Below are 55,583 nucleotides of genomic sequence, written 5' to 3' on the forward strand. Positions count from 1 at the left end.
AACTGTCCTTGGTAAACGTCCCGATCAGCCGCTCTCCCAGCATCATTCCAACTTCAAACAGAGTCATCATCTTCCCCGAACCCGTCGGGCACTCTATCTTGAAGTTGTCCCCGTAGTACGCCCCAAGCCGCAACAGCGACGTATACAGCAGGAAGTTCACCGGCATCCACACCGGCCCTCGCCAGTTCGAGTTCCCTCCAAACATCCCGCTATCCGAGTCCCCCGGCACATACCCAACCCGCGACTCCTGCCCATTCAAACTGAACACAAACGGATGATCCACGTGGTAACGTGACAGCGCACGAATCCCATGCGGTCCCAAAAACTCATTCTCATCCAGCATCTTCGTCAGAATGCGCCTTAGCTTGTCCTCGTTCACCGTCGCCAACATCCGCCTTCCCGCCAGCCCCGGCTCCGATGGCATGTGCAGATTTGCCGCCAGCTCAGGATGCCGCATCAAAAACTCCTTCGCCTGCGCTCGAAAATTCGGCAGCTTCTCCAGCACATCCCCTTCAAAGATCGCCACCGCAGTCAGCGGCAACAAACCCACCATCGATCGCACCTTCATGCGAAACGCCTGCCCATCCGGCAATCGCAGCACATCGTAGAAGAACCCATCCTCGTCGTCCCACATCGTATCGCCGTGTTTGCCCATCCGATCCATCGCCCCGGCAATCCACATCGTATGCTCGAAGAACTTGCCCACAAACTCCTCGAACGTCGGAAAGTGCAGCGCCAACTCCGTCGCAATCCGCAGCATCTGCTGGCTGTAAAACACCATCCACGCCGTCCCGTCGGCCTGCTCCATATACCCGCCACCCGGCAGCGGCGCACTCCGGTCGAACACTCCGATGTTGTCCAGCCCCAGAAACCCTCCCTCAAACAGATTGTTCCCCGCACGATCCTTCCGATTCAGCCACCACGTAAAGTTCACCAGCAGCTTCGAGAACGCATACGTCAAAAACTCCAGGTCACCTTTGCCGCCATTCCGCTCCTTATCGCTCAAATAAATCTGGATCGTCGCATACGCATGCACCGGCGGATTCGTGTCGCTGAAGTTCCACTCATACGCCGGTATCTGCCCATTCGGATGAAGATAATCATTCCGCAATATCATCTGCAGCTGATCCTTCGCGAAGTCCGGATCGACCGTCTGAAACGCCAGCATATGAAACGCCAGGTCCCACGCCGCGTACCACGGATACTCCCACTTATCCGGCATCGAGATGATGTCGTTGTTGTACATATGAAACCACTCGCCGTTCCTAACCCTCAGACGAGTCGCCGGGTCGCTCCACGGCCCCACCTTGTGCTCCCTCAGCCACACATTCAAGTCGTAATAAAAATATTGCTTACTCCACAACATCCCCGCCATCGCCTGCCGCATCACCAGCGCGCGATCCGGATCCGCCTTCACCTTTGCCGGCGCAATCCAGTCATAGAACTCATCCGCCTCCTTCAGCCGCATCGCAAACAACTCATCGAACTTCGCAAACGGCTTTGTCTCCTTCTCTCCAACCGACCGCGCCAGGCGCAGACGCACCGCCTTCGTCTCCCCCGGCGCAACCGTCAGCACATAATGCGGAGCCGCCTTCGTCCCCGTCAGCGCCGGATTCACCGCCTCCTTCTGCCCATGAATCACGTAGTTGTGGAACGCGTCCTTCACATACGGCGAACCATTCTTCGTCCCAAACAGCCTCTCGTTATTACTCTCATTCTCGGTAAACAGCAGCGGAGCATCACCCTCACAAAACAATCTGTAATCAGCCAGCGACTCATTAAATATCGGGTCCGTGTGGTGCGCCGAGACTACGCTGAAATCCTTGCCCTGCTTCCCCTTCAACTCCGGCTTGCTGCCAGCATCCGACCACATCCACGTGTTGCGAAACCACACCGTCGGCAACAAATGCAGCGTCGCCGCCTCCGGCCCACGATTCGCCACGCTGATCTTGATCCCCAGATCCTCAGCACTCGCCTTCGCGTACTCCACAAACACATCGAAGTACTTGTCTTCGTTGAAAATACCCGTGTCCAGCAGCTCATACTCCGCGCCGCCGCGACCCCGCTCACGATTCGTCTTCACCAGATCGTCATACGGATAAGCGCCCTGCGGATACTTGTACAGATACTTCATGTACGAGTGCGTCGGCGTGCTGTCCAAATAGAAGTAGTACTCCTTCACATCCTCGCCGTGATTCCCCTCGCTGTTCGTCAGCCCGAACAGCCGCTCCTTCAAAATCGGATCCTTCCCATTCCACAGCGTCATCGCGAAACACAGCACCTGATGGTCGTCGCTCACTCCCGCAAGCCCATCCTCGCCCCACCGATACGCACGCGATCTCGACTGGTCATGCGTAAAGTAGTCCCACGCATTGCCATCCTCGCTGTAGTCCTCACGCACCGTTCCCCACTGCCGTTCGCTCAGGTAAGGTCCCCACTTCTTCCATGGAACGGACTTGTCGCGTTCCGCATCGAGTCTCTTCTGCTCCTCAGTCATCATCCCCTCCACCGACATCTGTCTAGCGAACGAACATGGCCCGGACACGCGAGTCTCTCAGCGTGTCAAAACATCCTAACCCCGAACACACTACAAAAGAAGCAACGCGCATTCACCGCCATCCTTTGGCCGAGTCGCGGTTAGCCCACGCTTTTCCACTCAAAAATCCTGTCAAGCCCCTTAACGCATAAAACCCGCGCCAATCAAGGAGAATCGCGTGGCGTATCAGTTAGGTCCAATTCGTTACACTAGATGTAGAGATCAAAAGAACCCCCGCACAGGCCGGGGTTTCTGTTTAACCCAGCAAATGGAGGCTAGAGCAACGCCGCAGTTGATATTGATGTAAGTCGCAGCCGCATCGCTTTTTGTTGTCACTCCCGAAGGGAATCTGCGTTTGCGTCTCGCATCATCAGCAAAAATCGCCATAAGCCCTTTGCTGGCACGAATTTAGCTATAACCCCAATGGTTGCACGAATTTAGCGAAATCGATTTCGCTAAGTCGTTGCAACCATTGCACTTTTAATGGATAACCGGGGGGGCACCCCCAGGGAGACGACCATGCAATACCCGCTCTGCCGTCACATCAAGACCAACGGCCTTCAATGTCATGCGCCAGCCCTCACAGGACAGCAGTGGTGCTACTTCCACTCCCGTCTCCACCAAAGCCACGAGAAGTTTCGCTATACCGGCGCCGCGCGTGGCTACCTCATGCCAGGCCAGCACGTCGAGCTATCTACACTCGAAGACCGCGAGTCCGTTCAGGTCGCACTCTCGACTGTCATCAACGCTCTGGCCACCGGCAATCTAGATATCCGTCGCGCCACCGCTTTGCTCTACGGCCTCCAGCTGGCCTCTCAAAACGCCACCAGCCTCAACACCAAACCCTACGCGCCCAGAGTTGTTCGTGATGTTGAATCCAGCCCGGAGGGCCTTGACCTCGCGCAATCGGGAGCCACCATGGAGATCCACGATCAATACGATGAAATAGCCGCCTTCGATGAAGAAGAAGAAGACGAAGAATAGAAAAGGAGGCAGCCCTGCGCGGGCAGCGGTCACTTCGTGACGCGTATACCCCTTCGGTTGGCCCTCCCGATGGTCGGGAACGAGATCAGTTGCGACCATCGGGAGCAGCAGGGCGAAGCCGGTACACAAGTCACGAAGTGACCGCCCCACGCGAAGTGGGCCCGTCCGGCAGGACCGAGCAGTTAACCCCGCGTAACAGTCTTCAAATGCAGCTCACGCATCTGCTGATCGCTCACCGGTGTAGGCGCATCGACCATCAGGTCGATCGCCTTCGCCGTCTTCGGAAACGCAATCACCTCACGGAGGCTCGTCGCACCCGCAAGAATCATCACAATCCGATCAAGCCCAAGCGCAATGCCGCCATGCGGAGGCGTGCCGTACTCAAGAGCATCCAGGAAGAAGCCAAACCGCTCCTTAGCCTCAGCGTCCGACATGCCCAGCGAGCGGAAGATCTCCGCCTGCACATCCTGCCGATGAATACGAATCGAGCCCGAACCAAGCTCCGTTCCATTCAGCACGATGTCATAAGCAAGCGCCCGCACCGCGCCCTTATCGCTGGTCAACTTGCCCGACTTGATGTCCTCTTCATGCGGCGAAGTGAACGGATGATGCGCGGCATTCCAAACCTTGGTCTCCTCATCCCACTCATACATCGGGAAGTCGGTGACCCAAAGAAACTTGAAGTCGGCCTCAGTACCAGTCTTCGCAAACCGGCCATGCTTGTCGGCAAACTTCGCGGCAAGCTGCAACCGCAACGCACCAACCCGCTTATAAATCCACTGCGGATCGAAGTTCCACTTAGCCGGAGTACCAATCTTAGGAGTAACCACAATGACCAGATCGTCAGCGAGGCCAGCGCTAGCAGCGGCAGAAGTATTGGGTGCCCCATCCTTCGCAGTCTCACCGCGAAGGGTGGGATCCACAGATTTCAACTTGCTTTCAATCGCCGAAGCCAACGGAGCAAACGCTTCATTCGTCTTCAACCGGGCCACATCCAGAAAGTCGAGACCACAATCACCAAACGTAGCCCGAATTTCCTCCACCAGCCCACGCTTCTGCGTCCCACTCAACCCACCAGCCTTAGGAATCACAAACCCAAGCACCGGCAGCTCCTTCTCGATCTTCAACGTCTCACGCAACTCAGCAGTCAACTCATCGGTCAACGAAACCATAGGCGGCAGCCGCATATCCGGCTTGTCGATCCCGTAGTTTTTGATCGCATCGTCATAAGTCATCTGCACAAAAGGAGTAGTCAACGAGATCGAAGCCGTCTTGAACGCAGCCGTCAGAAACCCCTCGACCACGCGAAACACCTTCTCCTGCTGGGGAAAGCTCATCTCAAGATCGATCTGCGTAAACTCCGGCTGCCGGTCGGCACGAAGATCTTCATCACGGAAGCAACGAGCAATCTGGAAGTACTTATCGAACCCCGAGATCATCAAGATCTGCTTGAAGATCTGCGGGGATTGCGGCAGCGCATAGAAGCTACCAGCATGAACCCGGCTCGGAACAAGATAATCACGCGCTCCCTCAGGCGTAGAACGAGTCATGAAAGGCGTTTCAATCTCAAGAAAGCCCTGCTCGACAAGGTAGTTGCGAATCGCCATCGCAACCCTGCTGCGCAGCGCGAAGTTATGCTGCATCTCCGTCCGCCGCAGGTCGAGATAGCGATACTTCAACCGAACCTCTTCGTTCGCAATCGCATCATCAGCCGGAGAAAAAGGAGGAGTCTTCGCCTCATTCAGCAGCAACAATTCGCTGGCAACAACCTCGATCGCGCCAGTAGGCATATTAGGGTTCTCAAGGCCAGCACCACGCCGCCGAACCTTGCCCTTCACGGCAACAACGTACTCCGACCGCGCAGCCTCAGCCTTAGCATGCGCCTCACCGGACACCTCTTTGTCGAGCACGACCTGAGTAAGCCCACTCCGGTCCCGCACATCGAGAAAGATGAGATTGCCGTGATCCCGCCGGCGGTTGACCCAACCCATCAGGACGATCTCCTGACCGTCCTGTTCGATACGAAGTTCGCCGCACATATGAGTGCGCTGCAGAGTGCCTAAAAAGTCGAGTGTCACGATGTTCCTATTGTACGAATTTGATGGCTTAGTTTACGAATCGAGACGAAAGGATGACCAGATATACATAATCACCAGCGCTGCCACTAGGACAACGATAGGTCGCTACACCGTTCAGCACGTGACTTGCAATGGCTGCACACTCCCATCCCAGATATTCATCATTTTCCAGAAAGAGAGTTGCTAAGTTATGCCATTGCTTTTCTGCTCCGAACGTTTTTACCTCTTGCATTGCCCGACGACAGATGTCTGGGAAGTTAGCGTTTCCCCAAGACCATTCCCAACTATCTCCTTGGCTGCTCCCTACAACCTGCATGCTGCAAATTACCTTCGCGGCGCCTTCCTCCGAAAAGGTCAGCGTAGCCTCTTCCATCGAGTAGTCCCATCTAGGCCAATCATCAATCTTGTACTCTTCATTCCATGCGTCATTCTTCGACATCGATTCATGAATACAAGCGTGTCTGAACTCCTCGTATTCTTCAGTAAGGCAAGCATCACAAAGATGACGCCGATGGTCGCTCATGATTTATTTTTCAGACTTTCGACTAAGGAATTTCGAGAAACCTTGGCCTGCTCACCAGTTTCAAAGTGTTTTACGGTGAAGATATCCGAGGAGACCTCTTCTTCGCCGACAATCACCATTCTCCGAGCGAGCTTATCGGCAGCTTCGAAGGACTTCTTCAGCCGAAAACTTCCATCTCCAACCTCAACCGAAAGTCCTGATCGACGAAGCTCCTGAGCAAGCGCAAGCGCAGCAGCATTCTGCCCAACTCCCATCGGAGCGACGAACGCATCGAGCTTCCCCGCAACAGCCGCAGATTCCTGCGCCTGAAGTGTAAGGATCAACCGATCTTCCCCGATCGCAAACCCGATTCCAGGAGCCTTCGGTCCACCAAGCATCTCCGACAATCCGTCATATCTTCCACCACCAAGCAGAGCGTTCTGCGTTCCCAAACCGCTACCATCAGGCACAGTGAACTCGAACGTCGTCCTTGTGTAGTAGTCCAAACCGCGCACCAACCGCGGATTCACCGTGTAAGCAACTCCACAGGCATCAAGCGCAGCAAGCACCTGAACAAAGTGCTCCTTACTCGCCTCATCCAAGAAGTCCGCGATCTTCGGCAGACCGTTGATGATCTCCTGATCGCCAGCATCCTTCGAGTCCAGCACGCGCAACGGATTGGTCTCCGCCCTGCGCTGGTTGTCAGCGCTCATCCGATCCTTCACCGGAGCCAAAGCCTCACGCAGCGCAGCAATGTACTTCGGCCGATCCGTCGACGACCCAACCGAATTCACCTCCAACTTCCATCCCTTTACACCCAACTCGTTCAGGAAGGTGGAAAGCATCTCCAGAACCTCAGCATCACGCAGCGCACTATCCGCTCCAGACCAGGCTGGTCCAAGCACCTCAGCCCCAATCTGCCAGAACTGCCGATATCTCCCACGCTGCGGCCGCTCCCGCCGAAACTGCGGCCCAATGTAGAACAGCTTCTGCAGCATCCCCGTATCTGCAAGCTTATGCTCGATATACGCGCGAACCACACCAGCCGTATTCTCCGGCCGCAAGGTCAGGCTCTGCGCGCTATCGCTATCAGCCCGAACCCGATCTTCCCACGTATACATCTCCTTGGAGACAATATCGGTCTCCTCACCAACACCACGCGCGAACAGCGCCGTGTCCTCAAAGACCGGTGTCCGAATCTCCCCAAACCCATAGCGTGCAAAAACAGCCCGAGCTATAGCCTCTACATAGTTCCAAAGCGCGGTCTCCGGAGGTAAAAGGTCCCGAGTCCCGCGTACTGCCTTCAAAGTAGCCATCTTTACCAGTGTAGCGAAACCGGAGACAGATTTACGTGCCAGCTGTCTCCGCCAGATAGATCGCTGTGTAATCCAGGTAGTTCTGCGCATACTTGAGGATCATTGCCCGGTCATCATCTCCCAGCGTGCGCCTGACCTTGCCCGGAACGCCAGCAACCAACGAGTTAGCCGGTATCACCATATGTTCGGGAATAACCGCTCCAGCCGCGATGATCGAGCCCTCACCTACACGAGCATCATTCAGGATGGTTGCACCGATGCCAACCAGAACAGCGTCCTCCAACACGCACCCGTGCACGGTAGCATTGTGCCCGATCGTTACCATCTCCCCCACAATCACCGGATAAAGGTGTCGCATCCCATGCAACACGGCACAGTCCTGCACGTTGCTCCTCGCGCCAACCCGGATGGCATTTACATCGCCTCGAATGACCGCGTTCATCCATACACTCGATTGCTCACCGAGAATTACATCGCCGATAACCTGGGCAGACACGTCGATATAGCAACTTGGCGGGACAGTCGGTTTGCTTCCGTTATAAATCCGAATCATGAAGCATGATTTTACGCCGCACATGCAAAAGTTTTCAGCTTGCTGTCCTCAGATCTATTCAGGCTGCAAGTTACCATCGATTTATGTGTTTTTGGTCGCAAAGGGGCGTATTCTAGGAGTATCCCCATTGGGACTGTTTGGAGGTGTATTTTTCTTGGCAGAGGTTCGAGTACAAGAAGGCGAACCCCTTGAGAATGCCCTACGACGCTTTAAGCGCAAGGTGCAGACCGAAGACATCATCAAGGAAGTCAAGCGTCATTCTTTTTATCTGAAACCAGGTGAGAAGAAACGAGTGAAAGAAGCACTAGCTCGCAAACGTAATCGCAAGAAGGTCCGTAAGGAGCAGGATTAGTTACAGCTCCACAACCACGGCGGCCGCTCTCCTCCTCATCTTCAGAGTTTGAAGAGACGGCCGCCTGAATCGCCAGAGATGGACTCCCGCCATCGACTGGCCCCGGCAGAGAGAGCCTGACCATCGGCCCACATTGACCGGTAAATTGATTCCAACGAAGTCGCGTTTCCGGGCCCCCTTCAGATCTAAGAAGTAACGACCATCAGCAAAGGTAGACTCCCTTGGCGATGTCACGATCTTCCCCCTTGGGTGTTCTCCTTTCCGTAAGACGGGAGAAGCGGCATGGAATTTCTCGATCGGCTTTTAACCTGTGCAGACTGTGGCGGAGAGTTCATCTTTACCGCCGGGGAACAGCTTTTTTTCTTTGACAAGCAGTTCAAGAACGACCCGAAGCGGTGTAAACCGTGTAAGTCCAAGCGCTCCGGTGTCGGTCTGAAGGCGGGCACGGGGCCTGCCGCCGCTGGCCTGTCGCGCACTGAGACCCGCACGGAGTGCTCCGAGTGCGGTATTGAGACGACGGTGCCGTTCAAGCCGACTCAGGGGCGACCGGTACTCTGCCGGCAGTGCTTCCAGAGCAAGCGTGCCCCGACGACAGGTGCGCTGGTTACTGCGGCGGCTACCGCTGAGATGGTCGCCGGTACAACAGGCGAGCGTCCTGCACCGGGCGTCGAGCTTATGGTCGCCGCAGCGCAAGGTCCGCGATTCTAAGCGGTCAGCTTCGGACTCTCTAATCCTCACTCGTGCGATCTGTGTGAGGATTAGAGAAGTCCAGAGTCACAACGTCGGCCGACTGACCGATTCGGCGCCGAAGTTTGTGCCAAACCCTTCGACAACTTCGAGTTCACTCTTTGACTCGCTATTTGCCGCGAATGGAAGTGTGCGGGCTGGACAAGCGATCCCGAGACGGTCGCTTTTGGTTGCGGAGTTGTGCTCTTCGAATGCATTTAAGCGTGAAAAACCCCGCCGAGGCAGGGTTTTTGGTGCAAATTTGTGGTGACTTTGTGGTGACTTGTGGTGCGTTAGACGGGAACTGATGTCAGTTCGGCTGGATCGACGTTGACGAAGCGGCCATGCTGGCCCTTGTCCTGGAAGCGGACGATGCCGTCGACCTTCGCGAAGAGGGTGTCGTCCTTGCCGCGACCGACGTTGGCGCCGGGCTTGAGCGGGGTTCCACGCTGACGGACGATGATGCCGCCGCCGAGGATCGTCTGACCACCGAATACCTTGACTCCGAGCCGCTGGGCGTTTGAGTCGCGGCCGTTTTTGGAAGAACCTAAACCTTTTTTATGTGCCATTCGATTGCCTCTTTCGCGCTGCCCTATGGGCCTTTGCGCTCACTGAATCTTGAATTCCAAAAAACTAAACTTTTGACGGAAGTTGTGTCTTACGCTTCCTTGAAGCTCTTGCCGTTGACGAGAATCTCGTTGATTTTGACTTCAACGAAGTTCTGGCGGTGGCCCTGCATCTTCTTGTACTGCTTCTTGCGCTTGAGCTTGAAGACGAGGATCTTTTCGCCGCGGCCTTCGCCGACGACGGAGGCGAGAACCTTGGCTCCGGTGAGGTCGGACTCGAACTTACCCTCTTCGCCGCTGACGGCGAGGATGTCGGAGAACTCGATGTTGCCGTTCTCGTGGGCGGTGGTTTCAATCTTCAACTTCTCGCCAGGAGAGACCAGATACTGTTTGCCGCCGGTGCGGATGACTGCGTACATGACTAGAACCTCAAGCGGGTCGCGTGGAGCTGGCCGCTTCCTTCAAAATAGATTGTGCTGCATGGGCGCATACAGGAGCACTTCAGTAAGCCAACCGGTCAAGCCATCGCAGTCTTGATTCCCGACCGCCGGGCTTAGGCCTGTCGTCCCTGCAACTCTTGAGGTGAAGACACAAAGAGCTGCAGCGCCAAACTTAATGAGTGTATCGCGTTCCTTGAACTGGGTCAACGATTCATGCCTTTCGGAGTCGATTGCGCTTGCTGTACCCCCTCCATTTCGCTTGCTGTACCCTCCCCCCACCCCCCCTTGGTATCTTGCACGTAAGTCTTTTCGTTTCATCAACCTGCGGGCGGATTCTGTCCGCAAAATATTGATTGTAAACGAGTTAATCGCAAAATGTAGATTCCATTGGAGTTAGCTTTGGGCCAGCGGTCCCCGTTGCTCTTCCGTGTTTCTACTCTTCCCTTTTAATTGTACCGGGTTGGGAGGGGTAGATACGCCACGCGAAAAGCCGCGTTTGGAGCGGGTTTTGTGGTGGTTGGGGGTTGACAGAATTTGCATTGCGAGCCCAGTCTAGGCCGCATCGCTAACAGATCAAGTTAGTTCAGTTCGGATTTTGAAAACTGATCGGCAACCACAGCGTCTTGCGCGCTCATAACTATTATTGGCGAAAAGCGAACCTTTCGTGACTTCGATGTCTCTCTCAAGCATGCAGACCCGGACCCAGGTAAAGGAGACCGCGCCTCCTGAGCAAACCCTCCTCGTTCTGCTTGCGCAAGCAGGCGACCGGGCTGCGCTGGAGGAACTCCTTCGTGTTAGCTATGCGCCGTTGCGTCGCTACATTACACGTCTTGCCGGTGCCGACCTCGCCGAAGATATCCTTCAGGAGACTTCGCTCCAAATCTTCCGCAAACTTCCCTTCCTGCGCGAGCCTGCCGTCTTCCGCCCCTGGACCTTTCGGATTGCTTCGCGGATTGCCTTCTCCCATTTGAAACGTGCCAGCCGTTGGCACCCCCTCGAGGATGCACCGCCTGAAGACCTTGCTGTCCTCAACCCCAGTCTTGGCGAGCTACCCGACGAAGCCTTTCTGACCCTGCTCGACCAGGTCTCACCTGCCAGCCGAGCCGTGCTCCTGCTCCACTACCAGCACGATCTGTCACTTGAAGAGAGTGCAGCCATCCTGGAGATTCCGATCGGGACCGCTAAGTCGCGCCTGCATTACGGGGTCACCACTCTTCGCAAACACCTTAATCCCGAAAGGAACCCCGCATGAACTCCGAACGTCAGCAGCCCAACCCCGAAGATACGAACGCGGAACTTGCCTTCGTCCAGCAAGCCCTTGCAGCAGCCGACAGGTCCGAACGCTCCTCACGCATTATCGTTGGCGTGTTAGCCATCCTCGCCGTTGTCGTGTTTGTTTGGATGCACCTCCATATGTTCCCGCCCGAGACGCTGGGTGGTTTGCTGCACTCGATTCTTCGCGTCGACCTTTTCTTTCTGGTCCTGCTGTTCGCCATCGCCATGTATCTTCGTCAGGTTATGAACAGGAACACACGCACAATCCTTCGGGCTCTCGCCAACACCCGCCAGCGCTGACTTAACCGCAGAGGAAAGGCGAGCCGCGCGGCTGCTCGCCTTTCCTCTGCTTCTGATTTATAAACTCAGGTCGAAATAGCGTGGACGGCGTGAATGCGCAATGCGAAAAGCCGCGGCTGGAGCTGGTTTTGTGGTGGTTGGGGCTTGACAGGATTTTTCTGATGCCCCCGGCAGAACAGCAGATTCCTTCGCTGCGCTACGGAATGACAACAAAAGGACAAGGCAACAACAACAACTGCAACAGCAACAACAACTGCAACAGCAACAACAACAACAACAACAACAACAACAACTGCAAGTACAAGTACAAGTGCGAGTGCAAAGACAGGGATCGTAGTTGGTGGACCTACTACGTTCGAAGTGGAATGTGGTTCCAGGGCGGGGTGACTTCGATGCCGAGCCGGGCGATTTCTGCTTCCATATCTGCAAACTGTTCCGTTAGCGGAAAGCCGAGGCCTTTCCACGCCTCCAGACCGCCCTTCAGTACATAGATGTTTTGGATCCCGTGCTTCCTCATGGCCAGCGCGACGCGCGCACTTACAAAGCTATTCCTGGATCTGCAGTAGAGCACCAGATTGACGTCGCTGGGGATGACGATACGCTTCTTGCGCCGGATCTCGAGCGGATCGAGGCGCACCGCTCCTGGAATTACGCCAACGCCCTCAGGATCCTCCTCAAAGCGGAGCAGATCGAGGACACCAACCTTCTCCCCCAAGTCCAATCGCGACTTCAACATCCCGGGATCGATCTGCAGCGGTCGAAGCAACCGGATCATCATCACAAGCTGCGTGAGTTTCAAGACGAACATGATCAGGAGCGGAACCCCGAATACCAGAACCACCACAGTGGCAACCGCGGAGATGCGTTGTGCCACGTGATCCAGCTGGCGCGCGAAGAGAAAGCCGCAGCCGATGTACGCAGCGGCCCAAAAGGAGGCTCCTCCGGCATCGTATACAAGGAAGGCCGGTCGCGAGGCCCCGAGCATACCCGCCAGGGGAGGGCAGATGCCGTCCAAGCCAGGCACAAACTTGGCAATCAGGAGAAGCCGGAGACCTTTCTTCGCAAAGATCTCCTTTCCCCGGCGCATGCAGAAGCTGGGATCGCGCGTCAAGGCGCACAGCAATCGCAGGACCCGCTTGCCCCGGAGGCGGCCAGCTTCGTACCAGAGCAGGTCCGCTAAGACGCATCCCAGAACAGCGACCAACAGGATTCCAACGAAACTCAGCTTGCCGGAGCCGGCCAGGGCACCGCCCGTGAGTAGAAAAAGAAGGGCGGGAACCGGAAGAGAGAGCTGACGCGCGAATACAGCAACAAACAGGATGGGATAGGTGATGTGGGTCAGGTAGTAGTTCATGCGAATTCCGGCCTCTGTTCGGTTTCAATCATATCCTCAGCACGTTCACGATCTTAGGAGAGGTTTGCTGGTGTCGCAGAAGCATGAAAAACGGTTTTTCGATAACCTGGCTGGAACAGGCTGGCCTAGATGTTGTCTCAATTGATGGGGTGATGCATCGCCAATGCACTCATCCAAGCCTCATCGCTCACGGACGATTGGTGCAGTAATCTTTCTGCATGAAGATTGCGATTGTTACCGGGGCGGCGCAGGGGATTGGGCGTAGGACGGCGGAGGTTTTGGCGGGGGCTGGTTACAGCTTGCTACTGATGGATATGCAGCCATGTACTGCGACGCTGACTGCGATTAGGACGACCGGCGTTGAGGCTGAGGAGGTGTTGGGTGACATCTCGGATGAGGCTGTGGTTGAGCGGGCGGTGAAGGTAGCGCGCTCGCGGTGGGGACGGGTGGATGTGTTGGTGAATAACGCCGGGATCAGCTTTATTGCGCCGGCAGAGGCTGTCGATGGCAAGGCGTTTTTGCGCGTGCTGCAGGTGAATCTGCTGGCTCCGTTTTTGTTGGCGAAGGCGTTTGGCGCGATGATGCTCGAACAGAGGAGCGGAAGCATCGTGAATGTGGCTTCGATTGCAGGGTTGGTGGGGATTGCGGATCGCTCGGCTTACAACGCTTCGAAGCATGGATTGATTGGATTGACGCGGACGTTGGCGGCAGAGTGGGGTGGGCGAGGGGTGCGGTGTAATGCGGTGTGTCCGGGGTGGGTGAAGACGGAGATGGACATTGCGGACCAGGCGGCGGGTGGTGGGTATAATGACGCGGATATCGAAGGCGTGAATCCGATGGGAAGGTTTGCAACGCCGGAGGATATCGCGAGGGCGATTCTGTTTCTGGCTGAGCCGGAGCAGAGTGGGTTTGTGAACGGGCACGCGCTGGCTGTTGATGGTGGGTGGACGACCGATGGAAGCTGGCAGAGTTTGAGGATGCGGAAGCGGCAGGGGTAGGGTTTGTGTGCGAAGTCCGGTGTTCGCTATTTTGCGTTGTTGGCGCGATGCATGCGGCGAAGTTCGGCTTTGATCTCTTTGCGGAGTTCGGGTGGGTCGATAGCTGCTGCGCGAGAGCCAAGGCCGAGGACAACGAAGCGGGCTTGCTGGTAGTTTTCGAACTGGACGTGAAAGAGACGCCAGCCCTTTTGCAGCGTGCGTGATGCGCGATGGTCGAGTGCAGGAACCATCGGGCACCAGCGTTCGGTGGAGACGACGGCCTCGTCAGTGAGTGCCAGCGTGGTGGTGACGGGGTGCTTGTGTTCTTTGAGTTTTACGGTGGTCTGCTTCCAGTAGGTTGCCAGGTCGAAGTTTGGCGGACGCATGCATGGGAGCGCGAGGGTGACGGCGTCGCGCATGCGAGAGACCCGGTAGGTGCGGGTGCCTTCGGTTGTCTGGGCGACGAGATACCAGACGGTTTGTTTGCAGACGATGCCGAGCGGGTCGACGGTTCGAGTGTTGGTGTCGCCGTCGGGGCGGGTGTAGAGGAAGGTCAGTTTGCAGTCGCGGGCGAGGGCGTCCTGCACGATGGGGAGCATGGAGAGATCTTCGTTGGAGGGTCGCCAGCCGGTGGGGTCGATGTGCAGGCGGGCTCGGATGGAGTCGGCGTGGAGGCGCATGGAGGTTGGCATGGAGGCCATGAGCTTGTCGAAGGCACGCTGGGCGGCGGCGGTGAGTTTGCGGTCTCCGAGCGCGCTGGGCTGAGCCATGAGGAGGGCCTGGAGTTCGGCGTCGTCGAGGCCTGGGACCTTGGTGCGCCAACCTTTTTGCAGCTCCCAGCCGCCGCTTGCACCGCGATGGGCGATGAGTGGGATGCCCGCGAGGCAGAGGGCCTCCATGTCGCGATGAGCGGTGCGCTGGGAGACTTCGAGGCGCTCGGCGATCTCGCGTGTGGAGAGGCGGCCGTGAGCTTGAAGGAGCATGAGCGAGGAGAGGAGGCGATCGGATTTCACGTTGTGCTCTCTCCTCTCTTGTTCAGAGTCTTTTCAGAAACTAAAGTTATTTGAGATATATGACAACAGATGTCATATATGCGCAACTACCTTGTGGTTGTCAGGCCTGAGGGCCTCACAGGAGGCAGTGCGATGGAGTTCAAGCGATATTTTCTGGAGCAGCTGGAGAGCGAAGCGGAGGCCTCACGGAAGGTGATTGAGCGAGTGCCCGAGGGACAGAACGGATGGAAGCCGCATGAAAGGTCGATGGAGATGGGTAAGCTGGCGGCGCTGGTCGCGACGATGCCGGGATGGGTTGCGGTGATGATCGACCATGATGAGCTCGATCTGAATGGGAATGGGAAGGCGTTCCAGACCAAGGCTTTGGAGACGAGGGCGGAGTTGCTGGCGGCGCTCGAGAGCGGCGTTGCGGCTTCGCGTAAGGCTCTGGAGAACACGACGGAGGAGCATCTGATGAAGACGTGGCGGCTGAAGATGGATTCGCAGGTGCTGTCAGAGGGGCCGAGGACCTTCACGATCCGAACGGCGCGCTGAGCCATCTGGCTCATCATCGGGGGCAGCTTACGGTGTATCTGCGGTTGAATGAGGCGAAGGTGCCGGCAATCTATGGGCCGAGTGCGGATGAGTGGCACTAACGATGAGAGCAGGTAGCGGGAGTTGAATCCTGCTTGCCTGCTCGTTTGCTTCCTGTTTTACGCGGCGAGGGCCAGGATGTGGGCCTGGAGGTCTTCGAGCCAGAGGGCGAGGTCGAGTCTGCGGGAGGCGATGTCGCGGGTGGAGATGAGGCTGAGGATGGCCTCCTGAAGCTCGATGGGGAGGTCGGTGAACCCGTAGCCAGTGCGGGTGCGGGTGATGGTCTCGATCTCGTCGAGGCCAAGCCGGTAGTCGAAGGCGATGGGGTGGGGAGCGCGGGATGAGCCTTCGGCGGCGCTGTTGGTGAGGGCGGCATCCAGGCGGGATGCAACGTAGCTGGAGCCGGGGCGCGAGAGCAGGATGGTGATGGCTTGCAGGATGGCGAACTGAGAAGTGGTCAGGTTTTGTGGAACATAGAGTGTGCCGTTGTCGATCAGGCGCTCGAGCCAGACGGTTGGCGACGGGTTGGTCGGACGGCGCAAAGGAGTTGCAGTCAGCTGGTCAGCTTTCAAGGCCACAATGAAACTCTCCTGTTGGTGTGTGCACTGCATGGCTATACGTCCCATGCGTTTATTGGACGCCGCGAGGCAGAGGAAAAGCTGAAAAATGATACGGAGGTTCTCCCCCAAAGGTGGTATACCGTCCGCGGCTGTCGTGTTGGATGCAAGATTCGGTTGATCGGTATGGCTCTGGTAACAATAAAGAAAGACGTGATGTCCACAAGGAGAGAATTGGGATGACAGAAGTTGTAGACCGGCAGGCGCCGGTGAGGATAAAGGTGCTAAAACTGCGGCAGGACGCACAGTTGCCGCGGTACGCGCATGTGGGGGCGTTTGGCGATCTGGCCGCCGACTTGTATGCCGTCGATGCGGCGTTGCTGCAGGCTGGGGCGACGATGGCGGTTGCAACCGGGATTGCGCTGGAGTTTCCGGCGACGCATGGGGCGTTGGTGGAGGACCGTTCGGGGCTGGCGATGCGCGGAGTGACGACGCTGGCTGGGGTGATCGATCCGGGATATCGCGGGGAGATTAAGGTGGTGGTGACGAATCTGAGCGGGGCGGCGGTGGAGATTAAAGCTGGGGATCGCATCGCTCAGCTGCGGCTTGTGCGGAGGATCGAGGCGGAGTTTGAAGAGGTGAGCGAGCTGGTGGAGGCTCCGCGGGGCGCGAAGGGGTTTGGGAGTACGGGGAGTTAGTTCGGCGCGACGTTCGCTTCTGGGTCTTGTTACTGCCAAGCGGCGTATGCTTTCGGCTAGTGTTTTCAGGAGGCGTTATGGGTGAGGCGCGGTGGCCTGAGTTGCCGTGGGACGCGTGGGCGGATACGGCGAATACGCTGCACATGTGGACCCAGATCGTGGGGAAGACGCGGATGGTGCTGACTCCGCTGCAGAACCACTGGTGGAATGTGCCGTTGTATGTGACGGCGCGGGGGCTGGGGACGTCGGCGATCGTGTATGGGAACGATGTGCTGGATATCGAGTTCGATTTTGTGGCGCATGAGCTGCAACTGCGGATGGGGTCGGGCGCGGTTCGAAGGATAAAGTTGAAGCCGCGAACGGTGGCTGATTTTTATAAGGAATATTTGGGGAATCTGGCAGAGCTTGGGGTGTCGGTGAAGATCAATCCAATGCCGGTGGAGGTGTCCGACCCGCTGCGGTTTGATATCGACACGCAGCACAAGTCGTATGACCCGGAGTATGCGCACCGGTTCTGGCAGGTGCTGGTGCATGCGGAGAAGGTGTTTCGTGCCTGGGGGACGGGATTTCTGGGAAAGGTGAGCCCGGTTCATTTTTTTTGGGGCAGCTTTGATCTTGCGGTGACACGGTTTTCAGGGCGTGTGGCTCCGCCGAGGCCTGGCGCTGATTCGATTCAGCGAGAGGCCTACTCGCATGAGGTGATCAGCGCTGGCTTCTGGCCGGGGAACGGTGGTTATGGTGCTGCGTCGTTCTACTGCTATGCGGCGCCTGTGCCGGAGGGGTTGTCGGAGGCGAAGATTCGCCCGGATGCTGCGGGGTGGGATAAAGCCTTGGGGGAGTTCATCTTCAAGTACGACGCGGTGCGGGCGTTGGCTGCGCCTGAGCAGGCGATTATGGAGTTTCTGGATAGCTCGTACGCTGCCGCTGCAGATGCGGCCAAGTGGGACAGGGCTGCGCTCGAGCGGCGATGAGGGCCAGCGGTCGCGGTGAGGCTCTGAGCGTGCGACAATCTTAAATAGCGAGCCATGCCAAATCCGCAAGCCCAGCAAGCCAAAGTCCCCACGCCAGCTACCATTACTCCGGCGCTGCTCAAGCAGCACAGCATCACTCCGGACGAGTACAAGCGCATCGAAACAGCGCTTGAACGCACCCCATCCCTGACCGAGTTGGGGATTTTTTCTGTGATGTGGTCGGAGCACTGCTCGTACAAGTCTTCTCGTGTTCATTTGAAGCGCCTTCCGACTCGCGGTGAGAGAACGACTGGACCGGGAAGCGTGGTGCAGGGGCCGGGAGAGAATGCCGGGATCATCGACGTAGGCGATGGATGGGCTTGTGCGTTCAAGATTGAGTCGCACAATCATCCTTCGTATATCGAGCCATACCAGGGCGCGGCTACCGGTGTCGGTGGGATTCTGCGTGACATCTTCACGATGAATGCGCGACCGCTGGCGGTGATGGATTCGCTGCGATTCGGGCCGCTGGATGAAGCTGAACCAGATGAGGCGCTGCGGCGCAGGAACCACCAGATCACGACCGGCGTGGTGCATGGTGTGGCTGGATACGGCAACTGTTTTGGTGTGCCGAATCTAGGTGGCGAGACGCGGTTCGAGAACTGTTACTCGGGCAACCCATTGCTGAATGCATTTGCGCTGGGTCTCGTCCGTCGTGACGAGATTTTTTATGCGAAGGCTACGGGCGTGGGCAATCCTGTGATCTACGTAGGAGCCAAGACGGGCCGCGATGGAATTCACGGAGCCACGATGGCCTCCGAGGAGTTCACCGAAGGCTCGGAACAGAAGCGGCCCAATGTTCAGATGGGCGATCCGTTCCTGGAGAAGCTGTTGCTTGAGGCTTGCCTTGAGGCGATGGCGACCGGCGCGGTGCTGGGGATTCAGGATATGGGCGCGGCGGGTTTGACCTGCTCGACGTGCGAGATGGGTGCGCGTGGGGATCTCGGCCTGACGGTGGAGTTGGATCTTGTGCCGCAGCGTGAGACCAGCATGTCGAGCTACGAGATCATGCTGTCGGAGTCGCAGGAGCGAATGCTGCTGGTGGCTGACAAACCGCGGGCACAAGAGGTTCTGGATGTGTTCGCGAAGTGGGGGCTGGATGCTTCGATCGTCGGCGTAGTGACGGAGAAGCCGAATATGGTGATCACGCAGCATGGTGAGCTGGTGGCGGATATTCCGAATCGCAGCCTGACCGATGATGCTCCGCTGTATCACCGTCCAGTGGGCGTGTGGAAGGCTCCGGTGCCGCTTGATGCCCCGGCACATTTGATTGAAGAGTTGAACAGATCGAGAGACTATACGGCTGATCTGAAGAAGCTGCTCGCGGGCGCGAATATCTGCGATAAGCGTTGGGTCTTCGAGCAGTATGACTCGATGGTGCAGACCAATACCGTGCAAGGGCCGGGCGGCGAGGCCGGCGTGATGCGGATCAAGGGCACGGCGAAGTCTTCCGGTGCGCCACGTCATCCTGGGCTGCTGGGTAAGCTTGCCGATCTGGTTGCGTCGTCGACTCCGCAGGGCGAAGCGACGCTCTCAACCAACAATCAGGATGCGACGAACCCGGTGGTTGCACCGGATGAGTCGCACGAGTTTACGAGCACAGTGAAGGGTGATCGCGGGCTAGCGATGGCGTTGGCAGGAAATGGCCGCTGGACCTATCTCGACCCAAAGCTGGGCGCGATGCATGCGGTTGCCGAGGCGGCACGAAAGGTCGCTTGCACCGGTGCGTTGCCGGTGTCGGCTACAAACTGTTTGAACTTCGGCAATCCGGAGAAGCCAGAGATTATGGCGCAGCTCTCGCAGGCGATCGACGGGATCGCCGAAGCTTGCATCGCGTTGGGGACGCCGGTGACGGGCGGGAATGTCTCGCTCTACAACGAGACCAAGGGTGAAGGAATCTATCCGACTCCAGTGATTGGCATCGTCGGGATTATCGAGGACGTGACGAAGGCTGTTCCGTCAGCGTTCCGCAGGGCTGGGGATAAGGTTCTCTTCCTCTCTGCGTTTCAGGGTGGCGGGCGAAATCCACGCCGGGAGCTTGGTTCGACCGAGTATGCGAAGACGATATTGCATGAGCTGTGGGGAACGCCTCCGGTGCTGGACCTGACGGAAGAGGCAGCGCTCCACAAGGCGCTTGTAGCGCTTTCGGAGCATGGTCTGCTGGCCTCGGCTACCGATATTTCGGATGGTGGATCGGCGGTTGCGTTTGCGAAGGCGTGCTTCCCACGCGAGTTGGGCTTGAGCGTGTCGATGACCGTTTCGGAGACGGAGCCATTCGCATTGAAGGAACGATTCTTCAGCGAGATTGGTTCGTCGGTAGTTATTTCAACGGACGAGGACCATCTTAACGCGATACGAACTGTGCTCGCTGATCATCCTAAGGTGTGGATGGCCCCGCTGGGTGAGGTGACCAACGGCAACTTTGAGATTTCGATCAACGGAACAAAGGTTATCGATGAGCCGGTTGCTGCACTGAAGGGATCGTGGGCAGGTTCACTGGAGGAGCAGTTGGCCGATGAGGTGGTGACGGCGTAATGAATAAACTTCTCGAGCTGCAGAAGCATCCGGTGGAAGATTTAGAAGACGAAGAAGACGGGACGCCATTCGACAAGCTGCGCGAAGAGTGTGGCGTTATGGCGGTGTACGGCCATCCGGATGCCGCGCGTATGACGTACTGGGGTCTGTATGCGCTGCAGCATCGCGGGCAGGAGTCGGCGGGGATTGCGAGCGCGGATGGGCAGCAGGTGAACGACATCAAGGGCATGGGTCTGGTGTCGGAGATCTTCACCGATGACGTGTTGGGGAAGCTGCCGGGACATATTGCGATTGGGCATACGCGCTACTCGACGACGGGAGATTCGGCGCTGTTGAATGCGCAGCCTATCTCGGTCGAAAGCACGAAGGGCCTTATTGCGATTGCGCATAACGGCAACCTGATCAACCTGGGTACGTCGAAAGAGCGACTGGAGCGCGATGGAGCAATCTTTCAGACGACGTCGGACTCCGAGATCATCATCCAGTTGATCGCGCACTCGACGAAGAACACGCTGATCGATTGCATGGCGGAGGCACTGACGCAGGTGCAGGGCGCGTTTTCGATTGTGATGATGACGCGAAACCGCATCTTCGCAGCACGCGATCCGCATGGGTTCCGGCCGCTGGCGATGGGCAGGATTGAAGGCAAGGACGGCGCGCCGGATACATTCGTGTTTGCGAGCGAGACGTGCGCTTTCGACCTGCTGCACGCGAAGTATGAGCGGGATGTGAAGCCAGGTGAACTGGTGATGGTGTCGGAAGATGGCGTGACGAGCCGCTACTTCAACACGACGACGGCGCAGGCGAGCTGCGTGTTTGAGCATGTTTACTTTGCGCGGCCTGACTCGAAGATCTATGGCCGGTGGGTGCAGCAGTCACGCGAGGAGATGGGGCGGCAGTTGGCGCGGGAGTCGGGTGTGCCGGCGGATCTGATTGTGCCGGTGCCGGACTCGGGCGTGACGGCGGCGATTGGGTATGCGGCGGAGTCGGGGATACCGTTTAACTTCGGGCTGATTCGAAATCACTATGTGGGTCGCACGTTTATTCAGCCGGAGCAGAGGGTGCGGGACTTCGGCGTGAGGATGAAGCTGAATCCGATGCGGAGTCTGCTTGAGGGCAAGCGCGTGATTCTGATCGATGACTCGATCATTCGCGGGACGACCTCACGGAAGATTGTGCGAATGGTGCGAGCAGCGGGCGCGACAGAGGTGCATCTGCGGATCTCGTGTCCGCCGACGACTTCGCCTTGTTTTTATGGGGTGGATACGCCTTCGAAGAAAGACCTGATTGCTGCGAATAAATCGATCGCGGAGATCTGCGAGTTTGTTGAGGCGGATTCGCTGGCGTACCTGTCGCTGGTGGGGCTGACGCATGCCTGTACGAAGGGGGAGCCGGTGGATGGCTTGTCGCCAGGGAGCTTCTGCACGGCCTGCTACACCGGGGATTATCCGACGCAGTGGGTGGATGTATCGGAGATTCTGCCAGCGGTTACTACAGTCTAGGCGATCTATTACATTCAGTCTTGCTGAGCTTAGATCTCGGCGAGGGCGTCGGTGTATGCCTGCAGCACGTCCCGTCGCAGCGTGTAGCTGACGAACTTTCCTTCGCGCATTGCCCGCACCAGACCAGCCGTCTCGAGCTCCTTCATGTGGTGGGACAACGTGGCGGCGCTCACGGGATGCAGCTCATGGATCGCAGCGCATGGCATAGAGTTCTCGCAGCTTCCAATCTGTCGTAGTAGCTCGTAGCGTCGCGGGTCGGCCAGGGCTTTGGCAATCAGGTGAACCTGCTCGTCGGTCAGCTTCACCCGCTGCTCAGCTTCCGTCCGCTTCGAAGCGCTCATGGCCCACCTTTAGCGAATCTGTACCAGCTCCGCGCCGGCTCCATGCCCGGAGGCACCCGGTGTAATCTGCGAGGTCTGCGGTGCGCGCCAGTGATCGATGTAGCTTACCTGGTGGACGCAGCTGATTGTGCAGCTTGGCGCACAACTCTTCTCCGTCAGGAACTCGCGCTTTACGTCCGCCGTGGTATATCCCGACAACGGAACCGCTGGATACCCGCGTTGCTGGCTGCAATAGTGCACCAAGCCGTTTTCGCAGATGTAGAGATACCGTCCGCCTGCGCGGCAACGCCAGTCGTTCGTCTTCCCGTTGGCGATGGCCTCTTGGAAGTGGTTGAACCGCGAGTAGCTTCGGCGAGTCAGGTTGCGAACCTTGTCCCACACGCCGCGCTCTTCCGCGCCGAGGGGCTTCAACTGGCCGCTGCCATCGTGAATGATCCCGATGGTCGAGCTGAAACCAAGCGCCAGTGCCCGCTCACTGACGGTCAACGCATCATTCGGGTTGGCAATACCGCCACCAACGACGGAGTTGATATTGACGTGAAAGTCCGCGTGCTCGGCGAGCATCTGCAGCTTCTTGTCGAGCACCTTTAGGCTCTTCTTCGAGACCTCATCCGGCATCACGTTGTCGATCGAGATCTGCATGTGGTCGAGCCCAGCCTTGTTCAGCCGTTGAATTCGATCCGGCATCAGCAGATATCCGTTCGTGATCATTCCTGCAATCGCACCGCTCTTGCGAATCCGGGCGATGATCTGGTCCAGCTCCGGGTGCAGCAGCGGTTCGCCGCCAGAGATCGTAATTACGGAGGTGCCGAGGCGCCCCAGATGATCGATGCGGCGCAGCATCTCGTCGAGCGGCACCGGGTCCGAGAAGTCGTCGTATTCGTTGCAGTAGGTGCAGGAGAGGTTGCAGCGGCGCATCGGCACAATGTGCGCCATATACGGGTGCCCGGTCGACATCACGGCAGACCCGATTGAACCCAGCTCACGCAGCTTGCGCGTCACTGCCTTCCAGCGGCGCTTTGCAGGCATCGGACGTCTGCCATTCGCCACAGCAGTTTTAGGAGCAGAAGACATATCACTTTCAAGTATATCGAATCGTTGCACCTGGGGGCTCATTTGTCTAAAAAGGCTGCCTTTGAGCTTGCTGAAGGCGCTTACTGCTTGGTCGCTCGCCATCTCTCTTCGGCCAGCACCACAGACGTCTCAATCTGGCGTTCGGGCACGCTCCAATACTTCTTGAGAAGACGATCTTTCTCCTGGTTATCAACGATTTGGAAGCCGTATCGCTCGTAGAAACGAATCGCCCACAATGCCGACGCCCAGGTACCAATCAACACCGGCCCGGGCGCTAACTGACGCAAGTGCGATAGCAAGCGCGCTCCAATGCCTTGATTTTGGCTGGCGGTGCGAACATAAGCGTGTCGAATCAGCGTAACGTCGTGAACATGTTGCAGGCCCATCACACCTGTAACCGACCCCGCCTCTTCAAACGCTGAAAACACAACACCTTCGTTGATCTCATGCTGCAGCTTCTGCTGAGACATGTAAGGCTCTACCCAGCAGTCGGCGGGGATGATGCCTCGATAAGCCTGCGCGCCATCGTTGATGATGGTCCAGATCACTTCGAAATCTCGATTGTCACAACGGCGGATCACGCGTCGCAACCTCCCGGTTCTATGTCCAACAAAAATGGCGCCCAAGGCGCCACTTCATTCGTCTCCTGAGACGGTCTACAACTTCGCCAGCAACTGCCTGGTGTACTCGGTCGTTCCTTCAAAGAAATCTTCGAGGCCGAACACCGGCTTTGCGCTTGAACGCTTCTTTCCATCCGGCGTCAGCGTCAGGGTCTGTTCATGCTTGTCGCGAATCACCACGACGGGCACTGGCTTCCCCTTGTTGTCGTGAACCGTCTTGGTCCACTCTGTTCCGCTCGACACAGCGATGGAGTTGATACGCACGACAACATCTCCGGCCTTCATACCGGCTTCCTCTGCCGGGCTGTTGGTGTCGACACTTCGCACCAGCAAACCAGCGCCACCTTCTGAACCGAAGTAGTCCGCCAGTTGAGGCCCCATAACTTCGAGCTGAGCGCCGGTGTAGGACGAGTTGAGAATCATACTCATCGCAAGGACCTCTCGATGCCCCTTCGGCGTGGGCGTCACGCTGCTTGACGGCGACGATCCCATAAAACTATTTCCGGGGCCACCAGTTCTCACAGAGCCGGATGGGCCTTCACCCGGAGCGGGTACCGAGTAGTGCTGCTCCCATGCCTGCAACCCGACCATCTGGCGGTCAGCCATCGCCATCGACATCGTCTGGGTTTGTCCATCGCGGCTGATCAGGAAACTCACCGTTCGCCCCACCGGCTGGTCCCGCAGCATCCGCTTCAAATCTTCCCAGCCGCCGATTGCCTGACCGTTCATCTGAAGAATCACATCGTGGACACGCATCCCCGCCTTGCAGGCAGGTCCATCATGGTCAAGTTCGATGATCTCCGCGCCCTTGGTCTCCTTCAGCTTCAACGCCGTAAGCTGGTCATCAGTAATATCCCGAGCCACCACTCCGAGATACCCCTGTGCTGCACGTGCATGCGACCCACCCAACATCATCGCCACCATCTGCGGTCCAACCTCTGAGGCCGTCTGTGCGGCGTGCAAAACCTGTCCCCCATCCAGAACGGCTACTCCCGCGATCAGCGCTACGACTCCGAACGACCTGCGGTGTTTCATCTTCATACCCTCATCTCTGCACTGCTTCACACGAAGCGACCAACGCGGACCTCGTTCCCGCACCTACTGAATATTTGGAGAGCCCTGCAGCGCCTGGTACGACGCGGTTCGAATATAAGGATTCGCATCCTGCGTCGAGACCGTCCGCAACACCTGCTGTACGCTCGAGTCTGACTGTACGGGACCAAGCACACCGATCGCAGTCTGCCGCACCTGCGGGTCGGAGTCGTGTAGCACTGCTTCGAGCACCGCATCGCGAACGTGCTGGTCCTGGCTGACGTATCTCTGTAAACCTTCGAGCGCCTTCATCCTCACTCCAGCGTCCTGATCGTACCGCAAGGACACCATCAGCGCATGACGAATCCCCTTGCCATCCTGCGTTGGCTGGCACTCGTGGCCTGCGACGCACTCGCTCGTCAGCAGCGAGACGGAGTTCATTCGCACTCCGGGCGTTGCAGCGGCGTTCGTTCCCACCATCAACAGCTTGCGAATCTCCGGACTATCCAGCGAACCTTCCATCGTCTCCGGAGTGACCCTGTTGTAGTTCACCTGCACCAGCTCCGAGTTCGGTGTCTGCACGATCCCGGTTACATTTGCGATCACGCTGTCAGGGTGGGTTACCGTCACAACCGGCGCAGGCTTTGGCGCATGCGCCACCTGATACCGCAACGTAAAGTTCCCTGCCAGAAAACCCACGCCCAGCAGCAGCGTCGCCAGCGCTGGCGCGCTCTGCACATGTCCCAGCCATCGATAAAGATTTGCCCTTAGTTGATCCAGAAACCTACGCGGCGGGATCATGTCCAGCGCGTCATCCAGCCGCATCCTTGATTGTGCCAGCAGATTTGGAGAAGGCTCTAACACGGGCAATACAGCTAGATGTTCCTCGAATTCCTGGAACGCATCCAGCTCTGCGGAGCAACTCTCGCAGCTCATCAGATGTTGTTCCAGCGGTCCGGCCAACTCATCTGGTAGCTCGCCGTACTTTAGTAGAACGATGCAGTCTTTTGCGCTCTCACACTTCATTGTCTTACCTCAACCAGCCTCAAAGTTTTTCTTGTCATAGCGGGGTCTTTAGCTTCGCCCTTTCGCCAATCACAACGCTCCACTTCCATGACGAACAACTCTTATCGAAGCCCTGCCAGATTGGCCCGTAACTTTCGCGTGGCCCTGAACAAAGTATTCTTGGCAGTCTCTTCGGTCGTGCTCAACATCTCGCCGATCGTTCTGAGCTTCAGCCCCTGGTAGTGCTTCAGCTCGAAGACCGTTCGTTCTCTCGGAGTCAGCTTGCTTAGGGCATCGCTGATCCGTTCGCTCATCACCTTACGGTCCAACTCGCGGCCCGGGTTCGCCATCGCCCGATCGTCCGTGATATTGGCCATCAGGTCCATCTCATCGCCACTGGCATCCAGCACGGTTGCCGGGTCTTCCCTGCGGCTCTTACGACGACGCAGCTGGTCCAGACACAGATTTGTAACAATCCGATACAGCCAGGTGTAGAAGCTGCATTCGAACCGGAAGTTTCCCAGGTGGCGGTACGCCTTGATGAACGCCTCCTGGTGAACATCCTGTGCATCCTGCTCATTTCCAAGCATATGCAGCGCCAGTCTGAGCACCGACTGGTCGTATCGTCGCACCAGCGCATCGAAGGCGGTCCGGTGCCCCTTCTGGGCCTCGCGGATCAGTTCATCGTCTTCGGTTCGCTGCTGAGCCCGTGCGTCGAGCTGCGCCTGTGTCAGCTTGCCGCCGTTTCTGGTTCCGGATTGGGCCGCCGCTTTTGCCATTGCTGGCAATGATTCTACCGGCCTGACGCCCAGAAGTCCCGCGGCAAACGGACTAATTCGCCGTTTTCCAGTTCCTATAGCGAGCGAAGAAGACAGCTCTCCGCCAAGGTCCAATCCAGCAGCATCTGCATTCATCAGTCTGACTCCGGAGGTCAGGAAATCGATTACATTCAAGTAGACCTGCGAACTTAGGAAAGGTGAGCACAGGGGTTACCCTGTTTTCTTCGGCTCGGCATCCGGTAAACTCACCCAATGCCTCCCCGTTCGCCCGCCGCCCCCAGCCTCTTTGCCGAATCCCCAGCGCCAGCCGCTCCCAGAACACAGCAATCCGGCCAGCGATCTGATTGGATCAACGCCCACTGTGACGGCGGAGCCCGTGGTAACCCGGGGCCCTCCGGCTACGGCGCCCTCATCCAGAACGACGAAGGCGTGGTTTTGGCTGAACTGTCGGAGTTTCTCGGCATGCGAACCAATAACTATGCGGAGTACTCCGGCCTGCTGGGCTGTCTTCAGTACGCGCTCGACCACAACCACCCCCGCCTGCGCGTGGTCAGCGATTCGGAGCTGATGGTCAAGCAGATTCAGGGCAAATACCAGGTCAAGAGTCCCGACCTGAAGCCGCTCTTTGAAGAGGCAAAACGCCGGATTGCAAAGCTTGAAAAGTTTGAGATCAGCCACGCCCTCCGGCACAAAAACAAGGACGCCGACAGGCTTGCCAACGAGGCCATGGATCGCGGGATGCGCCGCGGCAACACCAGCGACGTGCGCCCTGCGGCTTCGGGGCAGCCTGCTCAAGCTCCGCTCAAAGCAACCCCTTATCCGACCAAATCCGAAGCGCCACCCGACCCCTACGCGAAGGCCGATGCCATGCTTCGTGGCTTTACCAAAGACGGCGTCGTCCACGTCCTCGGAGGCGCAACGCTCCCGGACGGCGTCTTCGTAAAAATCATCCGCGAATAATCCTATCCGCTCGAGATGTGCACGTTGGAGTCGCTCGCGTATTCGATCCTGAAGTCGATCTGGGCGGCCTTTTCCAGCATCTTCGAGACCGAACAGTATTTATTCTTCGAGAGTTCAACCGCGTCTTCGGCCGCCTTCTTTGAGACAGCACCGCCAATGACATAAGTCAGCATGATCTTTGTAAATACCCGAGGCGGCGCAGCGGACTGTTCAGCGGTTGCAGACACAGTAAGGCTGGTCAGAGGCTCACGCTTCTTTTTGAGGATCGAAACGACGTCGACAGAGGTACAACTGCACAGAGCCATCAGCACCGCCTCCATTGGTGAAGGGCCGTTGACGTGCCGGTCGCCGGCATCGAAAACAACCTTATGGCCACTTTCGGAGCGACCCTCAAACTCCATCTCCTTCGTCCAAACTGTCTCGGCAATCATTGGTCGCTTCCTCCTAAATTCATCGGACATTCGATTAACACTGGAAACCCCCATCGGGCGGCACCTTCGTCGACTTCGAGAATAAAGCTCAGCGTCCGGCAGCAGCCATCCGTGTACAAAGCTCCTCCACCGCCGCCATCTGCGTCAACATCGTCTCCAACTTCTGCGCTCCTAAACCATCTTCGAAGCGACGCTGCATTCGATCTAGAATCCCCACCACGCGCACCGCGCGCCTCCTGCCGAGTGGACGCAGTACGAGCTGCACCGCACGGGCATCGTCGTGATCGATCTGGCGCTGCACCAGGCCCTTCGCCTCCAGCGACGAGATGCAATGACTCACATTGCCACGCGTCATCTGGAACGCCTCTGCCAAGGCGGACGGCTTGATCTGCCCGCGCTTCTCGAAGAAGATTGCGGCGAGCACCAGCGCTTCAAGCAGGGTCACCTCTTCGCTTTGCAGGATCAAATTGAGAGACGCATCCATCCTCCGCGCGATTCGGTTAGCCTGAAAAACGGGGTTCTGCTGCAAGAACGCTTCGATCCGCATAGTGACCTCGAAACTAGTTTACAGGTTCAACTATTTACAACGACACCAAACTAGCTCCAATCACATCTGTTGCAGGCGGATGATGAAGACATCATTCATGCAGACGCATGAATTTGAACCACGGCGACCGGCTTTAACCTCATGAAAAAATACCTCCTCTGCCTGCTTTGCGTCACTCACACATTAGCTCAACAACCCACCGCGCAGACAGACACCACGTCGAGGCCGACGACCGCCTCCGTTAACCCCGTCGCGCAGAGCATCTCCGTCACCACTACACTCGAACCGCTGCCCTTCGCCGAGAGCGATCGGTCCGTCAACCTCATCTCTCCTCGCGATCAACCGCTCGTCTCAAACAGCGTCGTCGATCTCCTACGACAGGATCCGTCACTCAATCTCCAAGCTCGCGCAGCCAACGGAGTGCAGGCCGATCTCTCAATCCGCGGCACTACCTTCGAGCAGTCGCTCATCCTGCTCAACGGCCTCCGCATCAACGACCCCGAGACAGGCCACCTCAACCTCGACATCCCTATCCCTCTCGACGCAGTGACACGAATCGACATCCTCCACGGCTCCGGCAGCACGTTCTACGGCTCCGATGCCATCGGTGGTGCGGTCAACCTCCTCACCCAGCCGCCTCCCAGCGGCCTCAACGTCATCGCGAGCGCCGGCGGCGGAAGTTACGGTTCCATCGTGCAACACCTCCGCGCCTCATACACAGCCGGCCCAATCGCCGAACAGCTAACCGGCAGCCGCGACACCTCCGACGGCTTCATCGTGGATCGTAACTACTCCTCGAACGCTCTTGCATCGGAGACCTGGCTCAACCTCAAGCCCGGCACGACCGACATCCTACTCGCCGCGAGCGACCGTCCCTACGGAGCCAATCTCTTCTACGGCCCGTACCCATCATGGGAGCGCACCCAGGGTTGGTTCGCCAGCATCCAGCAGCAGCTCGGTCAGCAGACTGCGGCGAGCTTTGGCTATCGGCGCCACACCGATCTCTTCGTTCTCTTCGTCGATCAGCCCGACATCTACGAGAACAACCACATCACCACGAGCTACGAGGGTGCTCTGCGCCGCGCCGATGCACTAACTCCGAACACTACTCTCTCCTACGGCATCGAAGCCGACGGCGACAGCATCCACTCGAACTCGCTCGGCGATCATGCCCGCAATCAGGGCGCCGGCTACGCCAACCTCAGCCTCCGCGCGCTTGGCCGCTTCTCTCTCTCAATCGGAGCTCGCGAAGAGATACTCAGCAGCAATGGCTCGGTCTTCTCTCCCTCTCTAGCCGCTGCGTATACGCTCACTCGCACGACTCGCCTGCGAGCCGCTGCTGGCCACGGCTTTCGTCTTCCCACCTACGTCGACCTCTACTACTCCGACCCCACCACCATCGGCAACCCAAATCTGAAACCCGAATCTTCGTGGAGCTACGAAGCTGGACTTGATTGGTCGCCAACGAACGGCCGCTTGACGCTCACCGCGACCGGCTTCCGCCTCCAGCAAAAAGACACCATCGACTACTCAAAACTTGCTCTCGCCACAGACGCACTCACCTTCGCCGAACCCTACCAGGCGGTCAACATCCAGAACCTCGACATCACTGGAGCCGAAGCCACTGCTCGACTCAGACTGACCAGCACCCAGCAGTTGCAGTTCAGCTACACCGCCGCTCATGCGGCTTCTCCTCCAGCGAACCTAATCTCCGAGTACGCCTACAACTATGCGGCGCAGAACGCCTTATTCGCCTGGAACGGCAACTTCCGCCAGATCGCTGCACGCACTCAGGTGAACATCGTTCAACGCACCCAGCACACCGCCTATCCACTCTGGGACATCGCGCTCTCGCGCAACACAGGCCACCTGCGACCTTATCTACGCCTGCTGAACCTCAGCAACACCGGCTATCAGGAGATCCCGGACGTTCCTCTGCAGGGCCGCACCATCATGGCTGGAACAGAGTTCAACTGGTCGCGACCCTCGCGCTAGACGGCTGGCGAACAAATCCGAGTATCGACGCATCTTGACACAGGAATTGTTTATAACCAATAGAGACTGTTCATCGCTTGGAGCGATCCCGTGTGACCGAAGCCAGGAAGCTGATTTTATTTGAACCATGGAGCATGGGAGACGCTCTGATCGCTATGGCGATTGCACTGCAAGACCCCGCGCGGCTCGTGCTGGCCTGCAACTCGCGGTGGCACGATCTCATCCGTGCAGTAACAGAAGGAGGTGCGGCTCCCGAACTGATTGCCGCTGACCTGAGCTATGTCGATCGCAGCCGTAAGGGACGATGGAATTCGGGTTCGCTGCCGGTGCTCTCGACATCGGCAACAAACGTAGCGACCATACGAGGAGACATCAGGGACACCATCGCTGCGAGAAAGCTGTTTCTCAATGCTTCGATACGATCAACGGGCTGGTTGGCGTTCGCCGCGCGTCGCTCTGCGTTACTGGACTTGCCTTACGCAAAGGGTTGGCTTGCCGTACGAAACCGCTACCGCGCATGGGCCTCTATTGCCTCGGTTCCCTGGCAGCAGGTGCAGCACTTTTACGAACAGAAGCTTCCTGCACCAGCTTCACCGCTGGTCACGGTGCATGTTGGAGCGCAATGGCGCTCAAAACAATATCCGCATGTAGCGAGGCTGGTCGATCTACTCTCCGGCATCTGCCACGTCCAGATCGTCGCAGCGCCGGGAGACTCCCTCCCTGCGGGGATCGCTGAGACAGATGTTCGCCGCCTCATCAATCAACCGCTCGTAGACGCCTTCCGCGCAAGCTCCCATGTCATCGTCAATGACTCGGGGCCCATGCACCTTGCGGCTATCCTGCGCTGCCGCACGTTGCCGGTCGTTTGCACATCGGGCATTCGGGAGTGGCTCCCTCCCGCCACAATCCCCATCGAAGCAAAAGATACTCCGCGAGGTTATCGCCCGCACCCGGAGTACATGTCGGACATGGTGATCGAGGGGTGGCCCTCGCCCGAAGAGATCGTCCAGACCGTCGGTGTCAAATCCGACCGGTGAAGACGAAACGCCAGCTGCGCTTATCTAGAAGTGATGAAACATGCGCAGATGCGTTATCTCTTCCACCAAAACAAGAACCAGCGTGACGAGCGAGAGAACAAGCTGCACACGCTCTTTTTGAATCTTCCCCCGCGTCAGCGGCTTCTGGCGCCACTGCGAGGCGGGGCGGTTGCGAAGATAGCGCACATGCATCAGGACAATCAGATTCAAGAGCGCACCGGCAAGCGCAAATCCCACCATTGGCACTCGAATCCAGTCCGTATGGAACCTGTCCCAGAACTTTCCGGCTCCGACGATGCTGGTCAGAGCACCCACCCCGATCAAAACCCGAAGACCATCAAGAGCAGTGAAGAACGTACAAACACTCTGCAGAAGAACAAAAAGAAAGCTCGACCACGCGACAACAACATTTACTTCGCCCGTTGTCGCGGGCAACAGGGGAGAGTCTTCCGCTACCTGCGGCTTGACAGAGGGACTCGTCATCGGAGAGCTCGTCATCGAGAGGGGCCTGCTCATGAAATCTACGCTGTGTTTGTTATCGCTCAGTTTCTACTGCTCCGCCTGACCGAAAGATCATTTCTTTCTGACATCAAAAACTGCCGTCAAAAACGTACCGAGACCAAACCTCTCTGCAAATTCTGCCCTGAGCAGGAGACGATGGCGAGCATCTACTTCGCCAGCTCCGCCTTCACGATCTCGCTGACCAGCTTGCCATCCGCACGCAGCCCATCGGCAAGAATCCTCTGCTGCACAACCTTCATCACCGTTCCCATCTCCTTTGGCCCTGGCTTGCTCCCGCCTTCAGACAACGTATGAATCGCACCCTGCACCACGCCGCGAATTACATCCTCACCTGCGGCCTGCGGCAGATAGCCTTCGATCATCCCGATCTCGACCTGCTCCTTCTCCGCCAACTCCGGCCTGCCACCCTTGGTGAACGACTCCACCGACTCCTTGCGCTGCTTGATCAGCGTCGTCAGAATCTGCGACTCCTCCGCATCGGTCAGCTTCTCGCGCTTGTCGATCTCCTTGTTCTTCAGCGCTGATTTCACCATCCGTAGCGTCGTCAGCCTGTGTTCGTCCTTGGCCTTCATCGCCACCACAATATCCGTCTGAATCTTCTCGCCAATCGTCATCGTTCCCTCGTCTCCATCGAATCCAATCCCTAATTATAAGTAAGCCGAGGAACGCGAGGCCCCAAGCCGCCCGCATCACCGAAACAAGGTATACAAGTCAAGAAGTGATCGCCCTCCGCGCAGGAGGCTCGTGCGGCAGGACCCCGCTACAATAACTGCATGATCCGAAAAACCCGCCTCTTCACCCCCGGACCGACGCCCCTCCTCCCCGCCGCGCAGTTCGCCATGGCTGCGGCCGACATCCACCACCGCACCCCTGAGTTCCGCGCGATGTACACCCGCGTGCTCTCCCAACTCAAAGAGTTTGTCGGCACCAAAAACGACGTTATCATCCTGTCGAGCAGCGGCTCGGGCGCGATGGAAGCTGCCGTCTCCAACCTCACCTCTCCCGGTGACCGCGTGCTCGTTCTGACCGCCGGCAAGTTCGGCGAGCGCTGGACCGGCATCACTAAGGCCTTCGGCTGCCACGTCGACGTCATCAGCTCGCCCTATGGCAGCACCTTCTCGATCGACGAAGTCAAAGCCGCACTCAAGCTCGAAACCCGCGCCGTCTTCGTCCAGGCCACCGAGTCCTCCACCGGCGTTCGCCACGACATCGAAGCCATCGCCAAACTGCTCAAGCAGGAAAAGTCCGAAGCTCTCCTCATCGTCGACGGCATCACCGGCCTCGGCACCTCGCACCTCGACATGGATGGCTGGGGCATCGACGTCCTCATCGGCGGCTCGCAGAAGGCTGTCATGATTCCTCCCGGCCTCAGCTATATAGCCGTCAGCGCCCGCGCCTGGGACCGCATGGAGGCCACCTACAACCCGCGCTACTACTTCGACCTCCGCAAGGAGCGCAAGAACGCCGCCAAAGGTGAGTCAGCCTACACACCGTCGGTGGCGCTCATCGCCGCTCTGGGCGCAGCGTTGAACTACATCGCCGCACAGGCCGCCACTCCCGAGAAGCCGGAGGGCGATCTTGTCGAAGGCCGCAAGAAGCTGGTCGACAACGCGATCACCTGCGCTGCCATGACTCGCGCCGCAGCCACTGCGCTCGGATTGAAACTCTTCGCGCCGGTTGGCTACGAAGCGGCAGCAGCGACGGCCATCGTGGCGCCTGAGGGCTCGGACTCCGGCACGCTCGTCAAGGGCCTCAAGAGCCAGTTCGCCGCCATCGTCACCGACGGCCAGGGCGAGATGAAGGGCCAGCTCTTCCGCATCGCCCACATCGGCTTCTTCGACTACATGGACACCATCGCCATCATCGGTGCCCTCGAGCAAGTCATCCACAAAACCAAGTTCCCCGCCCCCAACTTCGCGTTCGGCAAAGGCCTCATCGCCGCACAAAATTTCTTCGCCGAACACGCCAAATAACAGTTCTCTCATAACCACGAGGGTTTGCGCACAAACGTTTTGCTTCAAAGGCAAGTCCGGGGCTTATCCCGGACTTACCTTTTTCACTTGGCCTCCCTACCACGCTGACGGCACATCGATCCGCAGGATCTGCCCCGGAGTTCCCTGCGGAGCGGCCCCGAGATTCGACACGTACAGCCGTCCATCCGGCCCAAATGTCATACCCGTCGGCACTGCAAGCCCGGTTACCACGTTCTGAATGGCGCCGGAGCGCGTAACCCTCACAACCTTTCCCGCTCCCGGCGTTGGAAATCCCGCAGCATCCGACAACTCCAGCACATACAACAATCCATCCGGTCCAACCTTCATCGAAACGATCGTCGTAAACCCAGCCTTCGAGCTCACAATATTCCAGTTGAAGAACGAGTCAATCGGTCCATTGAATCCGGGCAGCGGATTCTGAATCAAAACACCTCTCGCAACCGTCATCACCTTCGCCCACTGCGGATCGATCGGAAACAGATTCAGATTCCCGACGTACAGCACGCCCTGCTCTTCTATCAGCGAAGTCGGCACAATATGACCCTGCGAAGCTGAGACATCAATCACCTGACTTACCCTGCCGCCAGTGGTCACCGAGAACACCTGTCCATGATTCGGTTCCACAGTGATCAGGCTACCGTTCGAGCTGATGAGCCCATACCACGTCCCATCCGGCTCAAAGTCATCGGGGCTCGTAATCTTCGCCGGAAACTCAACGAGAGCACGACTCAGATTCGCGACCGTCTTCCAGCTTCCATCTTTCAAATCCACCTGAAGCAGCGCATTCGGGAAGGCCGTATTTCCATGCGAACATCCTCCTCCCGCCGTTACGGCATACAGGTTTCCGTTCTGAAACACTACGTCCGCAACGCCCAGCACATCGCCCATGACGTCCACCGCCGAGGGAAGTCCTCTGCTCAGCGTCGTCCTGGTTCCGTTTGTATCGATCTTCGAGATCCGCGCAGTCAATCCTCCCTTATAAGGCCCAATGTTCGGCACCTGCATGCACGTCTTTGGTGAAGTAAGCACAGTCCCGCCCAGCCCGGCTTCCGCGACGTAAAGAGTCCCATCGCGCCCAAACGCCAACCCCCTCGGCCCCTCCAATCCCGAGGCATACACCGTCGCATTCGCCGGCAACTGCGCCAGCATCTGAACTCCCGACACGCCGCTCGCAACAACAACGGCACACAAAAACGACGAAGCGAATTTAGTTCTCTTCATGGAAAATCTCCTCGGTTTGAATCGCAATTAAACGCGTATAGGGCCGGCTTTCCGGCCTTACGTCATACGGTCGTACGTAGTGGGGGCCTGGGGCCTGCGAAAGGTGCGTAGTGCCGTCCTGGCATCTGCGCTCCAAGACTAAGACCGTCGAATAGTCTGAGTCTGAGACGTGCGCCTCTCAGCGGCATCATCCTATACCCGAGTCTATTTTCTTGTCATCAAGCGGCTTCCAGGCGCTGCTGTCAGGCCTGCTGCGAGGCCTGCTGCGAGGCCTGCTGCGAGGTATAGATAAGCCCATCAGAACAAGGACGTTCAGAGATCGACTGCAGACGTAAAATAGGCAGCAGGCCCTCGATGTCTCTCCAAAAACTCTTCGCGACGAAGGTCGCTCTTGCCCTGGCCCTCCTCGTCGCCAACTGCGCCGCTGCTCCTATCTATGGCTACAAGGTCGTCGCGAAGTATCCGCACTCCACCGACAGCTACACCGAAGGCTTCTTCTACCTCAACGGTCTCTTCTACGAAGGCATCGGTTTGAACGGCCACTCTGGCGTCGTGGTGACACAGCCCGAGACCGGCAACCCGGTGCAGCGCTTCGATCTACCATCGAAGTATTTCGGCGAAGGCGTCATCGACTGGGGGCCGAACCTCCTGCAATGGACCTGGCAGTCGCACACCGGCTTCGTGCTGGATCGCTTCTCCCTGCGCATCGTCAGCCAGTTTCACTACGGGGGCGAAGGCTGGGGCATGACGCGCACGGCAAAGGAGCTGATCACCAGCGACGGCACCGCCACCCTCCGCTTCCGCAACCCCAACACCCTCGACGAGATCCGTCATATCGTCGTCAAAGAGGGCTCCAAGACCATCGACCAGCTCAACGAGCTCGAATACATCAAAGGCGAGATCTACGCCAACATCTGGCACTCCGACCGCATCGCACGTATCTCGCCGATCGACGGCCACGTTATCGCCTGGATCGACTGCGCGGGCCTGCTTCCCGACGACCAGCGCGTCAACGCCGAATCTGTCCTGAACGGTATCGCCTACGACGCAAAGAAAGACCGCCTCTTTGTCACTGGAAAGCAGTGGCCAACCGTCTTCGAGATCAAAATCGTTCCAAAATCGAAGTAGCTCCCTGCTACTCTTTCAACGACACCCGAACCATATGCGCCGCTCAACCCAAGTCGCCGCTCCACTCCTCGCCGCTACCGCCCTCTCGATGCTTACCGGCTGCCAAAAACCAGAAATGCAGCGCTGTGTCGATGAACAAAACCACGTCGTCGACGACAAGTTCTGCGCCAACCTTCCCGCTGACCAGCAAGGCATCCAGCAGCAGCAACGACCAGACGGCCACGGCGGCTTCCTCCCCATTCTCATTCCCTACCGCTACTACTATGGTGGTTGGGGTGGCTATGGCCTCGGCGGCTTAGTTGGTGGTGGTGGCTATGCCCCGATCGCCGGTCGCAGCTATGCCAACCGCTCCGGAATAACCATTCGCGGAGGCTTCGGCCGCTTTTTCTCTGGCAGTGGAAGCCACAGCAGCAGCGGTGAAGGTAGCGGACACGGCGGAAGCGCAGGCGAGTAACAGCGGCGACACAAACACCTCAGGAGACTCATGCAGCGCATCACCCTCACCCCGCGCGAAGGCTGGCAGCAAAAGGTCGAGTCCATTGGCCTCACCTTTCACACGCTCGACAACGGCACGCCCTACTGGGACGAGTCCGCCGCCTACAGCTTCACCGCAGCCGAGATCGACACCCTTGAAGCAGCAGGCAACAAGCTCCAGGAGATGTGTCTCGCCGCCGCGCAGCACATCATCGATGAGCGCCGCTACGCCGAACTCGACATCCCCGACTTTGCCATCGAAGCGATCGAGTGGGCATGGAACAACGAGCCGCCAGCGCTCTACGGTCGCTTCGATCTCTCATGGGCAGGCGCGCAATCGGGCCACGCACCCAAGCTCCTCGAGTACAACGCCGACACCCCAACCTCGCTCCTCGAAGCCTCCGTCGTTCAGTGGCACTGGCTGAAGGACATGCCATCATCGCTCGTCTCCGCCAAACCCGACCAGTTCAACTCCATTCACGAAAAGCTCATCGCCAAGTGGAAGGACATCGACCCCTACCTCTCGAAACCCATCTACTTCGCCGCGCTCGACAACCCCGAAGACCAGCTCACCGTCACCTACCTCCGCGACACCGCACAACAAGCCGGGCTCAACACGTTACAGATGTTCATGAACGAGATCGGCTGGAATGACGAGCAGCAACTCTTCCTCGATCCCGACGAGCAGCCCATGTTCTCCATCTTCAAGCTCTACCCCTGGGAGGCCATGCTTCAGGAGGAGTTTGCCCCACACGCCATCGACACCTACACCAGCATTCGCTGGATCGAGCCCATCTGGAAGATGCTGCTCTCCAACAAAGGCATCCTTCCCGTCCTGTGGGATCTCTACCCCAACCACGAACTCCTCCTCGAAGCCCACTTCGTGGACAACAGCAGCTCCGCCACCATGAGCAGCTACGTCCGCAAGCCACTCATGTCCCGCGAAGGCGCGAACATTACGCTCGTCCGCGACGGCGCCACCGTCGCCACTACCCCCGGCCCGTACGAAGGCCGCCAGATCATCCAGGCGCTCACCCCCGACGCAGTCTTCGACCATCGCCACACCGTCCTCGGCCTGTGGATGATCGATCAGGACTGCTGCGGCCTCGGCGTTCGCGAATCATTCAATCCCATCACCGACAACCTCAGCTCCTTCGTTCCCCACTTCTTCGTCTAGAAAGATCGCCTCTCACTGAGATCGAATGGAAATTATCGACGACGAGCTAATCAACTTCGAAGCGCACGGCGCCGCGCCTTTGCCCGTCGCAAACAATCAGGCTTACGTCGAACATGACGCAGCCCGAATCTGGTACAGCACCTACGGCTCCGGCGAACCTGTCATCCTGCTGCATGGAGGTTTCGGTCACGGCGGTAACTGGGGCTATCAAGTCCCCGCGCTAGTAGCGAGCGGCTATCAGGCAATCTTGATCGACAGCCGCGGCCACGGCCGCAGTACCCGCGATGCGCGACCATACACCTACGAACTCATGGCGTCTGACGTCCTGGCCGTGATGGACGCACTGCACCTCGAACGGCCCGCAAGCGTCGTAGGTTGGAGCGACGGCGCATGTATCGCCATGATCCTCGCGGCAAAAGCTCCTACACGCTTCGCGGGCATCTTCTTCTTCGGCTGCAACATGGACCCAAGTGGCCTGAAGCCGCTGGAACCCAACCCAACGATGCACCGATGCTTCTCCCGGCACATGCAGGACTACGCCGCGCTATCTCCCACCCCGGATGAATTCAATGAGTTCGTCGACGCCGTCAGCCTCATGGAGAAGACGCAACCCAACTACACGCAGCACGACCTGGCTCAGATCAGCGTGCCCGTCTCAATCGTTCAAAGCGAGCACGACGAGTTCATCCGCCACGACCACGCCGAGTATCTGGCCGGCAGCATTCCAAACGCCGAGCTGGTCCTGCTCAATGATGTCAGCCACTTCGCACCGCTGCAGCGGCCTCAGCAGTTCAATACCGCGATGCTCTCATTCTTACGCAAAGTGCTGCCTCAAACGAGATAAGATCCGGCTGCGCACGCCAGAGAAACCCTCCCGCGCCATCAAAATCCCGTCCAAACTCAATCCCAAGTACACTAGATACTTGCACTGTCTCCATGTTTTCCCGTCCCAAACCGCCCCGCGCGGCCACTTTGCTCCCACAAGCAAGAAGAAGAGGAATCAGAAGATTCATGAAGATCGTACTCGCTGAAAAAGTCTCTCCCGCGACCCTCGCCGTCTTTCAACAGGAACCAGGCTGGCAGATCGTCACCCCCGACCAGATTAAAAACGGCCTAGCCGCCGAACTCGCTGATGCCGACGCGCTCGTCGTCCGCTCCGCCGTCCAGGCCGACGCGAAGCTCCTTGAGTCGGCCCCCAAGCTCCGCGTCATCGGCCGCGCCGGTGTAGGCGTCGACAACATCGACACCGACGCCGCCACCCATCGCGGCATCGTCGTCATGAACACCCCCGGCGCCAACGCCGTCGCCGTAGCCGAGCTCACCCTCGGCCTCATGATCTCGCTCGCCCGCGCCATCCCCCGCGCCAACTCCACCATGCACGCCGGCAAGTGGGACAAAAAATCCCTGCAAGGCCAGGAGCTCCGCGGCAAGACCCTGGGCATCGTCGGCCTCGGGCGCATTGGCCTAGAGGTCGCCCGCCGCGCCGCCAGCTTTGGCATGAACATCATCGGCTACGACCCGTTCGTTGCTCCCGTCATCGCCCGCGAGAACAACGTCACCCTCGTCCCCATCGACGACATCTTCAAAGAGTCCGACTACCTCACCCTCCACGTCGGCCTCACCACGCAGACCGAAGGCCTCATCAACTCGACCTCCATCAAGATCATGAAGAAGGGCATTCGCATCATCAACTGCGCCCGCGGCGAGCTCATCGTCGAACAAGCCCTCGCCGACGGCATCAAATCCGGCCACGTCGGCGGAGCAGCCCTCGACGTCTTCCATCAAGAGCCGCTCAAAGAATCGCCCTTCTACAACCTCGACAACGTCATCCTCTCCCCGCACATCGCCGGAGCTACCGACGAAGCGCAGGAGGCCATCGGCATCCAGCTCGCGATGCAGGTTCGCGACTACCTCAAGCTCGGCGTCGTGCAGAACGCGGTCAACCTCCCATCGCTCTCACACGAAGAGTACAAAGAGATCGCGCCCTTCATCGAGATGGCAGAGCGCCTCGGCCACTTCCTCGCCCACGCCACACCCGGCAACCTCGAAAACATCCAGATCACCTACACCGGCCGCATCGCCGCCGGTAAAACCGACCTCATCCGCAACGCCGCAATCGCCGGCATCTTCTCGGGCACAGACGGCGGCAGCACAGCGAACCGCATCAACGCCGCTGCCATCGCGGCCGAGCGCGGCATTCGCATCCAGGAAGACAAAAAGGAGTTCACCACCGGCGGCGCAGGTTCGGTCCTCAAGATCGTCCTTCACTCCTCCGACGGCGACGCCAGCGCCTCCGCGACGGTCCTTCACGGCACCTCACCCCGCTTGCTCACCTACGACGGCATCGACATCGAGGCGCCACTCCACGGCACTCTCGTCTCCATCCGCAACCACGACGTCCCCGGCGTCGTTGGCCGCATCGGTACCATCCTCGGCGAGCACTCCGTCAACATCGCCAACTTCGCTCTGGGCCGCGCGCACTCTACGCAAAGCCACCGCGTTCCGCAGGGACAGGCTCTTGCCGTCGTACAGATCGACGTCCCCAACGCCGCATCCGCAACCGCAGCCATCGAAGCGCTGCGCAAGGTAGAAGCCATTGCCAGCGTTCGTCTTATCGAACTGGGCAAGCTCTAACGCACTCACGGGATGAGGCCTGAAATCGCATCGTCAGGCCTCATCCCGCATCACATTAAGTTAAGCTGGAAGTACAGAAAGAACATCATGCCGCTCTACGAATACGAATGCACCACCTGCCACAAGCACACTGAAAAGATCCAGAAGTTCTCCGACCCCGAGATCACCGTCTGCCCCTACTGCAGCGGCCATCTTGAGCGTGTCATCTCCGCGCCTGCTGTCAGCTTCAAAGGCGGTGGCTGGTACGCGGACGGCTACGGCAACGCCAAACCCAAATCTTCAGGCGACGGCGCAAGCGCAAAGAGCAACGGCGATGGAAAGAGCAGCGAATCGAAGTCCGGCGGCGAGTCAAAATCCAGCGCCGACTCTTCGAGCAGCAGCACCCCAGCCTCTGCACCAGCACCGGCAGCAGCGCCTGCAGCGACCACCTCGTCCTCAAACAAATAGCCGAACCACTCACTCGAACTGGCTGACCAGAAAAGACGCGCCGAAAGGCGCTTCAGCCTCGATGGCAGATCGCGCCGTGCGCGCAGCACGCACTTGCAGTTGCATCCCAGCGCAAGATAATACTTCGTGCTCAGGCCATCTTCAGCTATCCTCTCTCTAACTCCCAGTCAGCCACAGAAGAATAAGCACCTAAGCCAACCCACATCGGCTTCGCATCTGCACATTCACCGCTATCGCCACAGCGCAAGAGGAGACCAGCATCATGGAGCAGAACGCAGCCACACTATCCGAGTCCGCTGCTCCCCTTACCGCCCCACCAGGCCTGCGCGCAAACATCCTCTCGCCGATGGAGACCCTCGCTCAATCCGTCTCCACCATCGCACCCACAACCACGCCAACCATGACCATCCCTCTGGTCTTCGTCCTCGCAGGCAACGGGACTTGGCTCGCCTACCTCTTCGCCACCGCAACCATTCTGCTCATCGCCCTCTGCATCAGCCGCTTCGCCCGTTACACCTCCTGCTCCGGCTCGCTCTACACCTACGCAACCTCCGGCCTTCCACCTGCCGTCAGCGGTATCGCAGCCTGGGCACTTCTGCTCGCATACATCGCCACGGGGGCGTCCGTCGCCGGCGGCTTCCTCCACTACGCCAACGTCTTTCTTCTCTCCATCACCGGAAGAACCGCGCCAACCGCGATCCTCGCGATCCTCTGCGTCGGCGTCTCAACCTTCATCGCCTATCGCGACGTGCAGGTCTCAGCGCGCCTCATGCTCTGGATCGAAGCCATCTCTGTCACACTCATCGCCATCGTTCTTGCACTGCTGCTCTGGCGCAACGGCCTCCACATCGACCACGACCAACTCCATCTGCAGCACGTCACGCCCTCCGCAGTTCGTCTCGGCGTTGTACTCTCCCTCTTCAGCTTCGTAGGATTTGAGAGCGCCACCACCCTAGGCGCCGAAGCCACCAACCCGCTTCGCACCATCCCTCGCGCCGTCATCCAAAGCGCCATCTTCACCGGCGCCTTCTTCATCCTCTGCGCCTACCTCGAAACACTCGGCATGCACACCGCACACCAAAATCTCGGTGAATCCACAGCGCCCATGCGGACCCTCGCCACTCTCGCCGGTGTCAACATACTCGGCCCCTTCATCGATTTCGGCGCTCTCGTCAGCATGTTCGCCTGCACCCTTGCCTGCATCACCGCAGCCGCGCGCGTCCTTATGCGCATGGGTCACAATGGCCTCGTTCACAACCGCCTCGGCACGGCCCATCGCAAAAACGCCACCCCCGGCTCCGCCGTCCTCGTCACTGGACTGCTCACCGCGCTGCCCGTCTGCATTCTGGCCCTACGCGGCGTGGCCGGAACAGACATCTATGGCTGGATGGGCTCGCTCGCCGTCTACGGCTTCATCACCACCTATGGTCTGGCCGCGATCGCGCTACCGATCTACCTCAAGCGTAATCACACCCTCACCAAAACGCCACTGCTGCTCTCCGTCGCGGCAACAGCGGCGATGCTTCTCGCGCTTGCGGGCACGCTCTACCCCGTACCGGAGCGCCCCTACAACTGGCTCCCGTACGTCTATCTCGCTTACATACTCAGCGGCATGGCGTGGTTCGCAATCACGTCCCGCAGCAACCAGGCAATCTAGACCGCCGACCAGAGATTCACGGCAAAAAAAAGTACCAAAGTCACGAAGTGACCGCACTCCGCGCAGGAGGCCCGTCCGGCAGGACAAGCACCTCGGGATGCAGCATCATCTCCGCGATCTCTTCGATCCGTTCCATCGTAATGCCGTTGCGCTGCTCCACCGCAAGCGGATGATCCTCATCAACCACAGTGAACTGAGGACGCTGCCCCACCGGCTGCGTCTGAACACTCACTTCAAGGTTGTACGTATCACCGAACACAGGCAGTTGCGAGTTCAGCCAACCCGGAAACGCCGGTTCATTCTCTCTTCCCTCAACAGTCCAAAGCTCATTCGTCTTCACGAAGTTCTTCGGACTCACCTCGACCCAGATACCCCAAACAAACGGCTCATCCAAACCAATCACCGGCACAAGAATCCGTCCGCGAAGATAAAAATCCCTGCCATCGATCACGCACTGATCGGGCGTAATCACGACCCGCTGCTCCAGTTCATCACCAGGAATCGCCGCCGCAGCCAACGGAGCCTTCACGCTGTAGCTCAACGGCAAAACATGACGCTCGCCACAAACGCTGCATCCAAAACCATTCTGTAAATCACTGCTCATCCATCTATTTTTTCACACCTGATCCCGACAGCACTCTTTAAACGAACGCAGCCATCAGAAAAAATATCTGGCCTTGGCGCCGAAGACCACTACTCCTCGCCGATATCCTCGTTCCAAATCTCAGGGCGTTCCGCGATAAACCCCGTCAGCAGATCCGAACACTCCTGCGAGTCGAGATCAATCACCTTAACCCCAAGCTCCTTCAACCACTCCACACCACCAGCGAAGTTCCTACTCTCTCCAACAACCAGCGTACGAATCCCAAACTGCCGAATCAGCCCGCTGCAGTACCAGCAAGGTGCGAGCGTCGTCACCATCACCTTGTCCTTGTAAGACCGCTGTCTACCCGCTCGCCGAAACGCATCCGTCTCTCCATGCACCGACGGATCATCCTGCTGCACCCTGCGATTCCGTCCCGAGGCCAACAGCTTTCCATCCCCATCAAACAAGGCCGCACCGATCGGAACACCACCCTCGCTCCGCCCGGTGCGGGCCTCTTCGAGCGCGACCTCCAACATCGCGCGATACCGTTCAACCTCCGTCATTCCTATCCTTTCTCTGGTGGCGGCGGAACCTTCTTACCAGCCTTCCGTGCCTCTGACAAACCAATCGCAATCGCCTGTTTCGGATTGGTCACCTTCTTGCCGCTGCGACCACTCTTCAACGTGCCCTTCTTCATCTCTCGCATCTCAGTCTCAACGTTCTTGCTCGCCGAAGGACTGTACTTCCGTGCCGAACTCTTCTTCGAAGCCGTCTTCTTTGCTGCCTTCTTCGCAGGAGCTTTCTTAGCCGCTGTCTTCTTCGTCGCCGTTTTCTTACTCGATGCCTTCTTCACCGCTTTTTTCGTTGCCATGGTTTTGCCTCCTAACACGTAAGAGGCCACAACACCGCATCAACGTTGCATCAAGAGCTCACATCGAATCGACAACACCAACACAAATCATTGTCTCCGTCTTCGTCTCCACAACACAACTCCCGCTAGCAGCACCAGCGCCGTTGCGCCTACAACCCGCAACGTCATCTTCCGTATCCACGAAGGCGTCCGCTCCAGCGAGCCATCCTGCCACGCCCCATACACCGCATCCAGATCCGCAGCCAGCCCCGGAATCGTAATCAAGTTGAAGTCCGTCACCGGCAGCGAGCCAAAGATCCTCTCAGGCGAAGGAGGCACTCCATTCCTGTCCTTCGGTATCGCGAGCATCATCGCGTTCACCTCGGCGTCGCGAGGATCATCAAACAACGCTCCATCCGCGGTGTTCGGAAACAACGTGTCATGGCCCGTCATCTTGTTCTCAATCGCAGCCACGCCATCCTGGCACACACCCAGCGGGTAGTATCCACCAAACGGCAGATCGGGCCGTGCCAGATGCTGATGCACGTACATGATCAGAAATTTCCCAACCAACCGCGTCACCTCAACCGCATCCGCATCGCGATACTCATGCGCATGGCGCCCCAGCACCCACGCCTGATCCAGCGTGTCCATCGTGCGAAACTCCGCTCTGCCGTCGATGCCGAAGTACCAACTCACATCCGCATTCACCTTCGGCCCGCGAATCTCCCACTCATACTCCGCATGGCTCACCGGCACCAGCAGCGAGCGCGCGCGCCCAAAGACCGGCTTCGTCCCCGGAATCGCAATCTGCGAATTCACAAAGAACGGCATCATCACATCCTGGCCCTTGAAATGAAAGTGGCCGAAGTTCGCGAAGTACCGCGAATCAAAAACCGTCACGGTATGTCCCGTCTCCATCAACGCCTGAATCAACGCCTGTGGAGTCGTCGCCGTCTTACCCGCCACCTCAGCCGTCACCGTCGCGGCACCATCCAACGCATTCAGCCCCAGACGATTCAACACATCCGCCAGCCGTTGACTGTCCGAGTGCATCGGCGCAAGCTTCGGATTCGCCACATCCCCTCGCACCACGCCGGCACCCAACGTTGTCACCAGCGTCGCATTCGAAAGTTCCGGCAGCGTCGACGGCGCATCCAGACTCACCGTCTCCACCCTCTCAGGCGAGTACGCCCCCAGGTCGAGATACTCCGCAATCACACCTCTGTCGACACCATTCGGCCAGGTCTCCGTTGGCGCGCCCGATGGCGTCCCCGGCGGCGTGTCCGGGTGCTTCACCACGCGCGAGATTACGCCGACCGTTGGGGTGACCTCCTGCATCGTCCATCCCGGAAACCTGTCGAGCGCCTGCCAATCCTTACCAAGAATCAGCTCACGCAGCCTCTTCATCAGCGCCGGGGTCATCAACGCCGGACCCTTCTTGCCGCCCTCATTCAGCCGTGCCAGCAGCGCGTCAGTAAATCCCGGCGTGGCCGACAGCTCCCGCATCATCTGCGACAGCAGCACCGTGTTCGCCGGCATCGGCTCCTCAGGCACAACATACGGAGCCTCGCTCCTGCACCCGATCAGAGCCAGAAAAACGCTCACAAACACTCCACGACAAAGATTCCTGGAAGACGAGAGACGTACGCGCATCCGCCCATTAAACGCTACGCCGCGCCCGACGCACGAACTTATTTGAACTCAAAAAATACTAGGTTTGCCGACACTACTGAATCGCAATTGGAATGCAACGCTACCTCAGCAGCCACCTAGGAGCAACCTCGCCCTACAGTGGCCCCAGCGCATCCAGCTTCTTCGTCACCAACTCATTCAGCAACGCCGGATTCGCCTGCCCCTTCGACAGCCGCATCACCTGCCCGACGAAGAACGCAGCCACGGTCTTCTTTCCCCCGCGATACTGCTCCACCTGCTTCGCATTCCCGGCGATCACCTCGTCGATCATCGCCTCAATCGCACCGGTATCCGAGATCTGCTGCGGCTTCTCCCGCTCATACACCACAGGAAAATCTTCTTTCTTCTCGAACGCCGAATCCAGCAGCTGCTTCAGCATCTTGCTCGACAGCTCACCCGACTCCGCCAGATCCGCCGCCATCACAACGCCTTCCATCGACACCGGCGACTGCTCCAACTCCAGCCCCGCCGCCCGCAGCCGCATCGTCAACTCACTCGTCAGCAACGCAGCCACACGTCGCGGACTCTTCGCCTTCTTCGCCGCCGCTTCAAACTTATCCGCAAACTCCCGTGTCGCCGTCAACGTTGCTGCATCCTGCGCCGAGATCTCATACTCCGCAATCATCCGCGCCCGCCGAGCCTCCGGCAGCTCCGGCAACATCTTGAAGATCTTTTCCCGCCACTCCGCACCAACGACCAGCGGCGGCAGATCCGGCTCCGGAAAATACCGGTAGTCGTGCGCCTGCTCCTTCGAGCGCATCGAATACGTCCGGCCCTCCGCAGAGTTCCAGAGCCGCGACTCCTGCACTACACGGCCACCATCTTCAATCACGCCGATCTGCCGTTCAATCTCGTACTCCACCGCCGAGCGAATGTAACGGAAGCTGTTGACGTTCTTCACCTCAGCCTTTGTGCCGAATTCCTTCGCACCTTTCAGCATCACGCTGACGTTCGCATCGCACCGCAGCGAGCCTTCTTCCATGTTGCAATCGCTCACACCGGTGTACAGCAGAATCTCCTTCAGCTTCGTCAGATACTCGAAGACCTCATCGGCCGTGCGCAGATCCGGCTCACTCACAATCTCAACCAACGGCGTCCCACACCGGTTCAGATCGATATACGTCTTCGAAACCGAATCCGCGAATCCATCGTGAATGCTCTTGCCTGCATCCTCTTCCATGTGCAGCCGCGTCACGCCGATGCGCTTCGTAATCGCAGCGCCGCTGGCATCGAACGCCGGAACCTCAATCCATCCATGCTCCGCAACCGGCTTATCAAATTGCGAAATCTGGTAGCCCTTCGGCGAGTCCGGATAAAAATAGTTCTTCCGCGAAAAGATGCTCGTCTCGCGAATCTCGCAGTTGATCGCCTTCGCCGCAAGCACCGCAAACTCCACCGCCTGCCGATTCAGCACCGGCAACGCGCCGGGCAGTCCCAGACACGTAGGACAAGTATGCGTATTCGGCTCTCCACCGTACTTGTTCACGCAGCCGCAAAACGCCTTCGTCGCGGTCAAGAGTTGAACGTGAACCTCCAGCCCAATTACAGGCTGGTACTTGGCAAGAATCTCAGGCGATAGCGCAGTTAAAGTAGGCATGGACACTCTTGATTCTAACAAGCGCGAAGGCTTTGGAGCTGGTGTCCTGCCGGACGGGCCTCCTACGCGGAGAGCGGTCACTTCGTGACGCGTGTACCCTGCCGTGGCAGGATAATCAGCGCAAGTCCTCCCGTTCGTCGGCCCGAGCATCGCGAGGACCCAAGCCCTTCATCCCCCAAGACAAGGTATACAAGTCACGAAGTGACCGCTCTCCGCGTAGGAGGCCCGTCCGGCAGGGACACATCTTCTAAACAAGCTACTATCGGGAGAGCCATGGAACCCATCACCCATCTCATGACGGGAGCCGTCCTCTCCCGCGCCGGCTTCAACCGCAAAGCCGCCTACGCCACCGTCGCGATGACCATCGCCGCAGAAGCCCCCGACCTCGACACCCTCTGGTCCATCCGCGGCCCCATCGCAGCCTTCCAACACCACCGAGGCATCACCCACACCTTCGTCGGCATACCGTTCGAAGCCGCCATCATCGTCGGCGCCATCTGGCTCTTCCACCGCTGGCGCTTCCACCGAAAACAGGCCCATCCGGAACCCATTCCAAATCAGCCCTACGACCCCACCACCACCCACATTCCCAAACCACAAGCCCCCATCCGCTGGGGCCTCCTCTACTGCTTCTCCCTCATCGCCTTTCTCAGCCATCTCCTCCTCGACTGGACCAACAACTACGGCGTTCGCCCCTTCTTCCCATTCAATCCGCACTGGTACGCCGGCTCCTTCGTCTTCATCTTCGAACCCCTCATCTTCCTCCTCCTTCTAACAGCGCTCATCGCCCCATCCCTCTTCGGCCTCATCAACAGCGAAGTAGGCGCACGCAGACAAGCCTTTCGCGGACGTGGCTGGGCTATCTTCGCTCTTCTCGGCATCGTCGCACTATGGTGCTTCCGCGCGTTCGAACACGAAAAGGCTCTCCAGCTCGCACAAAACAACGACTACAACGGAGCCGCGGTCTCACGCGTCTTCGCCAGCCCCTACCCCATCAATCCCTTCCACTGGCAGACCGTCGCCGAAACCCCGCAGTTTTACCAGCTCGCTTCGGTCGACACCCGTAGCTCCACCATCACCACCAGCACCCAGGCCGACGTCATCTACAAGCCACCCACGACACTCGCAACACTAGTCGCCAAGCGCAGCTGGCTCGGCGAAGCTTACCTCGACTGGTCGCAATACCCAATCGTCACCGATACGGGAGTCAATCCGGACGGCCTCACCGTCGTCACCTTCCGCGATCTGCGCTTCTTCTACGACACGCCGTTGCTCCCCGGCCGCGAGAATCCACCGCTCTCAGGCGCCGTCTACCTCAACGATGACCGCCGCATCGTCCGCATGGAGATGGACCACCGCATCCAACACTAAGAGCAAAGTACGAAGCGAACTATTCCTCTTCCACCGGCAGAGGCGTTCCACGCCGCGAGTCGAACACCTTTCGCAACACATACACCAGCAGCAGCACGATCAAAATCCCACCCAGGCCTAACATCAGCGAGTGATGATGGCGCATCGTCTGCGTCATCGTATGCAGAATCGTCGGCCCGTACGTGATCGTAATAATCGCCCAGATCAGAAACCGCACAAACTTGCCCAGGAAGATCGCGCTGAAGAACCCCAGCGGCTTCATCTCGAACACGCCCGCGGCAAACTCGAACAGCTTCACCGGCGTCGGCGGCGGCATCATCGCCGGAACCATGATCGCCAGAAACTCCTGCTTCTCGAACCGGTCGCGCATCTGTTCATACCGCTGCCGGTTGATCCGCTTCAGCAGAAAAAGCTCCCCACCCGCGCGCCCCAGATAGTACGGCAGCAAGCTCCCTACAGCCGACCCAATCGCCGCCATAAAGCAATACAACAAAAACCGCCTATGGTCATGCGCAACGTAGTCGATCAGCAAAGCATCGATCGGCACAGGGATCGTCGACGAATCGATCACCGCAAGCGCACCGATCCCCCACACGCCCAGCGGCTTCAGTGCCGCAAGCATCATGATGTTCAATTTATTCAGGAGCGCAACAGGAGAGATTTTCACGGGATCAACTTACATTCTACCTGTCGTCAGCGTTTTCATGCTCACCGGCGCTCGTGTTTTCGCCATGCTCCGTACGCCCCGCCAGCAGATCCAGCGCATGCGGCAGCACCGGCAAAATCGCCGCCAGCGAACTACTCGCCCCCGCCGGACTCCCCGGCAGATTCACAATCAACGCCGTCCCCAGCGTCCCGCACACCCCGCGACTCAGCGAAGCCAGCGGCGTATACAGCAGCCCATCCGCCCTCATGCGCTCCGCCAGCCCGTCGATCAGCCGCTCGCAGACCATCCTGGTGGCCTCCGGCGTCACATCGCGCGCTGCCAGCCCCGTCCCCCCGGTCGTCACGATCAGGTCTACAACTTTTGCGTTACGCCACAGCGCCGCTGCAATCTGGTCTAGCTCATCCGGCAATACCTCGCTGATCACCTGACCAATCCCAGCGCCCTCCAGCATCTCGCACACCGCAGGCCCCGACAGATCCACACGCTCGCCCCGCGAACAGCGGTCGCTGACCGTCAACACCGCTGCACGAACATTCGATGAAAAGCTCTCGCTCACCCCTCCAGTCTACGGGTTTTCGCCGCTCTTCCCAAACGATTCCCTTGGCCGAATAGCCCCCAAAGATGAGAAAATAGAGTGGACTATGCACATCGGTGGTTCGACCGGCGGCCACCGTCCGTACCACCACGAAACTTTCGCTCCCCGCAGCCGTCAGACCACATAGCCAATGCCTTCACTCGAGACCCCGCCCAAATCCGCACCGCCCGATCAACAACCCATCAAGGTGCGCACCGGCCGCTTTGGCGAACTCGACGAGCGTGAGCTCATCCACCTGCTTGACTCGCTCGACGATGAGCGCTCCAAGGCCCGCTTCCGCGAGTCCATCTACATCTCTGTCATCGTTTACCTGGCCATCATCTGGTTCCTCTTCTATGGCCCGCGCGTGCTCTTCCATCAGCCGCGCCTCATCAATCCCGTCGACGTCCTCAAAGAGCGCGATAAGCAGCTCACCTATCTCGACGCGCCAAAAGATCTTCCCCACAGCGCAACCAAGGCCCCCAAGCCGCGTCCGCAGCAGCTCGACCAGAAGACCCTAAAGCAGCTCCAGGAGATGCGCAAAGCCGCCCCGCCAGCCCCAACAGCTCCTCCACCGCCGACACCCACGCCGCCGCCCACTCAGCAAGCTCCGCCACAGGCCGCAACGCCGCTCCCGCCAGCACCCCAGCCTCAACAAACCCAGCCGCCCGCGCAACAGCAGGCTCTGGTCGAAGCCCCTAAGCCGGTCCCAACGCGCCCGAACTTCGGCAACCCGAACCAGACCGCAGGCGACGCCATTCGCCAGGCCGCCCAGGGCGCCGCGCATGACCACGGCAGCGCCGGAGATTACAGTGGCGGTGGCAACAGCGGACGCACCGGCATGGGCACCGGCGCCGAGATCCTATCCGACACCCAGGGCGTCGACTTCGGCCCTTACATCCGCCGCATCCTCAACGACATCAAGCGCAACTGGATCCCCCTGATCCCCGAAGAGGCTCGCCCACCCCTCAACAAGGAAGGCGAAACCCTCATCCGCTTCACCATCCTGCCCGACGGCCGCATCGCCGCGATGAACCTCGACGGCTCCAGCCAGGATCAATCCATCGACAAAGCCTGTTGGGGCGCCATCACCGGAGAGGGCCAGTTCCCCCCGCTCCCCGCCAACTTCCACGGCCCCAACCTCGAACTCCGCATCGACTTCCTCACCAACAAGCCACTGCGCTAAAACATGTCCTGCCGGACGGCCTCCTGCGCGGAGAGCGGTCACTTCGTGACGCGTGTACCCTACCGTGGCACGATAACCACCAGTGATCCGACCGTTGGTCGGCCCGAGCATCGCGAGGACCCAAACCCTTCATCCACGCGAGACAAAGTATACAAATCACGAAGTGACCGCCCCACGCGCAGTGGGCCCGTCCGGCAGGACACATCTTCCAATCAAGCCCGCCCAGCGAACTCCCGATTCTCCGTCGACACCTTCACCTTCTCACCCTGCTTGATGAAGAGCGGAACGCGAATCTCAAGCCCAGTCTCCAGCTTCGCAACCTTCGTCACGCTCCCGCTCGAAGAGTCGCCCTTCACACCCGGCTCCGTCTCCGCAACATCAAGCTCAACAAAGATCGGCAGCTGCAGCCCAATCGGATTGCCGTTGTACTTATGCAACTGCAGCAACGCCCCCTCAGTCAGGTAGTCGAGGGCATTACCGACCATATCTTCGTTCAAAGTCAGCGTTTCAAAACTTTCCTGATCCAGAAAGTGCGACCCATCCCCATCGCTGTACAGATACGAGGCCGGCACCAACACCAGGTCCGGCTCCTTGAACTTGTCATTCGCCTTGAAGGTCTTTTCAAACACCGCGCTCGTCAGCAGATTCCGCATCTTCAGCCGCACCAGCGTCTGGCCGCCGCGAGCCGTAGGCGAGTTCACCTCCGCCTCCAAACACGCGTAAGGCGTATTTTCAAACTCAAACAGACTCTTGCGCTTCACATTAATTGCATCGATCAGTGCGGCCATGAACCCCTCAAAGACGTGTCATCACTCAACCGAGCGCAGCACAGTCTGAAATAACCTCTCAAGTATAAGTGCAGCTCCACTGCAACCACCAAACGCCATCATCCGAACCGTTCTAAACGCCATCACCTACGGTCTACGCCGTCATCTACCGTTCTGAGCCGTCATCCTGAGCGAAGCGAAGGATCCCTGTCTTTGTCTTTGTCTTTGCCTTTGCCTTTGCCTTTGCCTTTGCAGTTACACCACTCTCACTTCACGTAAGAAAACTTCCCACACAAATCGGTCGAATTCTCCATCGCATCCATCGTAAAAACAGGCATCTTCGGGCCAGAGAAAAACGCAATCTCCAAAGTCTTCCCCGACACGTAAGTCGCCATCCACTGCGTATCCTCACTGCCGCACAGAGTGTTCTTATGCAAAAACTTCTTATCACCCGGAACATTCAACCGGTAGAGGTTGCCGCTTCCACCCGCGCTGGCGTCCGCATCGAAAGCAGCACCCAACTCAGCCGGTTCGAGATGACGTATCTGCGCAATAGCAAAAGTAGAGAAGTTGATCGCCAACTTTTCATCCGAGAGAGCCACATCGCCCGTAATGGACTGCGCCGTCTTACTCGTTGCGCGCCATGTACCTTTTTCCTGAGCCACAGCCGACAAACAGCAGGCCAGTACTGATCCCACAACCGCGCAGAACAATCTTCGTTGATTCATGTCTTAAGGATCACACCCCAAGCGCCTTTGAGCAACCTCGGCCGCCTGCGCATACACTCAGCGGCGAGACATACTCGCTCTACCTCGGATGGCCCATCCTTCGTAGTCTCATCACGAAGGGTGGGTTATTCGCGCGGAAGCGCGAATGCCTTCTCTTACACCTCAAAGACCCAACACCAGACGAACAACCACCATCATCTATCATCGAAAAAGACGGCCATCACCATCGCAACTCCACTCCAACACGAACGCCGCCGCCAGATTCGCGGCCTCCTGCTACTCGCCTTCGCCGTCATAGCCATCAGTGTCCTTCACGCCGGCATCCACAACGTCTTCCACCCCGGCTGGTGGCATCCGTGGTGAAACCACCCGACCACCCGCTCATCGTCCTGGTCGGCCCCACAGCCAGCGGCAAGACCTCCCTCTCTCTCCGTCTCGCGCAGGAGTTCAACGGCGAGATCGTCAGCTGCGACTCCGTAGCCGTCTACCGCGAGATGGAGATCGGCACCGCAAAACCCACCCACGACGAGCGCGCACTCGTCCAGCACCACATGATCGACATCGCATGGCCCGACGAGGCATGCACCGCAGGCGACTACAGTCGCCAGGCCCGCGAAGCCCTCATCGGCATCACCGCCCGAGGCAGCTCAACCAACGCCCGAGACACTTCAATCAATGCCCGAGGCAACTCCGAAAAAACTCGCAGCCATCTCCCCATCGTCGCCGGAGGTACCGGCCTCTACCTGCGCGCCCTCATCGACGGCCTCTTCCCCGCACCACCGCAAAAGCCCGGCCAGCGCGAACGCCTCCGCAAGATAGCCGCAACCCGCGGTCCAGCCTACCTTCATCGCCTCCTCACGCGCCTCGACCCCGCCGCCGCAGCCGCCATCCACGCCAACGACGTCCCCAAGGTCGTTCGCGCCGTAGAAGTCTCCCTCGCTGTCTCTCCCGCAACCGAACAAGCCCCAGAAGCTGGAAAGAAAAGCACCCCGAAAAATCTCTCAACACGTACACCGATGACAGCCCAGTGGCAGCAAGGCCGCGACGCCCTCACCGGCTACCGGATCCTCCGCCTCGGCCTCAACCCACCCCGCCCCCGCCTTTACGAGCGCATCAACGAGCGAGCCGCCGCCATGTTCGATCGCGGCCTCGTCGAAGAGACTGAACGCCTCCTCGAGCGCTACGGCCCCGACTGCCGCCCTCTCACCTCACTCGGTTACGCCGAAGCCACCGCCGTCCTGCGCGGCGAACTCACCCGCGACCAGGCAGTCTCCCAGGCCCAGCAGGGCCATCGCAACTACGCAAAGCGCCAACTCACCTGGTTCCGCCGCGAACCCGACATGCACTGGCTGCCCGGCTGCGGTGGCGACGCAGATATCATCGATCAGGCACTCAACCTCGTCTCAAAACACCTGAACCACACCAACCAAACGGCCTAGGCGACATCACTCTCAAAGCCAAAAGATGATCCGTAGCTAGGGGCCGAAAGATAGCGCGAAAGAAAATGCGCTTTTCCACAAAATTTTTCCGAAAAGTTGGCGCATTTGTCAGCACCGAAAAACAGTGCTGCAAAGCACCACATTCACCACGCATTCCACCACGTTTTCACCGTCAAAAAACCACGTTCTGACACCCACTTTTCTCAAAACACCCCTCAAAAACCCAGCAAAACAGTAAAGCCCCGAGTCTCCCCAGGGCTAAACTTTTTTCGCACATTTTTACAAGAATTTCGCTTCAGTTTTTCTCACGAAGGCTGCACGACAAGATTGTCCGCCAGCTTGAACCGCACAATCGACTCCGCAGGAATCTCAATATCCCGATTCCCCGTCAGCCCACTCAGCAAAGTCCCGCCACCGCCACCGACAAGCCCGCCAACTAGCAGCCCAACGCCGCCAGTAGCCACGCCACCAACCAACATTCCAAGACCAGCGCCGCCGCCAATCATCGCCGCCGAGCGCTTCCCCTTGCCCTTCTTCGTCTGCGTCAGATCGGACGTATCCAGCGCATACCGCGACCCACCCAGCGTGAGGTACGTCAGCCGCAACTCCAGTATTGACGAGCCTTTGAAGTGCCCCCGCCGATGCGACGCAACCACCACGCCACTCACCGGCGCACCCTTCGGAATCACAACGCGATCATTCTGCCCCACCACCGGCTCAACAACCTCGCCGGTAAACCGGTCTCCCGCACGACTCGTCTTCACGCTGATGTGCTGATTAATCCGAATCGTCAGATTCGTTCCAGCAGCAATATTTATATCGGATGGCCGCACAATCGGAGCCTCATTCGGCGCAGGCGCGGCCACCGGCTGCCCTGAAGAATCCACCTGCCCCGCCGTCACTGGCTCTCCCGTGGCACCCGGCGCGGTCGCCGGAGTATTTGCCGCTACAGCCGCCGCCGGAGTCACCGTAGTCGACACAGCCTGCGCCGTCTGTCCAGGCACTGGTGGCTGCACCGTAGTCGTCGTCACATTGCCGTTGCCGTCGGTCGAAACCACGTTCTGGGCCTGCCCGGTCGCAGCTGCCTGCTGCTTCGCCTTATCAATCGCGGCATCCTGCTTCGATTTGCAGCCCGCCAACATTACCAACGCCAGCGTCATAGCGGCAACAGTTCTTACTGAATACTGAAAGCTCATTGTCA

Annotated in this window: 58 protein-coding genes (2 of these 58 cut by a window edge); 27 read left to right on the forward strand and 31 right to left on the reverse strand. The window is 58.6% G+C overall.

The window, feature by feature from the left end:
- Positions 1 to 2,500, reverse strand: partial view of an MGH1-like glycoside hydrolase domain-containing protein gene (locus RBB82_RS07890; RefSeq protein WP_433974572.1) — the 5' portion only. 293 nt of this gene lie to the left of the window's left edge; 2,500 of the gene's 2,793 nt are visible here — the first part of the coding sequence; its start codon is at positions 2,498 to 2,500; the stop codon falls past the left edge of the window.
- 555 nt (positions 2,501 to 3,055) lie between these two features.
- Between RBB82_RS07890 and RBB82_RS07895 the strand changes: the two genes are divergently transcribed.
- Positions 3,056 to 3,520, forward strand: coding sequence for a hypothetical protein (locus RBB82_RS07895; RefSeq protein WP_433974573.1), 465 nt, complete (start codon positions 3,056 to 3,058; stop codon positions 3,518 to 3,520).
- Positions 3,521 to 3,702: 182 nt separating this feature from the next.
- Here RBB82_RS07895 and aspS read toward each other — a convergent pair whose 3' ends face one another.
- The 4 genes from aspS to RBB82_RS07915 all read right to left on the reverse strand — a co-directional run bounded on the left by aspS (position 3,703) and on the right by RBB82_RS07915 (position 7,969).
- On the reverse strand, positions 3,703 to 5,559 hold the full coding sequence (aspS, locus tag RBB82_RS07900; protein ID WP_433975350.1) for an aspartate--tRNA ligase: 1,857 nt from the start codon (positions 5,557 to 5,559) through the stop codon (positions 3,703 to 3,705).
- Positions 5,560 to 5,626: 67 nt separating this feature from the next.
- Positions 5,627 to 6,121 carry a DUF6882 domain-containing protein gene (locus RBB82_RS07905; RefSeq protein WP_433974574.1) on the reverse strand — a complete coding sequence of 165 codons (495 nt, stop codon included), beginning with the start codon at positions 6,119 to 6,121 and terminating at the stop codon, positions 5,627 to 5,629.
- On the reverse strand, positions 6,118 to 7,416 hold the full coding sequence (gene hisS / locus RBB82_RS07910) for a histidine--tRNA ligase (protein ID WP_433974575.1): 1,299 nt from the start codon (positions 7,414 to 7,416) through the stop codon (positions 6,118 to 6,120). The genes RBB82_RS07905 and hisS overlap by 4 nt, the downstream gene beginning before the upstream one ends.
- A 31-nt stretch (positions 7,417 to 7,447) precedes the next feature.
- Entirely contained in the window at positions 7,448 to 7,969 is a 522-nt protein-coding gene (locus tag RBB82_RS07915; RefSeq protein WP_433974576.1) for a gamma carbonic anhydrase family protein, read from the reverse strand.
- A gap of 154 nt (positions 7,970 to 8,123) precedes the next feature.
- Between RBB82_RS07915 and rpsU the strand changes: the two genes are divergently transcribed.
- Positions 8,124 to 8,321: a 30S ribosomal protein S21 gene (rpsU, locus tag RBB82_RS07920; RefSeq protein ID WP_014267628.1), complete on the forward strand. Its 198-nt coding sequence runs from the start codon at positions 8,124 to 8,126 to the stop codon at positions 8,319 to 8,321.
- 282 nt (positions 8,322 to 8,603) lie between these two features.
- Positions 8,604 to 9,029 carry a zinc-ribbon domain containing protein gene (locus RBB82_RS07925; protein WP_433974578.1) on the forward strand — a complete coding sequence of 142 codons (426 nt, stop codon included), beginning with the start codon at positions 8,604 to 8,606 and terminating at the stop codon, positions 9,027 to 9,029.
- Positions 9,030 to 9,340: 311 nt separating this feature from the next.
- On the opposite strand, the gene rpmA is transcribed toward RBB82_RS07925, so the two are convergent.
- Both rpmA and rplU read right to left on the reverse strand, forming a co-directional pair.
- Positions 9,341 to 9,616: a 50S ribosomal protein L27 gene (gene rpmA, locus RBB82_RS07930; protein ID WP_179580270.1), complete on the reverse strand. Its 276-nt coding sequence runs from the start codon at positions 9,614 to 9,616 to the stop codon at positions 9,341 to 9,343.
- 89 nt (positions 9,617 to 9,705) lie between these two features.
- Positions 9,706 to 10,032, reverse strand: a complete 327-nt coding sequence (rplU, locus tag RBB82_RS07935; protein WP_433974579.1) for a 50S ribosomal protein L21 — start codon at positions 10,030 to 10,032, stop codon at positions 9,706 to 9,708.
- Between the two features lie 709 nt (positions 10,033 to 10,741).
- Here rplU and RBB82_RS07940 point away from each other — a divergent pair.
- Positions 10,742 to 11,305 carry an RNA polymerase sigma factor gene (locus RBB82_RS07940; RefSeq protein WP_433974580.1) on the forward strand — a complete coding sequence of 188 codons (564 nt, stop codon included), beginning with the start codon at positions 10,742 to 10,744 and terminating at the stop codon, positions 11,303 to 11,305.
- Entirely contained in the window at positions 11,302 to 11,628 is a 327-nt protein-coding gene (locus RBB82_RS07945; protein WP_433974581.1) for a hypothetical protein, read from the forward strand. The genes RBB82_RS07940 and RBB82_RS07945 overlap by 4 nt, the downstream gene beginning before the upstream one ends.
- A 349-nt stretch (positions 11,629 to 11,977) precedes the next feature.
- On the opposite strand, the gene RBB82_RS07950 is transcribed toward RBB82_RS07945, so the two are convergent.
- The gene (locus RBB82_RS07950) at positions 11,978 to 12,982 is read right to left on the reverse strand and encodes a VTT domain-containing protein (RefSeq protein WP_433974582.1); all 1,005 of its coding nucleotides are present in this window, start codon (positions 12,980 to 12,982) and stop codon (positions 11,978 to 11,980) included.
- Positions 12,983 to 13,200: 218 nt separating this feature from the next.
- On the opposite strand from RBB82_RS07950, the gene RBB82_RS07955 reads away from it, so the two are divergent.
- Positions 13,201 to 13,980 carry an SDR family NAD(P)-dependent oxidoreductase gene (locus RBB82_RS07955; protein ID WP_433974583.1) on the forward strand — a complete coding sequence of 260 codons (780 nt, stop codon included), beginning with the start codon at positions 13,201 to 13,203 and terminating at the stop codon, positions 13,978 to 13,980.
- A gap of 26 nt (positions 13,981 to 14,006) precedes the next feature.
- Here RBB82_RS07955 and RBB82_RS07960 read toward each other — a convergent pair whose 3' ends face one another.
- Positions 14,007 to 14,972 (reverse strand): helix-turn-helix transcriptional regulator, encoded by a 966-nt coding sequence (locus tag RBB82_RS07960; protein ID WP_433974584.1) that lies wholly within the window; start codon positions 14,970 to 14,972, stop codon positions 14,007 to 14,009.
- A 69-nt stretch (positions 14,973 to 15,041) separates the two neighbouring features.
- On the opposite strand from RBB82_RS07960, the gene RBB82_RS07965 reads away from it, so the two are divergent.
- Positions 15,042 to 15,506, forward strand: coding sequence for a DinB family protein (locus RBB82_RS07965; protein WP_433974585.1), 465 nt, complete (start codon positions 15,042 to 15,044; stop codon positions 15,504 to 15,506).
- A 32-nt stretch (positions 15,507 to 15,538) separates the two neighbouring features.
- A complete protein-coding gene (locus RBB82_RS07970; RefSeq protein ID WP_433975351.1) occupies positions 15,539 to 15,607 on the forward strand; it encodes a hypothetical protein in 69 nt (22 codons plus the stop codon).
- A gap of 57 nt (positions 15,608 to 15,664) precedes the next feature.
- On the opposite strand, the gene RBB82_RS07975 is transcribed toward RBB82_RS07970, so the two are convergent.
- The gene (locus tag RBB82_RS07975; RefSeq protein ID WP_433974586.1) at positions 15,665 to 16,123 is read right to left on the reverse strand and encodes a hypothetical protein; all 459 of its coding nucleotides are present in this window, start codon (positions 16,121 to 16,123) and stop codon (positions 15,665 to 15,667) included.
- A 218-nt stretch (positions 16,124 to 16,341) separates the two neighbouring features.
- Between RBB82_RS07975 and dut the strand changes: the two genes are divergently transcribed.
- From dut to purF, 4 genes are all read left to right on the forward strand, one after another.
- Entirely contained in the window at positions 16,342 to 16,800 is a 459-nt protein-coding gene (gene dut / locus RBB82_RS07980; RefSeq protein ID WP_433974587.1) for a dUTP diphosphatase, read from the forward strand.
- Positions 16,801 to 16,877: 77 nt separating this feature from the next.
- Entirely contained in the window at positions 16,878 to 17,771 is an 894-nt protein-coding gene (locus RBB82_RS07985; RefSeq protein ID WP_433974588.1) for a DUF5996 family protein, read from the forward strand.
- Positions 17,772 to 17,825: 54 nt separating this feature from the next.
- Positions 17,826 to 20,345: a phosphoribosylformylglycinamidine synthase subunit PurL gene (gene purL, locus RBB82_RS07990; RefSeq protein ID WP_433974589.1), complete on the forward strand. Its 2,520-nt coding sequence runs from the start codon at positions 17,826 to 17,828 to the stop codon at positions 20,343 to 20,345.
- The gene (purF, locus tag RBB82_RS07995) at positions 20,345 to 21,847 is read left to right on the forward strand and encodes an amidophosphoribosyltransferase (RefSeq protein WP_433974590.1); all 1,503 of its coding nucleotides are present in this window, start codon (positions 20,345 to 20,347) and stop codon (positions 21,845 to 21,847) included. The genes purL and purF overlap by 1 nt, the downstream gene beginning before the upstream one ends.
- Before the next feature lie 29 nt (positions 21,848 to 21,876).
- Here the strand turns inward: purF and RBB82_RS08000 are convergent, their stop codons facing one another.
- From RBB82_RS08000 to RBB82_RS08025, 6 genes are all read right to left on the reverse strand, one after another.
- Complete coding sequence (locus RBB82_RS08000; protein ID WP_433974591.1) at positions 21,877 to 22,188, reverse strand: ArsR/SmtB family transcription factor; 312 nt, start codon at positions 22,186 to 22,188, stop codon at positions 21,877 to 21,879.
- Positions 22,189 to 22,197: 9 nt separating this feature from the next.
- On the reverse strand, positions 22,198 to 23,262 hold the full coding sequence (locus RBB82_RS08005; RefSeq protein WP_433974592.1) for a radical SAM protein: 1,065 nt from the start codon (positions 23,260 to 23,262) through the stop codon (positions 22,198 to 22,200).
- An 80-nt stretch (positions 23,263 to 23,342) separates the two neighbouring features.
- Positions 23,343 to 23,810 carry a GNAT family N-acetyltransferase gene (locus RBB82_RS08010; RefSeq protein WP_433974593.1) on the reverse strand — a complete coding sequence of 156 codons (468 nt, stop codon included), beginning with the start codon at positions 23,808 to 23,810 and terminating at the stop codon, positions 23,343 to 23,345.
- Positions 23,811 to 23,918: 108 nt separating this feature from the next.
- Positions 23,919 to 24,923 (reverse strand): PDZ domain-containing protein, encoded by a 1,005-nt coding sequence (locus RBB82_RS08015; RefSeq protein ID WP_433974594.1) that lies wholly within the window; start codon positions 24,921 to 24,923, stop codon positions 23,919 to 23,921.
- Positions 24,924 to 24,980: 57 nt separating this feature from the next.
- Positions 24,981 to 25,940, reverse strand: a complete 960-nt coding sequence (locus RBB82_RS08020; protein ID WP_433974595.1) for a HEAT repeat domain-containing protein — start codon at positions 25,938 to 25,940, stop codon at positions 24,981 to 24,983.
- A gap of 101 nt (positions 25,941 to 26,041) precedes the next feature.
- Positions 26,042 to 26,833, reverse strand: coding sequence for an RNA polymerase sigma factor (locus RBB82_RS08025; RefSeq protein WP_433974596.1), 792 nt, complete (start codon positions 26,831 to 26,833; stop codon positions 26,042 to 26,044).
- A gap of 117 nt (positions 26,834 to 26,950) precedes the next feature.
- Between RBB82_RS08025 and RBB82_RS08030 the strand changes: the two genes are divergently transcribed.
- Positions 26,951 to 27,658: a ribonuclease HI family protein gene (locus RBB82_RS08030; RefSeq protein WP_433974597.1), complete on the forward strand. Its 708-nt coding sequence runs from the start codon at positions 26,951 to 26,953 to the stop codon at positions 27,656 to 27,658.
- A gap of 2 nt (positions 27,659 to 27,660) precedes the next feature.
- On the opposite strand, the gene RBB82_RS08035 is transcribed toward RBB82_RS08030, so the two are convergent.
- Positions 27,661 to 28,089: an OsmC family protein gene (locus RBB82_RS08035; RefSeq protein WP_433974598.1), complete on the reverse strand. Its 429-nt coding sequence runs from the start codon at positions 28,087 to 28,089 to the stop codon at positions 27,661 to 27,663.
- Positions 28,090 to 28,177: 88 nt separating this feature from the next.
- A complete protein-coding gene (locus tag RBB82_RS08040) occupies positions 28,178 to 28,636 on the reverse strand; it encodes a MarR family winged helix-turn-helix transcriptional regulator (RefSeq protein ID WP_433974599.1) in 459 nt (152 codons plus the stop codon).
- A gap of 141 nt (positions 28,637 to 28,777) precedes the next feature.
- On the opposite strand from RBB82_RS08040, the gene RBB82_RS08045 reads away from it, so the two are divergent.
- Both RBB82_RS08045 and RBB82_RS08050 read left to right on the forward strand, forming a co-directional pair.
- The gene (locus RBB82_RS08045; RefSeq protein ID WP_433974600.1) at positions 28,778 to 30,631 is read left to right on the forward strand and encodes a TonB-dependent receptor plug domain-containing protein; all 1,854 of its coding nucleotides are present in this window, start codon (positions 28,778 to 28,780) and stop codon (positions 30,629 to 30,631) included.
- Positions 30,632 to 30,765: 134 nt separating this feature from the next.
- Positions 30,766 to 31,668: a glycosyltransferase family 9 protein gene (locus RBB82_RS08050; protein WP_433974601.1), complete on the forward strand. Its 903-nt coding sequence runs from the start codon at positions 30,766 to 30,768 to the stop codon at positions 31,666 to 31,668.
- Positions 31,669 to 31,692: 24 nt separating this feature from the next.
- On the opposite strand, the gene RBB82_RS08055 is transcribed toward RBB82_RS08050, so the two are convergent.
- Together RBB82_RS08055 and RBB82_RS08060 are read right to left on the reverse strand one after the other, a co-directional pair.
- Positions 31,693 to 32,151: a hypothetical protein gene (locus RBB82_RS08055; RefSeq protein ID WP_433974602.1), complete on the reverse strand. Its 459-nt coding sequence runs from the start codon at positions 32,149 to 32,151 to the stop codon at positions 31,693 to 31,695.
- Positions 32,152 to 32,336: 185 nt separating this feature from the next.
- Positions 32,337 to 32,804 (reverse strand): GatB/YqeY domain-containing protein, encoded by a 468-nt coding sequence (locus tag RBB82_RS08060; RefSeq protein ID WP_433974603.1) that lies wholly within the window; start codon positions 32,802 to 32,804, stop codon positions 32,337 to 32,339.
- Between the two features lie 159 nt (positions 32,805 to 32,963).
- On the opposite strand from RBB82_RS08060, the gene RBB82_RS08065 reads away from it, so the two are divergent.
- Positions 32,964 to 34,163, forward strand: a complete 1,200-nt coding sequence (locus tag RBB82_RS08065) for a pyridoxal-phosphate-dependent aminotransferase family protein (RefSeq protein WP_433974604.1) — start codon at positions 32,964 to 32,966, stop codon at positions 34,161 to 34,163.
- Between the two features lie 96 nt (positions 34,164 to 34,259).
- Here the strand turns inward: RBB82_RS08065 and RBB82_RS08070 are convergent, their stop codons facing one another.
- Complete coding sequence (locus tag RBB82_RS08070; protein ID WP_433974605.1) at positions 34,260 to 35,405, reverse strand: ScyD/ScyE family protein; 1,146 nt, start codon at positions 35,403 to 35,405, stop codon at positions 34,260 to 34,262.
- A gap of 354 nt (positions 35,406 to 35,759) precedes the next feature.
- On the opposite strand from RBB82_RS08070, the gene RBB82_RS08075 reads away from it, so the two are divergent.
- The 7 genes from RBB82_RS08075 (at position 35,760) to RBB82_RS08105 (ending at position 42,922) form a co-directional block, all read left to right on the forward strand.
- On the forward strand, positions 35,760 to 36,533 hold the full coding sequence (locus RBB82_RS08075) for a glutaminyl-peptide cyclotransferase (RefSeq protein ID WP_433974607.1): 774 nt from the start codon (positions 35,760 to 35,762) through the stop codon (positions 36,531 to 36,533).
- A 34-nt stretch (positions 36,534 to 36,567) separates the two neighbouring features.
- Positions 36,568 to 36,987, forward strand: coding sequence for a hypothetical protein (locus tag RBB82_RS08080; RefSeq protein WP_433974608.1), 420 nt, complete (start codon positions 36,568 to 36,570; stop codon positions 36,985 to 36,987).
- A gap of 30 nt (positions 36,988 to 37,017) precedes the next feature.
- Complete coding sequence (locus RBB82_RS08085; protein WP_433974609.1) at positions 37,018 to 38,184, forward strand: glutathionylspermidine synthase family protein; 1,167 nt, start codon at positions 37,018 to 37,020, stop codon at positions 38,182 to 38,184.
- 25 nt (positions 38,185 to 38,209) lie between these two features.
- Positions 38,210 to 39,028 carry an alpha/beta fold hydrolase gene (locus RBB82_RS08090; RefSeq protein ID WP_433974610.1) on the forward strand — a complete coding sequence of 273 codons (819 nt, stop codon included), beginning with the start codon at positions 38,210 to 38,212 and terminating at the stop codon, positions 39,026 to 39,028.
- 167 nt (positions 39,029 to 39,195) lie between these two features.
- Positions 39,196 to 40,818, forward strand: a complete 1,623-nt coding sequence (gene serA / locus RBB82_RS08095) for a phosphoglycerate dehydrogenase (protein ID WP_433974611.1) — start codon at positions 39,196 to 39,198, stop codon at positions 40,816 to 40,818.
- Between the two features lie 87 nt (positions 40,819 to 40,905).
- Positions 40,906 to 41,265, forward strand: coding sequence for an FmdB family zinc ribbon protein (locus RBB82_RS08100; RefSeq protein WP_433974612.1), 360 nt, complete (start codon positions 40,906 to 40,908; stop codon positions 41,263 to 41,265).
- 262 nt (positions 41,266 to 41,527) lie between these two features.
- Complete coding sequence (locus RBB82_RS08105) at positions 41,528 to 42,922, forward strand: APC family permease (protein ID WP_433974613.1); 1,395 nt, start codon at positions 41,528 to 41,530, stop codon at positions 42,920 to 42,922.
- Between the two features lie 40 nt (positions 42,923 to 42,962).
- Here RBB82_RS08105 and RBB82_RS08110 read toward each other — a convergent pair whose 3' ends face one another.
- The 5 genes from RBB82_RS08110 to gatB all read right to left on the reverse strand — a co-directional run bounded on the left by RBB82_RS08110 (position 42,963) and on the right by gatB (position 47,650).
- Positions 42,963 to 43,526, reverse strand: a complete 564-nt coding sequence (locus tag RBB82_RS08110; protein WP_433974614.1) for a DUF2199 domain-containing protein — start codon at positions 43,524 to 43,526, stop codon at positions 42,963 to 42,965.
- An 89-nt stretch (positions 43,527 to 43,615) separates the two neighbouring features.
- On the reverse strand, positions 43,616 to 44,071 hold the full coding sequence (locus RBB82_RS08115; protein ID WP_433974615.1) for a nucleoside deaminase: 456 nt from the start codon (positions 44,069 to 44,071) through the stop codon (positions 43,616 to 43,618).
- A gap of 2 nt (positions 44,072 to 44,073) precedes the next feature.
- Positions 44,074 to 44,379 (reverse strand): DUF6496 domain-containing protein, encoded by a 306-nt coding sequence (locus RBB82_RS08120; RefSeq protein ID WP_433974616.1) that lies wholly within the window; start codon positions 44,377 to 44,379, stop codon positions 44,074 to 44,076.
- A gap of 87 nt (positions 44,380 to 44,466) precedes the next feature.
- Positions 44,467 to 45,966 carry a hypothetical protein gene (locus tag RBB82_RS08125; RefSeq protein WP_433974617.1) on the reverse strand — a complete coding sequence of 500 codons (1,500 nt, stop codon included), beginning with the start codon at positions 45,964 to 45,966 and terminating at the stop codon, positions 44,467 to 44,469.
- A gap of 181 nt (positions 45,967 to 46,147) precedes the next feature.
- Positions 46,148 to 47,650: an Asp-tRNA(Asn)/Glu-tRNA(Gln) amidotransferase subunit GatB gene (gene gatB, locus RBB82_RS08130; protein ID WP_433974618.1), complete on the reverse strand. Its 1,503-nt coding sequence runs from the start codon at positions 47,648 to 47,650 to the stop codon at positions 46,148 to 46,150.
- A 273-nt stretch (positions 47,651 to 47,923) separates the two neighbouring features.
- Here gatB and RBB82_RS08135 point away from each other — a divergent pair, with 273 nt between their 5' ends.
- Positions 47,924 to 49,021, forward strand: coding sequence for a metal-dependent hydrolase (locus RBB82_RS08135; RefSeq protein ID WP_433974619.1), 1,098 nt, complete (start codon positions 47,924 to 47,926; stop codon positions 49,019 to 49,021).
- A 19-nt stretch (positions 49,022 to 49,040) separates the two neighbouring features.
- Here the strand turns inward: RBB82_RS08135 and RBB82_RS08140 are convergent, their stop codons facing one another.
- A complete protein-coding gene (locus RBB82_RS08140; protein ID WP_433974620.1) occupies positions 49,041 to 49,688 on the reverse strand; it encodes a YqaA family protein in 648 nt (215 codons plus the stop codon).
- Positions 49,689 to 49,704: 16 nt separating this feature from the next.
- Positions 49,705 to 50,244, reverse strand: coding sequence for a MogA/MoaB family molybdenum cofactor biosynthesis protein (locus tag RBB82_RS08145; protein ID WP_433974621.1), 540 nt, complete (start codon positions 50,242 to 50,244; stop codon positions 49,705 to 49,707).
- 169 nt (positions 50,245 to 50,413) lie between these two features.
- Here RBB82_RS08145 and RBB82_RS08150 point away from each other — a divergent pair, with 169 nt between their 5' ends.
- Positions 50,414 to 51,448, forward strand: coding sequence for a TonB C-terminal domain-containing protein (locus RBB82_RS08150; protein ID WP_433974622.1), 1,035 nt, complete (start codon positions 50,414 to 50,416; stop codon positions 51,446 to 51,448).
- A 212-nt stretch (positions 51,449 to 51,660) separates the two neighbouring features.
- Here RBB82_RS08150 and RBB82_RS08155 read toward each other — a convergent pair whose 3' ends face one another.
- Both RBB82_RS08155 and RBB82_RS08160 read right to left on the reverse strand, forming a co-directional pair.
- Positions 51,661 to 52,236 (reverse strand): elongation factor P, encoded by a 576-nt coding sequence (locus tag RBB82_RS08155; protein WP_433974623.1) that lies wholly within the window; start codon positions 52,234 to 52,236, stop codon positions 51,661 to 51,663.
- A 245-nt stretch (positions 52,237 to 52,481) separates the two neighbouring features.
- Positions 52,482 to 52,943 (reverse strand): hypothetical protein, encoded by a 462-nt coding sequence (locus RBB82_RS08160; protein WP_433974624.1) that lies wholly within the window; start codon positions 52,941 to 52,943, stop codon positions 52,482 to 52,484.
- A 120-nt stretch (positions 52,944 to 53,063) separates the two neighbouring features.
- Here RBB82_RS08160 and RBB82_RS08165 point away from each other — a divergent pair, with 120 nt between their 5' ends.
- A complete protein-coding gene (locus tag RBB82_RS08165; protein ID WP_433974625.1) occupies positions 53,064 to 53,306 on the forward strand; it encodes a hypothetical protein in 243 nt (80 codons plus the stop codon).
- A complete protein-coding gene (locus RBB82_RS08170; RefSeq protein ID WP_433974626.1) occupies positions 53,300 to 54,382 on the forward strand; it encodes a tRNA (adenosine(37)-N6)-dimethylallyltransferase in 1,083 nt (360 codons plus the stop codon). Before RBB82_RS08165 ends, RBB82_RS08170 begins: the two co-directional genes overlap by 7 nt.
- A 305-nt stretch (positions 54,383 to 54,687) precedes the next feature.
- Here the strand turns inward: RBB82_RS08170 and RBB82_RS08175 are convergent, their stop codons facing one another.
- A protein-coding gene (locus RBB82_RS08175) for a hypothetical protein (protein ID WP_433974627.1) crosses the window boundary here: on the reverse strand, positions 54,688 to 55,583 show its 3' portion. The gene runs 10 nt beyond the window's last position; only the last 896 of its 906 coding nucleotides appear in the window; its start codon lies beyond the right edge, outside the window; the stop codon is at positions 54,688 to 54,690.

Source organism: Tunturiibacter lichenicola (genome assembly GCF_051013355.1).
Classification (GTDB): Bacteria; Acidobacteriota; Terriglobia; order Terriglobales; family Acidobacteriaceae; genus Edaphobacter; species Edaphobacter lichenicola_F.

What these genes read in the sequence shown, in the direction of transcription:
- RBB82_RS07895 (WP_433974573.1), top strand. Translation starts at nt 3,056, where the DNA reads ATGCAATACCCGCTCTGCCGTCACATCAAGACCAACGGCCTTCAATGT.
- aspS (WP_433975350.1), bottom strand. Translation starts at nt 5,559, where the DNA reads ATGTGCGGCGAACTTCGTATCGAACAGGACGGTCAGGAGATCGTCCTG.
- RBB82_RS07905 (WP_433974574.1), bottom strand. Translation starts at nt 6,121, where the DNA reads ATGAGCGACCATCGGCGTCATCTTTGTGATGCTTGCCTTACTGAAGAA.
- hisS (WP_433974575.1), bottom strand. Translation starts at nt 7,416, where the DNA reads ATGGCTACTTTGAAGGCAGTACGCGGGACTCGGGACCTTTTACCTCCG.
- RBB82_RS07915 (WP_433974576.1), bottom strand. Translation starts at nt 7,969, where the DNA reads ATGATTCGGATTTATAACGGAAGCAAACCGACTGTCCCGCCAAGTTGC.
- RBB82_RS07925 (WP_433974578.1), top strand. Translation starts at nt 8,604, where the DNA reads ATGGAATTTCTCGATCGGCTTTTAACCTGTGCAGACTGTGGCGGAGAG.
- rpmA (WP_179580270.1), bottom strand. Translation starts at nt 9,616, where the DNA reads ATGGCACATAAAAAAGGTTTAGGTTCTTCCAAAAACGGCCGCGACTCA.
- rplU (WP_433974579.1), bottom strand. Translation starts at nt 10,032, where the DNA reads ATGTACGCAGTCATCCGCACCGGCGGCAAACAGTATCTGGTCTCTCCT.
- RBB82_RS07940 (WP_433974580.1), top strand. Translation starts at nt 10,742, where the DNA reads ATGCAGACCCGGACCCAGGTAAAGGAGACCGCGCCTCCTGAGCAAACC.
- RBB82_RS07945 (WP_433974581.1), top strand. Translation starts at nt 11,302, where the DNA reads ATGAACTCCGAACGTCAGCAGCCCAACCCCGAAGATACGAACGCGGAA.
- RBB82_RS07950 (WP_433974582.1), bottom strand. Translation starts at nt 12,982, where the DNA reads ATGAACTACTACCTGACCCACATCACCTATCCCATCCTGTTTGTTGCT.
- RBB82_RS07955 (WP_433974583.1), top strand. Translation starts at nt 13,201, where the DNA reads ATGAAGATTGCGATTGTTACCGGGGCGGCGCAGGGGATTGGGCGTAGG.
- RBB82_RS07965 (WP_433974585.1), top strand. Translation starts at nt 15,042, where the DNA reads ATGTCATATATGCGCAACTACCTTGTGGTTGTCAGGCCTGAGGGCCTC.
- dut (WP_433974587.1), top strand. Translation starts at nt 16,342, where the DNA reads ATGACAGAAGTTGTAGACCGGCAGGCGCCGGTGAGGATAAAGGTGCTA.
- RBB82_RS07985 (WP_433974588.1), top strand. Translation starts at nt 16,878, where the DNA reads ATGGGTGAGGCGCGGTGGCCTGAGTTGCCGTGGGACGCGTGGGCGGAT.
- purL (WP_433974589.1), top strand. Translation starts at nt 17,826, where the DNA reads ATGCCAAATCCGCAAGCCCAGCAAGCCAAAGTCCCCACGCCAGCTACC.
- purF (WP_433974590.1), top strand. Translation starts at nt 20,345, where the DNA reads ATGAATAAACTTCTCGAGCTGCAGAAGCATCCGGTGGAAGATTTAGAA.
- RBB82_RS08000 (WP_433974591.1), bottom strand. Translation starts at nt 22,188, where the DNA reads ATGAGCGCTTCGAAGCGGACGGAAGCTGAGCAGCGGGTGAAGCTGACC.
- RBB82_RS08005 (WP_433974592.1), bottom strand. Translation starts at nt 23,262, where the DNA reads ATGTCTTCTGCTCCTAAAACTGCTGTGGCGAATGGCAGACGTCCGATG.
- RBB82_RS08015 (WP_433974594.1), bottom strand. Translation starts at nt 24,923, where the DNA reads ATGAAGATGAAACACCGCAGGTCGTTCGGAGTCGTAGCGCTGATCGCG.
- RBB82_RS08020 (WP_433974595.1), bottom strand. Translation starts at nt 25,940, where the DNA reads ATGAAGTGTGAGAGCGCAAAAGACTGCATCGTTCTACTAAAGTACGGC.
- RBB82_RS08025 (WP_433974596.1), bottom strand. Translation starts at nt 26,833, where the DNA reads ATGAATGCAGATGCTGCTGGATTGGACCTTGGCGGAGAGCTGTCTTCT.
- RBB82_RS08030 (WP_433974597.1), top strand. Translation starts at nt 26,951, where the DNA reads ATGCCTCCCCGTTCGCCCGCCGCCCCCAGCCTCTTTGCCGAATCCCCA.
- RBB82_RS08035 (WP_433974598.1), bottom strand. Translation starts at nt 28,089, where the DNA reads ATGATTGCCGAGACAGTTTGGACGAAGGAGATGGAGTTTGAGGGTCGC.
- RBB82_RS08040 (WP_433974599.1), bottom strand. Translation starts at nt 28,636, where the DNA reads ATGCGGATCGAAGCGTTCTTGCAGCAGAACCCCGTTTTTCAGGCTAAC.
- RBB82_RS08045 (WP_433974600.1), top strand. Translation starts at nt 28,778, where the DNA reads ATGAAAAAATACCTCCTCTGCCTGCTTTGCGTCACTCACACATTAGCT.
- RBB82_RS08050 (WP_433974601.1), top strand. Translation starts at nt 30,766, where the DNA reads ATGGGAGACGCTCTGATCGCTATGGCGATTGCACTGCAAGACCCCGCG.
- RBB82_RS08055 (WP_433974602.1), bottom strand. Translation starts at nt 32,151, where the DNA reads ATGACGAGTCCCTCTGTCAAGCCGCAGGTAGCGGAAGACTCTCCCCTG.
- RBB82_RS08060 (WP_433974603.1), bottom strand. Translation starts at nt 32,804, where the DNA reads ATGACGATTGGCGAGAAGATTCAGACGGATATTGTGGTGGCGATGAAG.
- RBB82_RS08065 (WP_433974604.1), top strand. Translation starts at nt 32,964, where the DNA reads ATGATCCGAAAAACCCGCCTCTTCACCCCCGGACCGACGCCCCTCCTC.
- RBB82_RS08070 (WP_433974605.1), bottom strand. Translation starts at nt 35,405, where the DNA reads ATGAAGAGAACTAAATTCGCTTCGTCGTTTTTGTGTGCCGTTGTTGTT.
- RBB82_RS08075 (WP_433974607.1), top strand. Translation starts at nt 35,760, where the DNA reads ATGTCTCTCCAAAAACTCTTCGCGACGAAGGTCGCTCTTGCCCTGGCC.
- RBB82_RS08080 (WP_433974608.1), top strand. Translation starts at nt 36,568, where the DNA reads ATGCGCCGCTCAACCCAAGTCGCCGCTCCACTCCTCGCCGCTACCGCC.
- RBB82_RS08085 (WP_433974609.1), top strand. Translation starts at nt 37,018, where the DNA reads ATGCAGCGCATCACCCTCACCCCGCGCGAAGGCTGGCAGCAAAAGGTC.
- RBB82_RS08090 (WP_433974610.1), top strand. Translation starts at nt 38,210, where the DNA reads ATGGAAATTATCGACGACGAGCTAATCAACTTCGAAGCGCACGGCGCC.
- serA (WP_433974611.1), top strand. Translation starts at nt 39,196, where the DNA reads ATGAAGATCGTACTCGCTGAAAAAGTCTCTCCCGCGACCCTCGCCGTC.
- RBB82_RS08100 (WP_433974612.1), top strand. Translation starts at nt 40,906, where the DNA reads ATGCCGCTCTACGAATACGAATGCACCACCTGCCACAAGCACACTGAA.
- RBB82_RS08105 (WP_433974613.1), top strand. Translation starts at nt 41,528, where the DNA reads ATGGAGCAGAACGCAGCCACACTATCCGAGTCCGCTGCTCCCCTTACC.
- RBB82_RS08110 (WP_433974614.1), bottom strand. Translation starts at nt 43,526, where the DNA reads ATGAGCAGTGATTTACAGAATGGTTTTGGATGCAGCGTTTGTGGCGAG.
- RBB82_RS08115 (WP_433974615.1), bottom strand. Translation starts at nt 44,071, where the DNA reads ATGACGGAGGTTGAACGGTATCGCGCGATGTTGGAGGTCGCGCTCGAA.
- RBB82_RS08120 (WP_433974616.1), bottom strand. Translation starts at nt 44,379, where the DNA reads ATGGCAACGAAAAAAGCGGTGAAGAAGGCATCGAGTAAGAAAACGGCG.
- gatB (WP_433974618.1), bottom strand. Translation starts at nt 47,650, where the DNA reads ATGCCTACTTTAACTGCGCTATCGCCTGAGATTCTTGCCAAGTACCAG.
- RBB82_RS08135 (WP_433974619.1), top strand. Translation starts at nt 47,924, where the DNA reads ATGGAACCCATCACCCATCTCATGACGGGAGCCGTCCTCTCCCGCGCC.
- RBB82_RS08150 (WP_433974622.1), top strand. Translation starts at nt 50,414, where the DNA reads ATGCCTTCACTCGAGACCCCGCCCAAATCCGCACCGCCCGATCAACAA.
- RBB82_RS08155 (WP_433974623.1), bottom strand. Translation starts at nt 52,236, where the DNA reads ATGGCCGCACTGATCGATGCAATTAATGTGAAGCGCAAGAGTCTGTTT.
- RBB82_RS08160 (WP_433974624.1), bottom strand. Translation starts at nt 52,943, where the DNA reads ATGAATCAACGAAGATTGTTCTGCGCGGTTGTGGGATCAGTACTGGCC.